The organism is Bradyrhizobium sp., from assembly GCF_049519115.1.
GTDB lineage: Bacteria > Pseudomonadota > Alphaproteobacteria > Rhizobiales > Xanthobacteraceae > Bradyrhizobium.
The window spans coordinates 1-45,335 of sequence record NZ_JBEKRB010000049.1 but is presented as its reverse complement, the minus strand read 5'-3'; the positions used below and the strand labels follow the sequence as shown (position 1 = coordinate 45,335).

43 protein-coding genes and 2 pseudogenes are annotated in these 45,335 nt (G+C 59.0%); 27 read left to right on the top strand and 18 right to left on the bottom strand.

The window, feature by feature from the left end; translation table 11 throughout:
• Window positions 1–2: 2 nt before the first annotated feature.
• Together ABSE61_RS28510 and ABSE61_RS28505 are read left to right on the top strand one after the other, a co-directional pair.
• Window positions 3–824 (top strand): ABC transporter ATP-binding protein, encoded by an 822-nt coding sequence (locus ABSE61_RS28510; RefSeq protein WP_423874497.1) that lies wholly within the window; start codon window positions 3–5, stop codon window positions 822–824.
• Window position 825: 1 nt separating this feature from the next.
• Entirely contained in the window at window positions 826–1,581 is a 756-nt protein-coding gene (locus ABSE61_RS28505; protein WP_423874496.1) for an ABC transporter permease, read from the top strand.
• A gap of 3 nt (window positions 1,582–1,584) precedes the next feature.
• On the opposite strand, the gene ABSE61_RS28500 is transcribed toward ABSE61_RS28505, so the two are convergent.
• A complete protein-coding gene (locus ABSE61_RS28500; RefSeq protein ID WP_423874495.1) occupies window positions 1,585–2,574 on the bottom strand; it encodes a LysR family transcriptional regulator in 990 nt (329 codons plus the stop codon).
• 198 nt (window positions 2,575–2,772) lie between these two features.
• Here ABSE61_RS28500 and ABSE61_RS28495 point away from each other — a divergent pair, with 198 nt between their 5' ends.
• Genes ABSE61_RS28495 through ABSE61_RS28485 form a run of 3 tightly spaced genes read left to right on the top strand, consistent with a single transcriptional unit; the run spans window position 2,773 to window position 5,135 of the window.
• Window positions 2,773–3,624 carry a Rieske 2Fe-2S domain-containing protein gene (locus tag ABSE61_RS28495; protein WP_423874494.1) on the top strand — a complete coding sequence of 284 codons (852 nt, stop codon included), beginning with the start codon at window positions 2,773–2,775 and terminating at the stop codon, window positions 3,622–3,624.
• Entirely contained in the window at window positions 3,621–4,487 is an 867-nt protein-coding gene (locus ABSE61_RS28490) for an aromatic ring-hydroxylating oxygenase subunit alpha (protein WP_423874493.1), read from the top strand. Before ABSE61_RS28495 ends, ABSE61_RS28490 begins: the two co-directional genes overlap by 4 nt.
• A 9-nt stretch (window positions 4,488–4,496) precedes the next feature.
• A complete protein-coding gene (locus ABSE61_RS28485; RefSeq protein WP_423874492.1) occupies window positions 4,497–5,135 on the top strand; it encodes a glutathione S-transferase family protein in 639 nt (212 codons plus the stop codon).
• Between the two features lie 22 nt (window positions 5,136–5,157).
• Here ABSE61_RS28485 and ABSE61_RS28480 read toward each other — a convergent pair whose 3' ends face one another.
• The 5 genes from ABSE61_RS28480 to ABSE61_RS28460 are packed head-to-tail and all read right to left on the bottom strand — an operon-like array spanning window position 5,158 to window position 10,027.
• The gene (locus ABSE61_RS28480; RefSeq protein ID WP_423874491.1) at window positions 5,158–6,702 is read right to left on the bottom strand and encodes an amidohydrolase family protein; all 1,545 of its coding nucleotides are present in this window, start codon (window positions 6,700–6,702) and stop codon (window positions 5,158–5,160) included.
• The gene (locus tag ABSE61_RS28475; protein ID WP_423874490.1) at window positions 6,699–6,917 is read right to left on the bottom strand and encodes a hypothetical protein; all 219 of its coding nucleotides are present in this window, start codon (window positions 6,915–6,917) and stop codon (window positions 6,699–6,701) included. The genes ABSE61_RS28480 and ABSE61_RS28475 overlap by 4 nt, the downstream gene beginning before the upstream one ends.
• 9 nt (window positions 6,918–6,926) lie before the next feature.
• Window positions 6,927–7,406, bottom strand: coding sequence for an aromatic-ring-hydroxylating dioxygenase subunit beta (locus tag ABSE61_RS28470; RefSeq protein ID WP_423874489.1), 480 nt, complete (start codon window positions 7,404–7,406; stop codon window positions 6,927–6,929).
• 3 nt (window positions 7,407–7,409) lie between these two features.
• Window positions 7,410–8,579: an aromatic ring-hydroxylating oxygenase subunit alpha gene (locus ABSE61_RS28465; protein WP_423874488.1), complete on the bottom strand. Its 1,170-nt coding sequence runs from the start codon at window positions 8,577–8,579 to the stop codon at window positions 7,410–7,412.
• On the bottom strand, window positions 8,576–10,027 hold the full coding sequence (locus tag ABSE61_RS28460; protein WP_423874487.1) for an MmgE/PrpD family protein: 1,452 nt from the start codon (window positions 10,025–10,027) through the stop codon (window positions 8,576–8,578). Before ABSE61_RS28460 ends, ABSE61_RS28465 begins: the two co-directional genes overlap by 4 nt.
• Window positions 10,028–10,265: 238 nt before the next feature.
• Here ABSE61_RS28460 and ABSE61_RS28455 point away from each other — a divergent pair, with 238 nt between their 5' ends.
• The 4 genes from ABSE61_RS28455 (at window position 10,266) to ABSE61_RS28440 (ending at window position 14,372) form a co-directional block, all read left to right on the top strand.
• Window positions 10,266–10,697: a VOC family protein gene (locus tag ABSE61_RS28455; protein WP_423874486.1), complete on the top strand. Its 432-nt coding sequence runs from the start codon at window positions 10,266–10,268 to the stop codon at window positions 10,695–10,697.
• 3 nt (window positions 10,698–10,700) lie between these two features.
• Window positions 10,701–11,525: an alpha/beta fold hydrolase gene (locus ABSE61_RS28450; protein ID WP_423874485.1), complete on the top strand. Its 825-nt coding sequence runs from the start codon at window positions 10,701–10,703 to the stop codon at window positions 11,523–11,525.
• A gap of 492 nt (window positions 11,526–12,017) precedes the next feature.
• Window positions 12,018–13,478, top strand: coding sequence for an amidohydrolase family protein (locus ABSE61_RS28445; RefSeq protein WP_423874484.1), 1,461 nt, complete (start codon window positions 12,018–12,020; stop codon window positions 13,476–13,478).
• A gap of 135 nt (window positions 13,479–13,613) precedes the next feature.
• Complete coding sequence (locus ABSE61_RS28440; protein ID WP_423874483.1) at window positions 13,614–14,372, top strand: GntR family transcriptional regulator; 759 nt, start codon at window positions 13,614–13,616, stop codon at window positions 14,370–14,372.
• A 40-nt stretch (window positions 14,373–14,412) separates the two neighbouring features.
• Here ABSE61_RS28440 and ABSE61_RS28435 read toward each other — a convergent pair whose 3' ends face one another.
• From ABSE61_RS28435 to ABSE61_RS28425, 3 genes are read right to left on the bottom strand one after another with little or no spacing between them, the layout of a single operon-like run.
• On the bottom strand, window positions 14,413–14,727 hold the full coding sequence (locus ABSE61_RS28435; protein ID WP_423874482.1) for an NIPSNAP family protein: 315 nt from the start codon (window positions 14,725–14,727) through the stop codon (window positions 14,413–14,415).
• A 52-nt stretch (window positions 14,728–14,779) separates the two neighbouring features.
• Complete coding sequence (locus ABSE61_RS28430; protein ID WP_423874481.1) at window positions 14,780–15,532, bottom strand: 3-oxoacyl-ACP reductase family protein; 753 nt, start codon at window positions 15,530–15,532, stop codon at window positions 14,780–14,782.
• Between the two features lie 7 nt (window positions 15,533–15,539).
• Window positions 15,540–16,421 carry an alpha/beta fold hydrolase gene (locus ABSE61_RS28425; protein WP_423874480.1) on the bottom strand — a complete coding sequence of 294 codons (882 nt, stop codon included), beginning with the start codon at window positions 16,419–16,421 and terminating at the stop codon, window positions 15,540–15,542.
• 231 nt (window positions 16,422–16,652) lie between these two features.
• Between ABSE61_RS28425 and ABSE61_RS28420 the strand changes: the two genes are divergently transcribed.
• The 12 genes from ABSE61_RS28420 (at window position 16,653) to ABSE61_RS28365 (ending at window position 28,131) form a co-directional block, all read left to right on the top strand.
• Window positions 16,653–17,834 carry a M20 family metallopeptidase gene (locus ABSE61_RS28420; RefSeq protein ID WP_423874479.1) on the top strand — a complete coding sequence of 394 codons (1,182 nt, stop codon included), beginning with the start codon at window positions 16,653–16,655 and terminating at the stop codon, window positions 17,832–17,834.
• Window positions 17,835–18,347: 513 nt separating this feature from the next.
• Window positions 18,348–19,148 (top strand): ABC transporter ATP-binding protein, encoded by an 801-nt coding sequence (locus tag ABSE61_RS28415; RefSeq protein ID WP_423874478.1) that lies wholly within the window; start codon window positions 18,348–18,350, stop codon window positions 19,146–19,148.
• Window positions 19,149–19,157: 9 nt separating this feature from the next.
• A complete protein-coding gene (locus ABSE61_RS28410) occupies window positions 19,158–19,985 on the top strand; it encodes an ABC transporter permease (RefSeq protein ID WP_423874477.1) in 828 nt (275 codons plus the stop codon).
• 61 nt (window positions 19,986–20,046) lie between these two features.
• Window positions 20,047–21,078 carry an ABC transporter substrate-binding protein gene (locus tag ABSE61_RS28405; protein ID WP_423874476.1) on the top strand — a complete coding sequence of 344 codons (1,032 nt, stop codon included), beginning with the start codon at window positions 20,047–20,049 and terminating at the stop codon, window positions 21,076–21,078.
• A 49-nt stretch (window positions 21,079–21,127) separates the two neighbouring features.
• Window positions 21,128–22,462: an NtaA/DmoA family FMN-dependent monooxygenase gene (locus tag ABSE61_RS28400; RefSeq protein WP_423874475.1), complete on the top strand. Its 1,335-nt coding sequence runs from the start codon at window positions 21,128–21,130 to the stop codon at window positions 22,460–22,462.
• Between the two features lie 701 nt (window positions 22,463–23,163).
• Entirely contained in the window at window positions 23,164–23,400 is a 237-nt protein-coding gene (locus ABSE61_RS28395) for a hypothetical protein (protein ID WP_423874474.1), read from the top strand.
• Between the two features lie 630 nt (window positions 23,401–24,030).
• Complete coding sequence (locus ABSE61_RS28390) at window positions 24,031–25,398, top strand: site-specific DNA-methyltransferase (protein ID WP_423874473.1); 1,368 nt, start codon at window positions 24,031–24,033, stop codon at window positions 25,396–25,398.
• The gene (locus ABSE61_RS28385) at window positions 25,395–25,778 is read left to right on the top strand and encodes a DUF5681 domain-containing protein (protein ID WP_423874472.1); all 384 of its coding nucleotides are present in this window, start codon (window positions 25,395–25,397) and stop codon (window positions 25,776–25,778) included. Before ABSE61_RS28390 ends, ABSE61_RS28385 begins: the two co-directional genes overlap by 4 nt.
• Window positions 25,771–26,229, top strand: a complete 459-nt coding sequence (locus tag ABSE61_RS28380; protein ID WP_423874471.1) for a DUF5681 domain-containing protein — start codon at window positions 25,771–25,773, stop codon at window positions 26,227–26,229. The genes ABSE61_RS28385 and ABSE61_RS28380 overlap by 8 nt, the downstream gene beginning before the upstream one ends.
• Before the next feature lie 101 nt (window positions 26,230–26,330).
• Window positions 26,331–27,128, top strand: a complete 798-nt coding sequence (locus tag ABSE61_RS28375; RefSeq protein ID WP_423874470.1) for a hypothetical protein — start codon at window positions 26,331–26,333, stop codon at window positions 27,126–27,128.
• Window positions 27,088–27,699, top strand: coding sequence for a hypothetical protein (locus ABSE61_RS28370; RefSeq protein ID WP_423874469.1), 612 nt, complete (start codon window positions 27,088–27,090; stop codon window positions 27,697–27,699). Before ABSE61_RS28375 ends, ABSE61_RS28370 begins: the two co-directional genes overlap by 41 nt.
• Window positions 27,700–27,891: 192 nt before the next feature.
• Window positions 27,892–28,131, top strand: coding sequence for a hypothetical protein (locus tag ABSE61_RS28365; RefSeq protein ID WP_423874468.1), 240 nt, complete (start codon window positions 27,892–27,894; stop codon window positions 28,129–28,131).
• Between the two features lie 500 nt (window positions 28,132–28,631).
• Here ABSE61_RS28365 and ABSE61_RS28360 read toward each other — a convergent pair.
• Window positions 28,632–29,744: pseudogene (locus tag ABSE61_RS28360) on the bottom strand (IS630 family transposase); the annotation flags it as partial.
• A gap of 38 nt (window positions 29,745–29,782) precedes the next feature.
• Here ABSE61_RS28360 and ABSE61_RS28355 point away from each other — a divergent pair.
• Together ABSE61_RS28355 and ABSE61_RS28350 are read left to right on the top strand one after the other, a co-directional pair.
• A complete protein-coding gene (locus ABSE61_RS28355; protein ID WP_423874467.1) occupies window positions 29,783–30,064 on the top strand; it encodes a LexA family protein in 282 nt (93 codons plus the stop codon).
• Window positions 29,976–30,896 carry a transglutaminase-like cysteine peptidase gene (locus ABSE61_RS28350; RefSeq protein ID WP_423874466.1) on the top strand — a complete coding sequence of 307 codons (921 nt, stop codon included), beginning with the start codon at window positions 29,976–29,978 and terminating at the stop codon, window positions 30,894–30,896. Before ABSE61_RS28355 ends, ABSE61_RS28350 begins: the two co-directional genes overlap by 89 nt.
• A gap of 211 nt (window positions 30,897–31,107) precedes the next feature.
• Here ABSE61_RS28350 and ABSE61_RS28345 read toward each other — a convergent pair whose 3' ends face one another.
• The 8 genes and pseudogenes from ABSE61_RS28345 to ABSE61_RS28310 all read right to left on the bottom strand — a co-directional run bounded on the left by ABSE61_RS28345 (window position 31,108) and on the right by ABSE61_RS28310 (window position 42,606).
• The gene (locus ABSE61_RS28345; RefSeq protein ID WP_423874465.1) at window positions 31,108–31,809 is read right to left on the bottom strand and encodes an ABC transporter ATP-binding protein; all 702 of its coding nucleotides are present in this window, start codon (window positions 31,807–31,809) and stop codon (window positions 31,108–31,110) included.
• On the bottom strand, window positions 31,802–32,536 hold the full coding sequence (locus ABSE61_RS28340) for an ABC transporter ATP-binding protein (RefSeq protein ID WP_423874464.1): 735 nt from the start codon (window positions 32,534–32,536) through the stop codon (window positions 31,802–31,804). The genes ABSE61_RS28345 and ABSE61_RS28340 overlap by 8 nt, the downstream gene beginning before the upstream one ends.
• Window positions 32,523–33,524, bottom strand: coding sequence for a branched-chain amino acid ABC transporter permease (locus ABSE61_RS28335; protein ID WP_423874499.1), 1,002 nt, complete (start codon window positions 33,522–33,524; stop codon window positions 32,523–32,525). The genes ABSE61_RS28340 and ABSE61_RS28335 overlap by 14 nt, the downstream gene beginning before the upstream one ends.
• A gap of 77 nt (window positions 33,525–33,601) precedes the next feature.
• Window positions 33,602–34,816 carry a substrate-binding protein gene (locus tag ABSE61_RS28330; protein WP_423874463.1) on the bottom strand — a complete coding sequence of 405 codons (1,215 nt, stop codon included), beginning with the start codon at window positions 34,814–34,816 and terminating at the stop codon, window positions 33,602–33,604.
• Between the two features lie 4 nt (window positions 34,817–34,820).
• Entirely contained in the window at window positions 34,821–35,678 is an 858-nt protein-coding gene (locus ABSE61_RS28325; protein WP_423874462.1) for a branched-chain amino acid ABC transporter permease, read from the bottom strand.
• Window positions 35,679–35,708: 30 nt separating this feature from the next.
• Window positions 35,709–35,989 (bottom strand): annotated as a pseudogene (locus tag ABSE61_RS28320) (amidase family protein); the annotation flags it as partial.
• A 111-nt stretch (window positions 35,990–36,100) separates the two neighbouring features.
• Window positions 36,101–41,641: an AAA family ATPase gene (locus ABSE61_RS28315; RefSeq protein ID WP_423874461.1), complete on the bottom strand. Its 5,541-nt coding sequence runs from the start codon at window positions 41,639–41,641 to the stop codon at window positions 36,101–36,103.
• Window positions 41,642–42,414: 773 nt separating this feature from the next.
• The gene (locus ABSE61_RS28310; protein WP_423874460.1) at window positions 42,415–42,606 is read right to left on the bottom strand and encodes a hypothetical protein; all 192 of its coding nucleotides are present in this window, start codon (window positions 42,604–42,606) and stop codon (window positions 42,415–42,417) included.
• A 174-nt stretch (window positions 42,607–42,780) separates the two neighbouring features.
• Here ABSE61_RS28310 and ABSE61_RS28305 point away from each other — a divergent pair, with 174 nt between their 5' ends.
• The 4 genes from ABSE61_RS28305 to ABSE61_RS28290 all read left to right on the top strand — a co-directional run.
• Complete coding sequence (locus ABSE61_RS28305; RefSeq protein WP_423874459.1) at window positions 42,781–43,128, top strand: ATP-binding protein; 348 nt, start codon at window positions 42,781–42,783, stop codon at window positions 43,126–43,128.
• Window positions 43,125–43,784, top strand: a complete 660-nt coding sequence (locus ABSE61_RS28300) for a response regulator transcription factor (protein WP_423874458.1) — start codon at window positions 43,125–43,127, stop codon at window positions 43,782–43,784. Before ABSE61_RS28305 ends, ABSE61_RS28300 begins: the two co-directional genes overlap by 4 nt.
• Before the next feature lie 106 nt (window positions 43,785–43,890).
• Window positions 43,891–44,280, top strand: coding sequence for a response regulator transcription factor (locus ABSE61_RS28295; RefSeq protein WP_423874457.1), 390 nt, complete (start codon window positions 43,891–43,893; stop codon window positions 44,278–44,280).
• 881 nt (window positions 44,281–45,161) lie between these two features.
• Window positions 45,162–45,335: LysR family transcriptional regulator (locus ABSE61_RS28290; protein ID WP_423874498.1), on the top strand; the 174-nt coding region annotated here is incomplete at its 3' end.

Sequence of the window (45,335 nt, the reverse complement as noted above, 5' to 3'; positions counted from 1 at the left end):
GAATACCACCTGCATCGCCGCAAATGGCAGAAACGACGTCTTGGCTGACAGGACCGGCGGCAGTCGATCTCAAACACGTCACCCATACGTTTCGCTCGCTTGACCGATCAACCGTCACGGCGCTTTCGGAGATTGACCTTGAAGTGCGCCGCACCGAGTTCGTCTCGATCATCGGCCCCTCCGGCTGCGGCAAGTCAACCATCCTGCGGCTGATCTCGGGCCTGCTGAAGCCATCCTCCGGAGCGGTGAGCGTGTTCGGGTTGCCGGTTACCGAACCGCGTGACGACATCGCGCTGGTATTTCAGCGCCCGACGCTTCTGCCCTGGCTCAATGTCATCGACAACGTCACCTTCCCCGAGAAGCACAAAACGGGCCGCGTTTCGAAAGAGACTTCGGCAGGTGCGCTTGAAATACTGGAAATGGTCGGATTGCAGGATTTTCTGCGCAAGCGACCCTCCGAACTGTCCGGTGGAATGCAGCAGCGCGTGGCGATCGCCCGCGCTTTGCTGCAGGATCCGGATATTCTCCTGATGGACGAGCCGTTCTCGGCGCTCGATGCGCTGACGCGTGACGAGCTGTCAGTCGAGCTCCTCGATATCCTGGTTAGACGGCCCAAGACGGTGGTTTTTGTCACGCACTCAATTCAGGAAGCCCTGCTGCTTTCCGACCGCATCGTCGTGATGAGCCCCCGACCCGGCAAGATCACGGAAAACATCGTTGTTCCGTTGCCGCGTCCCCGCGGGCTCAATTCGATGCTCGATCCAGTGTTCAGCGAGATGACCAGCGAGATCCGATCCAAGGTCTTCACCCGCGCAAGGCACTGACATGCTGTTATCCCGATTGGCCCCTGTTTTTGCGCTACTCGGCGCCGTGCTTGCTTGGGAAGCGGTTTGCGTGGTGTTCAAAGTACCCTCGTTCGTCCTGCCTCGTCCCACCCAGATCATCACTGCAGCTCAGGAAGTGCCGCTTGGCACCTGGCTCGAGAATATCGGCGCAACGTTGCAGATCGTGTTGGCGGGATTTTGTATTTCCTTTGTCGTCGCCATTCCGCTGGCGATGGTGCTCGTCAACTCCCGGCATCTCTCCAACACCGTTGTTCCGCTGCTCGTCGTCATCCAGTCGACGCCGATCGTGGCGATCGCGCCGATCCTGGTGGTCACGCTCGGAGCCGGCGTTTCCCCGCGGGTGGTGATCACCTGCCTGATCACGTTCTTTCCGCTGGTCATATCGACTGCGACCGGCCTGCGCTCGGCGCCCGCCGAATTGATCGAACTCTCCGAGTCGCTTCGCGCTCCCCGCTTTCGCCAGTTTACGCAGATCCGGCTGCCTTATGCGGTGCCCCATATTCTCGGTGCCGCCAAGGTTGCCGTGACATTGGCGGTCATCGGCGCCGTGGTTGCGGAATTCGTCGCAGCCGATAAGGGCCTTGGCTACATGATCGTGAACTACACGGCCGTCTTCAAGCTCGGCCGCGCGTTCTGCGCATTACTAATTCTGCTCTGCATCTCGCTGACGCTCTACCAGGTCGTCGTGCTGGTGGAGCGCACCTTCTTTGCCTGGAGCCTGCCGAGCCGGGACTAACTCTTACTGCGCATAGCCGTTGAGATTGGCTTGGCGAACGATGCGGACGGCCTGATCGACAAAATCGTCGCTGACTTTTGAAGGCCGCCTGCGATAGGGGCGAACCGCAACCAGGTTCGACGGCCGGGTGTGGCCGGCCAGGGAGCGGTAGACAATGTTGCGGCGTTCGGGAATGCAGAAATTCAGAAGCGAATAGCCAAAACCGTTGGCAACCAGGCTTCGGACCATTTCAGCTGACGGCGCCTTCAACGCGATGTTGGGCTGGACACCGAGATCGCCGAACACGGACAGGAAATAGTCTCGTGTCTTCGGGATATCGAGCAGGATGAAGGGCTCATCCGCGAGTGCCGCGAGCGATATCTCCTGGCTTGCCGCCAACGGATGCGACTCCTGCAACACGCACTGGGCGGGCGCCCCCTGCAGCAACGTCGTGTGCAAATTCGGCGAAATCTCGAAATCGAGAACGAAGATCACATCGAGCCCACCATCCTCGAGTTTCTGCATCAGGCTCCCGTGCACATCGGTCTGCCAGGTAATTTCAGTTTGCGGAAAACGCGCACGAAAACTCTTGACCAATGGCGGCACGATGTTCGGAGCAATATCGCCAAGACACCCAACCGCGATCCGGTTACGAAACCGTCGCGCCCTGCTGGACCGCACCGACTCAATTTCCTTGACGCGTCCGATAATGTCACGCGCCTCCAGCAGCAGATGGTGTCCTGCCTCCGTCAGCGTCAGGCCGCGGGCGTGGCGGCGCACGAACAACTGCTCTCCCAGGATATGCTCGACGCTCGATATCGCGCCGGAGATCGCCGGAGGCGATACATTGAGCTGTTCGGCGGCGCGCAGCGCGCTCTCGTTTTCGGCTGCGGCGGAGAAATAAACGAGGTGTCGAAGCGTCAACCGCGGGATTCCGGTTTCCCGCTCGGCTTCGGATGCGCCTACAAGATCTGCGCCGAAAGCCTGCCCGAACGACTGAACCATGTTTCCCATCGCAATCTCCTCGCCCAGCCTGCATTTGCTACAATCTCTAGGCAAATTCCGTGCCATACTATTGATTTGTCGTCTGATTTCTCGCTGTATTCAGAAAAACTTACCCAACGAGGCAATAATCCCGATTTGCTTGCACCCGCTTGCCGCATCTAGTCTCCGACATGACGGCCGATTTGCCGCGGGTCCGGAGAATAAGAAGTGACGTCTGACGTCTCGAATCTGCAATTGCGGAACCCCTGGTCCTGGTATCCGGTGGTCGCATCAGCGGATTTAAGCGCTGGAACCGTGTTACCGGTTATCCTGAACGGGGAAAAACTCGCAGTCTGGCGGTCCACCAAAGGCAAGGTCAACGCCTGGCATGATCGATGCCCACATCGCGGCATGCGGCTGTCGTTTGGCGCGGTCAATGGCGAAACGTTGATTTGCCCCTATCACGGTTGGACCTTTGGCGACGATGCCCGTTGTGTACACATCCCCGCTCATCCCAACGTCATCCCTTCTCGCGCGGCAAGGGCGCGACTGCTTCCGGTTGCCGAGGCGGACGGTCACGTATGGATTTGCTCGGGTGAGCCCGCGCGGAGCGAGCCTGACGCCGATTCCACCTACACTCCCGTGCGAACGCTGCATTTGCAACTCAGCATGGAGGACGCCATCGTCGCGTTCCTCACGCTTCCGTGTGCTGCGGGCGTTAAAGTTGAACCGCCCGAACATATCGAATGGTCCACGTCGAACTCCGGTGCAGTTGTTACTCACTCAGAAACTCTAACCGCGACCTTCGCGCTGCCCTCTTCGATTTTCTGCGAAGCCACCACTGAAGCTGGCAAGAGCACATATCTCATGCGAATCCAGCCGACCGATCCCGGCGGTTGCGCGGTGCAAGCCAGCATCATGGTTGGCGGCGACGCCATCGCTTTCAACCGGGCGCTGGTCGCCTTTCGCGCCGAAATCGCGCAAGACAAGATCAAGTCCTGGCTATCATCGGCCTTTTCGAAATTTGAAGCCGCAGTCCCGGTTCTGGTCGATGGACTAACGCAAGGAGAAGCCCCTTGACGCGCACGAGCGATCTAGTCGCCCTCGACGAATGGTATGCCGTCGCCTTCACGGCGGAGATCCCCAAGGGCAGCTCTGAAACAACGACCTTGCTCGGCCAGAATCTGACCATCCACCGCGGCTGGGATGGTGCGTTCCAATGTGTATTGTCCGAAGGCGCGAGCGAGACGCCACCGCTCCTGAAGGAGCGATACGGATTCGTGTGGGTATCGCTGGGCCGTCCGAGCCACGACATCGTTGCGATCCCGGAATTCGAACAAAGCGGACGCAGGTTCATTCATCGCGGGCGCATCGGCGTTCCCTCGTCTGGACAGCGTGTGATCGAAAACTTCTTCGACCTCTCGCACTTCAGCTTCGTCCACACCGGCACGCTTGGCGGCTACGACTCGGCCGAAGTGCCAAAATATTCCGTTGAATATCGCGAGAACGACCGGGAGCTCTGGGCGGTCGGTTGCAGCTTCGTCCAGCCCAAGGCTTCCGCGGCCGCCGGCGGAGCCAGCACGATCTATTACGACTACCGCATTCCCTCGCCTTTCATCTCCATCATCTACAAGGACTCACTGGTCAAGGTCGGCAAGAAGGATCTGATCGGTCTGTTCGTGCAGCCCCACGACGAAGAAAGCTGCACCGTGCATTCCTTTGCATTGGTGCATGACGAGCAGAATAGTCCGACGCACATTCTGCACTTCTATCACGAGATATTCGCCCAGGACCGCTCGATCCTGCTGCATCAGCGGCCGAAGAAGCTGCCCGTGCATCCCCGTCGAGAGATTCCGACGATCTCCGATGCGAGTTCGATCGCCTATCGCCGCTGGCTTGATCGTTCCGGGCTGCAATTCGGCCTCGATCGTACATCGAACTAGCACGCCCTCATGGTCCGTCTATACGACTACATTCTGTCGGCCGACTGCTACAAGGTCCGGCTGTTTTGCGCGCTGCTCGGCGTCACTTACACGCCGGTCAAAGTCAACGTGCATCCCGGACGTGAGCATCTCTCACCGGAATTCACCCGGATCAATCCCCGGCAAAGCATTCCCGTCCTGGAAGACGGCGAACACCGTATCTGCGACACCAACGCCATTTTGCTTCATCTGGCGCGGCAGTACGATCCGTCCGGTCGCTGGCTGCCGAAAGACGACGTCGCCTTTGACCACGTGATGGAGTGGCTGGGTTTTGCTGCCAAGGAACTCGACCTGCTGCAAACGTTACGGATGCGATCGATTACGGCCGGCGGCGAACCGTCGCCACAAGAGCTGGAAATGGCTCATGCCCGTCTGATCATCATCGAGGATCACCTCGCCGAAGGTGAACTGACTGGACGACCATGGCTCGCCGGCCACGCACCGACCATCGCAGATATCGCGGTTTTTCCGCCAACCGCACTGGCTGCCGATGGTGGAGTTGCGCTCGACCGCTATCCCGCCGTGTGGCGTTGGCTCGACCGCGTCAAGCGCCTCGACGGCTTCATTGTCATGCCCGGCGTGTTTCCAAACCTCGCCGGCGCCGTATAAAGAACCGCGGCCAGATCGCTTGTTAGTGCGAGGTCGGGCCCAGCAGCCTCGCGTCAAATTCCAGTGGCTCCGCCGCGACGCGAGCCGCAACGGCGGCATAGGATTTCGTCAGCATCGCGGCGCGACCAATCACGCCGGCGAGATCGGTCTCCATCGCTTCCCGTATTCGATCGATATCGCGGCATAGCGATGCCTCGTCGACCGTGCGGCATTTTCCGTCTGTCACCACGAACCGGCCGGCGGCCATCACATGGGTCACGCCGCGTCCGGTCTCGCCATAGACGAGTTGGCGGACTGCGCTGTTGAGCGGACGCCATGCCGGCCCGGTCGCGTCGATGAACGTCAAATTGGCGCGATAACCCGGCGCGATGCGACCAACCTTTCCTTCCAAGCCGAGTAGTTTCGCACCGCCAACGGTGGCGGCCCGAAATGCAGCGGCGGCAGCCGTCTGGTCGTTTGATGGTGATTGCATAGCCCACAGCAACGCAAACGTCTTCATCGCCTGAAAGATGTTTTGAGCGTCGCTTGCACTGCTGTTGTCGCAGCCAAGTCCCGTCACAACGCCGGCATCATGGTATCGGCGGATCGGCGCGAAACCGTTCATCAGCTTGAGATTAGTCACGGGATTGGTGGCAAGTCCGACGCCGTGTTGCGCCAGTTCGTCGATTTCGCGGCCACCGATCCAGACGCCATGCGCAATCGTGAGCCGGGGCGTGGCGACACCGAGCCGCACCAGCCTGCGCACGGCCGAGCCCATGTCTTCTGGAAGAGAGCGCCGCGCGAGCACGGCTTCAGCCCGCGTCTCGTAGAGATGCATATAGAGGCGCATTCCCGTCTCGGCGGAATATCCTGCGGTCCACTGCAAGAAGTCCTCAGAGCAGATTTGCGGCTGCACCGGGCCAAGCGCCCAGGACACGCCGGGCACTGAGACGCCGGTGAAGATCGATGTGAGCTTTTCGACTATCGGCCTGAAATCGCTCCGGTCACCAAGACACCTGATCTCTTCCGCGGCAAAGCAATCGTCGGCAAAGGGAACACCGGCTCGCCCCGCAAGGTCGCTATATTGAGGTGCGATCACCGCCTCGATGCCGGCTTCGGAATAGGCGCCGGCGACCGCGGCTGCATGATCCTGTTCGAAGTCGACGATCGTCACCATGTCCTGAATCGTGGTGATGCCGTTGACGAGACATTCGACCGCATGGGCTCGCGTTCTGACCGCGATCTCCTCGGTCGGACGTGGCGGCCAGTGGAAAGGGAACGCAACCGCGCCCCAGGTTTCAAGCGTCATCTGCTCGAACAATCCCCGCAACAGCGTATCGTGCGAATGGCAATGCGCGTTGACAAAGCCAGGCGTCACGATCAATCCGCGCGCGTCGAAGGTTTTCGCCGCCTGTCCGCGGCTCCGCGCCTCATCGCCCAGCGCGACGATAACCTTGTCTTCGATTAAGATGTCCTGAGCAAGCGGACGATGAAGTTCGCCTTCCGGATCGAGCACCAACGCTCCCGCGATCAAGATCGGTCCGTGGTACTTGCAGATATCGGGGTCAGCCGCCGGCACCTCGATCACGGTTCCGATCTGGGATTGGGGTCCATGTAGCGTGCCAGCTCTTCCGGCGTTGCGGTCGTCAGGCCCGCAAGGCCAAAGGCATCCAGATAGATCCGCCGCTCAGTGGCGAGATCCTCAATACACAAGCGCGGGTCGTTACCGTTGGTATCGACGGTCAACCGCACCTGGGAAAACTCATTAGCAATGATCCACTCGCCGTCCATGCGTCCGGTCATTTGCGATTCCTAAATCAGGAAGGGCGTGGATTCCAGCACCTCGCCGTTCTTCAAGAGATTGACCTTCTTTCGGCGGATCGACCATGGCGTGCGAATGGTCGAGAGCAAAAACTCACAATAGGCGGTATGGATAGTCTGCTTCTTGCGGGCGAGTTCGACCAGCAACATCATGCAGCCGATTTCGAGGGCCTTGGCCGGTTCGTCTTCGGAAAGAATTCGGACGTTGGAGATCAGGCGATGCACGCGCGAGGCCGGATCCTGGGCGAATGCAAAGCCCGACCGCAGGCGCTTGACCCGAACCGCCATTTGAGCCTTGTCGTCATGAATGATCGAAACGTGACGGCTGGGATCGATATCGTCACGCCCGGCGGGCACCCAATAGAGCGCATCGTCCGTGAACAGATCCATCCATTCCTCGAACTGCCGGTTGTCCAGCAGCCGGGCCTCCATATACAAAAAATCCTCGACGGCGCTTCTTGGCGTAGGCATCGATCACTCCGCAGCACGCAGCGTCGACGACACTGCGGCCATCATGTGGCGCTTCCAGTTCTGGTACATGCCGCGATGCTGCGTCTCGTCGCACATGCCGCCTGTCATGTATCCGCCCTTCATGGTTTCGCGATCCAGCCCCCGTGCAAACACCAGCCACTCCACGGCGCCGCTCTGCAGTCCTTCCTGGGTCCGTTCGAAAATCTCGAGGTCATCAGTGAAGAAGGTGCCGGCCGCACCGAACTCCAGCTCCTGGTCGCGCATCCGCTTGAGGTTGACTTCCTCAGGCACGCCTGAGAGCCGCACCACATTGGTGTAGATTTCAGTCCGGTCGACGGCGATCGGGCGCACCGTTCGGATCTGGCTGCGCAGCACGATGAGGTTCGGGAAGATCACCAGGTTGAAGCCGCCGGAAAGGCTGGCGTCGGCAGGCATTGGTCCCCAGTCGGTGTGGTCGGTCACGCCATGTCCGTCCATGGCGATGACGCAACCCGTCCCCTGGCGATAGATCTTCATCGCCTCCGGCGAAACCGCGCTCAAGTGAAGCGCGCCGACGTGATAGGGATCGACGCCGTTTTCGAGCTGATATTTCCAGTTGCCGTTGTAACCGGCCTTTTGCGTTCCTTCGAACAGCTCGATCTTGCGGGATGCCGACACGGCCGCATAGGCATCCAGGAATTTCGTGACGCCGCCGAGGTGCTCTTCCAACGAAGGGCCCTCCTCGGTCATGCAGCCGAAGATAAAACCCTGATACTCCGCTACGCGCGCTACTTTAGCCAGTCCGAGCTTTTCCCGATCAAAGGTCTCTCCGTAACCTTGCGGCATCGGTACGCCGATCAGCTTGCCCGAATTATCGTAGGTCCATGAATGATAGGGGCAGCGAAAATGCCGGCTGTTTCCGAGTTCGTGCTGGCAAACGATCGGGCCGCGGTGCCGGCAGCGGTTGATCAATAGTGTGATGCTGCCATCGGTGAGGCGCGAAACGATCACCGGGTTGCGGCCGATGAACGTGGTCTTGTAGTCGCCGGGTTCGGGAATTTCAGCCGCATGACCGACATAGACCCAGCATTTGTTGAAGATGTATTCCATCTCCATGTCGAATATCTTGGGATCGGTGTAGACCGAACGATGGATCAGGTCATTCTGGACGAGTTGATCGATATTCGGGATCATCTTCCGGCTCCGTCATTGTTTTTGGCGAACATGGCGCCGATGAACGCCGCGATATCCGTCTCGTTCTCCAGGTTCAAGACACGCTCGGCGATTTGGTCGGTCCGAGCGATCAGGTCAGGACGATTTGAAAATGCGGCGTTTTGCCTGAACTTGGCGATGGCCTGCTCGCGCGACATCGGGCGTTCCGGATGGCCGAGCGGGACGTGGACCGTCTTGCGGTGCGCCGAACCGTTCAACATCACGAATTCGACCGTCGCTTGTTCCAAGCCATCGATCTTTGAGAGGGCTTGCGAGAATTCATAATCGATGCGGGACGCAATATGGCTCGCAGCAGCCTGTGCCCTGCCCGCTTCCCGAAAGTCCGAAAGCTCAACCGCGCCGTTTGCGACTGCCTTGGCGACCACGAAAGGAATGCTGTTCATCGCGGCCGATGCGCTTGGCGGATGCCGCCGGAGTTCGATCGGCTCGCACATGGTGCGGCCCCAACTGCCGACGTGAAGCACGATCCTTTGGATGTCCTCGACCGGCATTCCAAGCTCGCGCTTCAGCAGGATCGCGGCTTCCGCGAAGGAATGCGCAGCGAGCGTTCCCGGCGCCGATTTGAAGCACCGGTTCAAGGAATGGAATTCCGAGCCGAGTTGCTCCGTCAAAGCGCCAGCGTCGAACTTGCCGCCATAAAGGGCGGCGAACAAGCCGGCCTGCCCCGTCAGCGCATCTCCCTCGGCGGTGATGCCCGAGGCGGCCATCATGGCGCATTGGAGGCCACCCTGATTGCTCAGGCCCGCGTAAAGTATCTTGCCCATGCTTCGGGTCGCATGCACGACCATTTCTTCGGTCCCCGCCGCGTGCATCAGCGCAAGGCCGAGCGCGCTCCGGCTTGCGCCCCGATCAAGACGTATCAACCGCGCGCAGGCCAGCGCCGCACTGAAATACCCGAAGATCTGGCTGGATAGCAGCGACGGCAGACCGCTGCCGAAGAATGGCGCGATGGCACGTGTGAGCCGGGCCTGCAACTCGCATCCCACCACCATCGCCGCCAGAAAGTCTTGGCCGGTGATCACGTCCAGGCGATCCTCCGCCAACGCAGCCAGCGCGGGAACGACGTGAACAGAGACGTGAATCTGCGGAAACGGGATGATGTCGTCGTAATCAAGCCCGCGAGCGTGCGTGGCGTTCACCAATGCCGCCAATCCCGCAGCGCATCGTTCACCCGTCACCCACAAGGTCGAGCGGCCGCCGCTGCCTGCACTGAGCGCATAGCTGCGAATTTCCTTTGCGCCTTCCGAAAAATGCGAACCGGCAATCGCATCACCAAAGATGTCGAGGATAGCGAGCTTGTTTTGCTCTCGCACGTCCTTCGGAAGATCGGCAAAGTCGAGCGTCGCCGCGAAGTCACAGAGCCGGTCGCCCGCACCCTTGTCCTGAAGTTTGATCGTGGAATCCAGCACGAGCGCTCACGGTCGTTTCCTGGCGGACGACCTGTCTGCCAGTCCCGCGATTAGAGGGCGGCGAACGGGGGCACCGCAATTATTATTGGCTCGTCCCTGCTTCAGTTTTCCTGACCCTGCGGAACCCCGGCGGCCTCTGGGCGGCCCCGTGCGTCAAAAAACCTGATCTTGCTGCCAAGCCATCCTTGTTTAGTCTCCAAAGCACGCGTGTTTCCTTCTGACAGCAAGGAGTTGGACCATGGCTATCCCGGCGACATTCCTAGGCATCGACCATGTTGTGCTTCGCGTGACCGACATGGAGCGGACGGTCGGCTTCTACCAGGACGTACTTGGGCTGCGGGTCGAGCGCATCTTTGAACGAATCGGGCTCTACCAGATACGCTGCGGCAACAACCTGATCGATCTGGTCGCGATGGCGCCGGGCGAAACCCTGCCGCCCGCGGCCGCCCGAGGCATCGAGCACCTTTGCCTGAGCGTGGAGGCGGATCTCGACGAACTCGTCGCGCATGTCGAGCGCAAGGGAAGCCCGGTCTTCAGAGGGCCGATGGAAGTATACGGAGCCCGCGGATTCGGTACGTCGATCTACATTCACGATCCCGACGGCTACGAGATCGAGCTAAAAGTGCAGTATGCCCGCAACCCCGTGCATTTTTCACCGCCGGCGCGCTAATTCATGACCTCACGCTGTGTCGCGCTTTATGACGGCGCTTTGCAGATGCACTGCGTGACCTGGGGCTCGCCCTCCGCGCCGCCGGTCGTGATGCTGCACGGCTTGCGGGCCTATGGGCAGTGGTTTGAGGAATTCGCCGAAGCCGCCGCCGCCGACTTTTACCTGATCGCGCCGGATCAGCGCGGCCGCGGCTTGACGGATTGGGCAAAGGACGGCCGCTACGACACCGATGCCTACGTGGCGGACTTGATGCAACTTGCCGAGAACTGGCCGCTCCAGCGGTTCGCGATCATCGGTCATTCGATGGGTGGCACCAACGCGATCAACTTTGCCGCGCGCTATCCCGAACGCGTCTCGGCGCTGGTGATTGTCGACAGTTCGCCCGTGCTGGACCAGGCTGGTCTTGCGCGTATCGCCCGTGAAACCTCGGCCATGCCGCAGTCGTTTGGCTCCGAGGCCGAAGCACGTGCCTATCTTTGCGCATTGCATGCCGGCGCGTCCGCGCGAAGCATCAACACGCGCCTCGCTCGGGTTTTGGTGAAAAGAGATGATCGCATCAACTGGCGGCTCGATCCCGCTATTTTTCCGCTCAAACCGGATCCCCCGGAGCGATCATGGGCCGCGTTGGCGGCGATCGAATGTCCAACTCTCGTCGTGCGCGCTGGCAACTCCGACCTTGTCACGATCGAATGCGCCAATCGCATGGTTCAAATCCTGAAACATGGCGAAGGTGACAGTGTTCCGAATGCTGGCCATATGGTCCTGGAAGATAATCCGGCGGGATTCACCAACGTGGCGTGGCCATTCCTGAAGAAACATCTGTCTTAAAAGAACCATCAGCCATTGTGAGCCGCTCAAAGCTATCCCGACAATCGATGTCAAGAAGCCCGACTCGAGCTGGCTTGTGTCCTAATGAAAAAGGGCCGTCTGATCCGAAAGCAATTGCACACCGTCAAGGTAAGGTAGTCGGAATCTACGTTCGATAGCTTTCTTGTAGAGCCGCTGACTGAGCTTTTCGGGAATGGGACATTAACGGTCTGCGGCAAGCAGTTGATTTTGCGGTGCTGGGGGCGCGGCCCTAACATACGACATTGCGCGGACATTTATCACGGAGCCGTGGTGGCCGGCCTATGTTCTCATAACTTCCGACGCGGGTAAGACGAGGATACTCTGGACTATCCTTGACCGCCTTGGCCCGGAGAGCGGATATTAGTTTACGGAACGACCACGTTCGTTAAGCCAGACGTCGGTCGTGCACAATGGACTTTGCTCAGGCCGATAATGAACTAAGACGAGCCCGTCATTCGTGAGCCAAAATGGATGTCGAACGGTAAACATAATAGCGACGCAACATTCCTGGACGTCGAATATCTTGTTTCTGCTCCGGGCGCTGACGGCATCAGCCGGAACACCCGCATCGAATTCTCCGCCGGACATGTCGCTTCGGTCGGTCCCGGGATAACACACGCCGGCAAGGGACTGCTGGCGATGCCCGCGCTGGTGGACGCGCACGATCACGTCCGCGGGCTGCATCATCTTGCCTTCGGTGCTCGCGACCAGACTTTCGAGATCTGGCGCGCGGCGCTTTATGCTCAGCCACCGCTGGACCTCTATTGCAATTGCGCGTTGGCATTCGGCCGCCTGGCCCAGGCCGGGGTCGGGTCCGTGATGCACGTCTACTCCTCGATCAACGTCGACCGAATGGCGGAAGACGCCGAAATCATCTGTTGCGCGGCCGGCGATGTGGGAATCCGGCTCGCTTTGGTGGTGCCACTGCGCGATGAGCAAACGCTCGGCTATGCAGATGATGAAGCGCTGCTCGCGTTGCACGATCCACGCGACCGCGATTTCATTCGCAAGACCTGGCTGTATCCGTTTCCGTCACCGGAGACATATATGCAACTGGTTGCCGACATCGCACGGCGCGTTGAGGGGCCGATGGTATCGGTACAGTATGGTCCTAATAGTCCGCAAGCCTGTTCGAACGCGCTTCTGCAACGGGTCGCTGAAGCTTCAGAGCGCGATGGTCGCCGTGTCACTACGCATCTTTTGGAGACGTCGATCCAGCGGCGCTGGGCGGATGCAAAATATCCGCAAGGCTTTGTCCGCCACCTTGCCGATATGGGACTGATCAGTCCGCGATTTGCCGGCGCCCACGGCGTGTGGCTGACGCGCGGCGAAATCGACTTGATCGCGGACAAAGGTGCGCAGGTCGTGATCAATGCCAGCTCGAATCTGCGGTTGCGCTCAGGCATCGCCCCGGTTGCGGACTACATAAAGGCCGGGATGACGTTTTCATTTGGCATCGATTCGTTCTCCATCGACGACGATGAGGACGCGTTTCGTGAATTGCGTTTGGGTCACTGGCTGTTTTCGCAGGACAACAGTCCGGCGCCGTTGACAAGGGAATTGCTGTTTGCGGGCTGGCATCGCAACGGATACCTTGCGGTCAATAACAGCAATGGTTATGGCAAAATTGCCGTTGGCGCTCCGGCCGACGTTGTCGTCCTGGATTTCGACGCGATGGCGTATGACCTGATCGAGGGAATGGCTGAGCCCGTCGAGGTGGTGCTGACGCGCGCGACAACACGTCACGTAAAGGGTCTGTTTGTAGCCGGCCGCGAGATCGTCCGTGACGGCAAGGTCCTCGGCGTGGACCTCGAAATGATCGAAGCTGAGGTGGTCAAGATGGCGCGGGCGCAAGGTGACCGTATGAGAAGCCTAAAGCCGATTCTGGAACGATCGCAGCAAACGCTAAGGACGTTCTACGATCGATTGTGAAGCGGTCAATACCGGTAAAAGCAAGGGGAATGGCCGTTGCACTGAGTGAAACAGTGCTGCATTGTGGCAGTAGCGCGATTCTTTCAATCCCTATCTGGGTTGCGCTCTGCCGGGAAACCTTGCGCCGGACTTGCCGTGAAATCTCCGAAGACCGCACCGATCGCCAATAACGCAACCGAGGAGCGCCCGCGCGCGATTGGAGCGAAAGGCCGTAAGCAGATCGTGCGCGGCAATCTTCACGACGAAGTTGCTGCCGTGCTGCGCGATATGATCATGCAGGATGAACTTCCTCCGGGGACACGGATTCCGGAGAACGATTTGTGTGCGCAGCTCGGCATTTCGCGCACTCCCCTGCGCGAGGCCATTCGGGTTCTGGCCTCCGAGGGGCTGGTGAAGCCGCTGCCGCGCCGTGGCGCCGTTGTGGCGGTGCCTGATCCGGACGAGATTCAAGGGCTGTTTTACGCGATCGGGGCGATCGAATCTTTTTCGGCCCGTTTGGCCTGCGTCAATCTCACAGTCACCGAGATCGACGCCATCCTCAAACTTCACAATCGCCTCGTCCAGTTGCACAGCCACGACAAAGGCAACAAGGAGTACTTCCGCGTCAATCTGGCGATTCATCAGGCGATCGTGCGTGGCGCTGGAAATAAATTCCTTGCCGAGCTGCATGAATCGCTCAGCGTGCGAATTCTCCGGGCGCGCTTTTTCGTCAACATGCCGCAGTCGGCGTGGGACCGCGCGATCAAGGAGCATGGGCAGATCGCCATGGCGGTCAAGAAGCGGGACGCACCGCGGCTGGCTGAACTGCTGGTGCAGCACATGGCCGGCTCGTGGCGAGACTACGACCTGACGCTCAACCGCTCGGGTTTCGCGCAATCCTTTATGAACAGATAGAGGCGTCCGGTATCCCGCCTTGCGAGCGTCGATTGTTGCCTCAGCGGATCGGAGAAAATGGCGCGGGAACGAGAATGCGCGACTCCATCTCGACAATGATGTCGGGGGACTGCTCCAGATACGCAAGCCAGTCCGCATCGGCGAAAAGTGCCGCGCGGCGTTTTTCGCGCTCGGCCAGACTGTCGTAACCCCACAGGTGCACGATCTTGTTCAATTGGCCAATCTCGGTATGAAAATATCCGATCAGGTTACCCAAAATGCGCTTCTGAATCTCGAGCCCGCGCGGGTTGTAGTCTTTGTAGTACAGATGGACCGTACCTGGTTTGACGGTGTAGGTGCGTTCTTCAACGATCATTTTGTAATCCCCTTGTTATTCCTTCACCGTTCCTGCGCCGGACGGTGTCTGTTTAAACCATGACGTCGCCGCCGGCGGGGCACAGCGTCTGCCCGGTAAAGAAGTCGGAATCCTTGGTAGCCAGAAACATGGCGGTGGCGGCAACGTCCTCGACCTCGCCGACGCGACCGAGCGGATAGGCTCCGACGATTTCGTCGCGGACATTGTCAGGCATGAAGTTGTAGAGATCAGTGCGTATAATCGCCGGGCAAATCGAATTGACGTTGATACCCTGTTTGCCGACTTCTCGCGCCAAAGCCCGGGTAAACCCGATCATTCCAGCTTTTGCCGCTGAAAGATGGGTGAAATCGGCGCCGCCGATAACTCCGAAAGTGCCGGTAACGTTGATGACCTTGCCGCTCTTTTGCTTGATCATGTGGGGAATCACGAACCGCGTGCACAGAAACATTCCACGCAAATGGGTCCGGATCATTTGATCCCAGGTATCGATCGACATCTCGACGAGCGGCACGGCATTCAAAAGGCCGGCATTGTTGACCAGGATGTCGATCTTACCGAACTTGCTCAGCCCGCTATCGACCATCGCCTGCACGGCATGCTCGTCGCCGACATCGGCTTTCACCGCGATGGCGTCGCTACCGAGGGACTTGATATGCGCAACCACGGCATCGGCGGCGGCCGCGTCCTTGACGTAGTTGACCACTAACTTGGCGCCTTCGCTGGCAAAACTTTCGGCTATGCCACGGCCCAGACCACGACTGCCACCGGTAACCAACGCAACTTTTCCAGCAAGACGCTTTGTCATAATCAAGTTACTCCCCTGATGAGATGGCCGATTGCGTACGATTCCAAAGGCCGTTGCCGACCGATGAGAAGAAATGATCGATCATTGTGTTGAAGGCTTGAGGCTCTTCAAGATTGGGCAGATGGCCCGTGCGCGGCATGATGCTCAGCGCGCAATTGGGCAGCGTCCGCTTAAGAAAAAGATTGGGCTCGAGGCACGGCGCGTCTTCGTCGCCGATCATGAGCAGTACGGGTTTATCGATGCTTCTCAGTTGCGGCTCCAGTTGCCACAGCGATGGCCGGCGGGCGAGGACGCCGCGCAAAGTCATTGCCATCCCCTTTGCCGAATGCGCCGTCAATTGGCGTTTGAATTCGGACCAGGCCTGTGGGTCTTTGACGCGCAGCAATTGGGCATAGCCGCTACCGGCGAGCTCGGCGGCGTAGGCGTCCATGCCGATTGCTTCGGCATGCTCCGCTTCGCGATTCATGGCGGTGAAGTAAGCACTCTGCTCCGACGGCTGCGAACCGTAACCGCAGCCGGCCACCACCAGCGCACGCACCATTTCCGGATTTTGAATGGCCACATGCAAGGCCGCGAAGCCGCCCATCGAAAGCCCGACGAAATAGGCGCTCTCGACTTCCAGCGCGGCCATCACATCGACCGCGTCAGCGGCGGCACGCGCCTGGCCATAGTTGACGATCGATTCCGGCACCTGCGATGGCGGATAGCCACGGGCATTGTAGCTAATGCATAGGTAACGCTCGCTCAACGTCGCGACCTGGCGGTCCCAACTGAGAAGGTCGCCGGAAAACTCATGCAGAAAGACGACAGGATCGCCTTTGCCAACGGCAGAAACCGCAAGCGAAACACCGTCGTTCGCCTTCACCTCAATCAGCGCAGGTTTTTTCATGACATCAGGTCGCGCAACTTTTGAGTGGGCTACCTTCACGGTAGACTATTGCATAAAAAATTAAAAGTACGTAGTGTGCAGGCACGATCGGAAAATCAGGTGCGCAGTTCGCCTCTCGAATTCGTACAACCGATGGCGGCGGCAATCGATGGAGCCGTTTTGTCGATATCCGTTTTATCCGGCGCGAAGCTTCCGGTGCGGCGGGAGACGCAGAACGTATCAGGACGTCAGATGCTCTCAAATTCCATAGAGTTGGTTGACCGCCATCTCGCCCAGAACGTTTCGATCGACATTACCCAGCAGATGGTGCGCATCGACAGCACCAACGGCAAGGAAGCTGATCTGGGAAACAGACTGGCCGCACAACTCGAATTGATCGGCGTCGGGCGGGTCTGGGTCGAGGAAGTATTCGACGGTCGCGTCAATACATTTTGGGAAATCGACAGCGGCAAGCCGGGTCCGCATTTGCTGTTTACGGGCCACCTGGACACCAAGCCCGTATGCGAGGGGTGGACCCGCGACCCGTTCGACGCCGCGATCGAGCAAAGCCGCCTATTTGGACACGGCGTGATGGATATGAAGGCCGGTCTCGGTTGCCAGATCGGCGCGATGAAAACCTTGATCGACGCCGGGATGACGTTTAACGGCAAGATCACGTTCTGCGCGGTTTGCGACCATATGGGCGACCAGACTGGCGCTATCGACCTCTTCAAGCGTCACAAGTTCGACTATTGCATCCTCGGTGAACTGACCGACATGCAGATCTACGTGGCCCATCGCGGCCGCTACTATTTTGACATCTCGACGATCGGACGCTCGGCGCACACCTGCCACAAGTACCGTGCAATCAATGCGATCGAGAAAATGCTCCCGGTCGCGGAAGAACTTTCCAAGCTGAAATATTTTCCGAATATATCCGATGAATTGAAAGAACTCGTCGGACCGGAATTGTTCACTGCCGTCGGCCGCATTTACGGCGGCCTGTTTCCGGGTGGCCCGTCAATGATCCCCGATCGCTGCACCATCCGAGTCGACACCCGGCCGCAGCCCGGAGTTCTGTTGGAAGAGGTTCGGGCGCTTCTCGACGGCGCGATCGAAAAGGCAAAGGCCCGCGATCCGGACATCCGGGTTGAGGTCGTGGTCGCCGACGTCAAGAACTCGTTCATGGTGCCGACCGACGCCAAAGTCGTCACTTGCCTGCGCGAAGCGTGGGAGACCGTGATGAATCGCCCGGCGCAATTTCGCGGCGGCTCCTGGCTTGCTGATACCGCAAGCGTCGGTCACTTGTGCGAAACGGTGATCTTCGGGCCCGGCGGCGACCCTGTTTACCAGCCGGATGAATCGCTGGCTCTCAGCGACATGGAGGCGGCAACACGCATCAATACGCTCACGGCGTTAAAGCTGCTGGCTTAAGGGTTTGCCTCACTCTCTCACCGGTCCGCTCGTCGACGCCGCTGTTCCGGTCAAACCGCCGTCCATTCGATAGAATGGCGCGCGCGCCCCGGCGCGAGGTACGGGCGAATTTGCTTGATCGGCATTCCCTCTCGAACGGATTTAGCGACATCGGCGGATCGCTGGTGGTAGCCGCCTCGATGATCGCAAACCCCAAATCTGAGGATTGATTTTTCATCTGCTTAAATCGTCGGCAGCCGAAGGGTAGTCTGTGTGCACGCTAGCGATCTGTATCGCTGCGTTTTCTCAGTTTGAATATTGTATAATTTATCAGTAAAAGGTCTTTAGGGTGAGGGAATCCGGGAACGCCGTCATAATCGAATTCTGCGCGTCGCCCTTCGCGAGCCATTCGCCGGTTCGGCAACCGACGTCGCGCTGTATTGGCCCGGCGATCCTCGCCTGCTACTTGGCCCGGAATCTGCTTTGCTTAGGCTGAAGTGATTGCATCAACTCTTGTGAGTGGGTCCGGCGCCGATGCGTGAAAATGCAAATTCGAACCCGAACCTCCGGCAAGTTCCCTCGACCGCCAAGATCGAATTCCGAAATGTGATGAAGACGTTTGGCTCGGGCGCCAAACGGATGCTTGCGCTCAACGGAATTAATCTGACGATCGAGGACGGCGAATTTGTCTCGATCCTCGGTGAAAGCGGTTGCGGCAAGACAACGCTGTTGCGCATTGCCGCCGGCTTGATTCCCCCGAGCAGCGGCAGCGTATTGATGGACGGCGTCGCGGTGAACAAACCCGGACGGAATATGGGCTTTGTCTTTCAACAATCGGTTCTGCTGGAATGGCGAACCATTCTCGAGAACATCTTGCTGCCGGTCGAAATATTCAGGCTCGACGCGAAAGCCTACCGCCAAAAGGCCCTCGACCTTCTGAATATGCTGGGCTTGGCCGGCTTCGAGAGTCACTATCCCATTCAGCTTTCCGGCGGCATGCAGCAGCGTGTGTCGATAGCCCGCGCCTTGATCATGTCGCCTACGGTCTTGTTGATGGACGAGCCGTTCGGAGCGCTTGATGCGATCACCCGCGAGCAGATGAATAGCGAACTGCTGCGAATTTGGAGCCTTAGCAAAACCACTGCGGTTTTCATCACCCACGACATCGGGGAAGCGGTGTTCTTGTCCGACCGGGTCGTGCTGCTCGGAAGCCGGCCGGGTCGGGTCAAGGAGGTGTTCGATATCCCGCTGCCGCGTCCACGCACCCCCGAGCACCGATACGATGCCCGCTTCATTCGCCTGTGCCGCGATATGAAACACGCGATGACTGCTTAGGAGGACCGGATGACCGCATCGGAAATCGTGCCGGTTGAGATCGACCCTGCCGACCGTCCGGTCTGGTACGCGACAAGGCTCGGTCAAGCATCGCTGACGGTTGCGATCTTTGGGGTCATCGTCGTCATCTGGGATCTTTATGTCCGGTTGCTGGGACTTTCAGCGCTCGTGCTGCCATCGCCATATCAGGTGTGGTTATCGCTGGTTGAAAACACATTAAGTGGCCGGCTGCTCGATCACCTGTGGGTCACTTTGAGCGAAGTCTTGCTGGGTTTCCTGCTGGGGAGCGTGATCGGCGTCGCGCTTGGTACGCTAACGGCGCAGAGCCCACTGATGCGGACAATTATGGGACCTTATATTCTCGCATCGCAGGCCATGCCGAAGCTCGCATTGGCGCCCATCATCGTGATCTGGCTGGGATTCGGAATTGCGCCGAAGGTTGTGATCACCGCACTGATCTGCTTCTTCCCTCTGCTAGAAAATACCATCATCGGCCTGACCTCGACCGACCCGCACCAAGTCGAACTTTTCCAGGCCCTGACCGCGAGCCGGTGGCAGTCATTCATCAAACTAAGGGTACCGAATGCGTTGCCGGTTATTTTTGCCGGCCTTCGGGTCGCGATTACGCTCGCCGTCGTCGGTGCCGTGGTCGGCGAATATGTCGGCGCCAATCGCGGACTCGGGGCGTTGGTCATCGCCGCACAGGGCAGCTTCGATACGCCACTGATGTTCGCCATCTTCGTCTATCTGACGGTCGTTGGCATCATTCTCTACAAACTGATGGAATTACTCGAGCAAACGGCCTTCTCGTGGCGGCACATCAAGCGCGGCGAGTAGCGAAAGATCAACCTGGCCTCCGATCCTCTTCAGGATGGATTCCAACCAAGCGGAGCGACTCATGACGACCAAATCCGGAAAAATCGCAAATAGGTTCGATCGACGGCAACTCTTGCTGGGGACTGCGCTTGCTGCCGCGACGACCGTGGGCGCGCCGTGGGTTCAGAAAGCCGGCGCGGCCGGGCTCGAAAAATTCAAGCTGTGCTCGTGGTCGCCGCGGCTGGCCGAGGAAGGAAACATTTTTGTTTCCGAGGAGAAGGGTTATTTCAAGGACGAGGGTCTCGAAATCGAATGGATTCCGGGCGCGGGCTCGGGTGTTGCACTCACCAATATGATTGCGGGGAGCGGGGACATCGCCTTTGTCGGCCCTGAGGCGCTTTATCTGGCAACGGATAAGGGCAGCAAACTGAAGGCCATCTATGACCTCTACCCGAATAATGCCTTCAATGTATTCGCGCTCAAGAACAAGCAGATCATCACGCCCTACGATCTTAAGGGAAAGAAGATCGGCGTCATCAGCATGGGCAGCGGTACGCGATACAATCTCGCGACCATTCTTGCGCTGCACGGGATGACCGAGCGGGACGTGGAACTGGTTGCGCTTGGATTGAACGCCGCTCCAGCCATTACTGAAGGCAAGGTCGATGCCATGGCCTCGACCGATACGATCCTGTACGGGATGCAGGCGAGCGGCCTCGGCCCGGTGGACGTGATCTGGGCGCGTGACTATCTCAATTCGTCGACCGATCTCTTCGTGATCGAAGAGAAGAACTATGAGCCAAAAAAGGATTTCTACACCCGCTTTTTGCGCGGCTATCGCAAGGGAATGGAATATACCATCAAAAATCCTCAGGAAGCAGCTGAGATCACGGCAAAGGTCGCGATCGACGGCAAGGACCCGGTCAAGGTCATGGGAAGCCTGAAGCTGCGTATCCTTACATCGCAAAATGCGGTGACGCGCGAGCATGGTCTCGGGTGGATCGACACCGGCCCGCTGAAGGCATGCGCTAAAATCTACAAGGAAGCTGGCTTCATCAACAATGATGTCGATGTCACGGCGCTCGTGACCAACGATCTGGTGATGAAGCTTTGAGTTTGCCTGTTTGCCGTCAGGCTCGTCGATTTCGGGGCCATTGTTGTCCATGAAAAAGAAAATTCATCTGGGATACGACTTGTCCTGGACCCACCTGGACGGCCGCTGGCGCAGTCCCGGATCCTGGAGCCACGTGAATTTTCCGGACATCCGGCTCTACGAAGAGATTGCGCAGATCGCGGAACGTGGACTGCTGGACTTCATTTTTTTTGGCGACGGCACCGGAATTCCCAATACCTGGGAAGGGTCGATCGAACCCGCGGTGAAATGGGGTATCGGGTGGCCACGTCAGGACATGAGTCCCTTCATTGCCGCGATGTCGCGGATGACCCAACACATCGGATTCGGATTGACATATTCGTCCACGTTCATGCATCCGTTCTACGTTGCGCGGCTGCTTAACTCGCTCGATCATGTCACCGGCGGCCGAATGGCATTCAACGTCATCACATCGACACGCAGAGCCGACGCCGCAAATTATGGTTTCGATGAACTCATGGAGCACGCCGAACGCTACGATCGCATGGACGAGTTCATCCATGTATGCAAGGCCCTTTGGTCAAGCGTCGCGCCTGACGCGTTCAAATGGGACCGCGAGAGCGGGCTGGTCGCCGATCCAAGCAAAGTCAAGGCGATCCACCATACCGGTAAATTTTTCAGAGTGGAGGGCCCCCTCGCCTGTGTGCCGTCGCCGCAAGGGCGACCGGTGATTGTCCAGGCTGGCGCATCGCCACGCGGTATCAAGACGTCCGCTCACGTCGCCGATTATGTTTTTGCGCTTAGTTCGGGTCTTGAACGCCAAGTCAAGCATCGCAATGAGCTGGATAAAGCCTTGGTCGCCGAAGGTCGCGATCCGAGGACGGTTGGCGTGTTTTGGGATGTGGTGTTGATCGTCGAAGAAACGGAGCGTGAAGCTCGACGCAGGTATGAGAAGCTTCTCCACGCCATTCCCGCTGAAGGCATTGGAGCCTTCTTGTCGCACCAGATCGGATACGATCTTTCAAGACTTCCGGAGCGCTTTACAATCGAGGAGATCAACGGGCAGATTACGGCGTCCAACGCTTCTCCGGTCGGCTTCATGCACATCACGCGAGCGATGGAACCAGGGCGAGAGATGTCCCGCGCCGAATTCTATGAGCAGATGACGCACCATACCGCATCCTATGATCAGGTCGTCTACGGCACCCCCAAGCGGATTGCTGACTATCTAGAGGAGATTTTCGTTGCGACGGGCGAAAATGGCGGCTTCATGATCGCGCATCCGCCCGCCACGCCGCGCGATTTGCTCAATGTCGTGGATTTCCTGGTGCCAGAACTGCAACGGCGCGGACGTTTTCGTACGGGGTATAGCGGTCAGACACTTACGGAGAACTTGAGGGCGTGAGCGTTGTCTGGCCTGGATTCTTCGTGGTGATGCCCGAGTTACAATAAAGATCTTATACGCACTCAATGAATTGGATCCTCTTGGATCGGAGCACTCGTAGCCAGCCGGGGTGAGAACAATTTAGATCTTGTGGTACAGCTGCTGACTCGGCTTGTCGGAACGACACATTAACGTAGAGCCATAAGCGATTGATCTTGCTTTGGTGGCGGAAGCAGTCTCGCGAAACCGGTCTCCACTCAATATTTCCCTGTTCTCAGGGAATTTAACAGGGAAGTTCGCGGTTTTTTAGGTCTTAGAGGCATTTCCGCATCGAAGAAGCCGCTGTGCCGCGGCGGTTTCTCACCAAATTCCCTAAGACGATTAACAGGGTAAAGTTATCGGATAACAGGGATCGAAATCGGGTTAACAGCGAAATCCGATGTGGATATCAGAAGCGTCCCTTTCCCTCTGTTCCCTCCGGCACAGTTGAGGTGAAGCGTACTGGCCGAACCCCGCGCGCTCTCTTCCGGCGCACCGAGCGGGCTCTACGCGGAGGACCCGCGCGAGTGACCGTCAAGACTTCGTGAAATGTGAGATGGGCAACAACGCGTACCTGTGCGTGCAGCCCATGTTGGACAGAATTGATGAGGTTTTTTTGTCGCATCAAGACACAAGACCACGAGGCCCAGTTGCCTCCGAATGTCCAACCAATGGAGACGACCATGGAGAAGACGGCTCTTACCATCTTCGGCGCGTTGCTGATCACAGGATTGGCGGTCCAAACGGCAGCGGCGTCCGAGCACCACCGGAGCAAGCCCTACTTCGGCCGCGACCTTTCGGAATTTCGCCGAGCCTACGATCAGGTGAACAAGCCGATCAATGTCACCCCACGAGCGCTCGATCGCTTTGACCCGTCGGTTCCGCGTGGCGAAGATCCTACGCTGAACCCATCAAGCTAGTGTCCCAAGGAACTTCCAAGATTATCGAGCAAGCAAAACGCTAACGTCCTAAACGCTCATTGTTGTTCTCTTGCAGGTCAACGTTGCCCCACCCTAACAGACGGGTGGGGTACTTAACGGCAACACTCAAGGTAAGTGCCCGCCGAACGCCGCGCGCTTCTCTCCCGCCGTGATAGGGCGCACTGCAACCTCATACCATGAAACAAGAAGCACGAGCGGCAGAGCCTGTGTTGGGCTTCACTGACACGGCTATCTAAACTTGGAAAATTGACAGAGGCGGCGGGACTCGGCCGCAATCGGCGAGACCGTCAACGAGATGCTCGATCGTGTGGGTGCCCACCCGGTTTCGAGTCACCCGCATCTGCCGGTCTTAAATTAGTGACGATCTACGCCGATCAAATCTTTCTCGCGCTGTGTTCAGCATCCGCCGCCGCAGCAAAGCGACATACGCCAAAACATTCGAAAGAGGTAACAAGGAATTTCAAACCACTACCAGAAAGCACTGGTAACAAGTAGTTACTGTGAATAATCGCGCGGAGACTCTTGTTGAACCTCTCTTTCCGACGTAAGTAATATCGACCTTGCAGGGGACGATCTCAACCGACAGCTGCCTCAACTCCGATGTACGGAGTGGCCAACTATTGGTTCGAGAAAATGAAGAACAAAATTGCAATCCCCTTCTCCGCAAATGTATCCCCGCACGGGAAAATCTCGCTTATCACGATCGGGGATCTGATCCCAGACCCTGATAATCCCCGCAAGCATGGCCGCGCGCAGATAAGCGCAATCGCTAAAAGCATCGAAGCGTTCGGCTTCAATGCGCCGATCTTAGTCGACAAGAACAACAAGATTGTTGCCGGCCACGGCCGGTATGAAGCAGCTCTGCTGCTCGGCATCGACAAGGTCCCGGTCGTCCTGCTTGACCACCTGACGCCGACCCAGGCCAGGGCGTACATGTTGGCCGACAATAAGTTGAGCGATCGCTCGACGTGGGACGACAACAAGCTTGCGATCCAGCTTAAGGAATTGTCCGACCTTGTGCTCGACTTTGACATCGAGGCGATCGGATTTGAGCCACCCGAAATTGATTTGCGAATCCAGTCGCTGGATACTGCATTGGAAGACGCCGACGACCGGTTTGAATTGGCCACCGGGCCCGTCGTTTCAAGGACCGGCGATCTCTGGCTATTGGGTTCTCACCGGCTGTACTGCGGCAACGCGCTGGATGTGACCAGCTATGACGCCCTCTCAAACGGCGAAAAGGCCTCCGCGGCAATTACCGACGCGCCTTATAATGTTCGAATCAATGGACATGTGTCCGGCAACGGGAGGATTACACATCGCGAGTTCGCGATGGCTAGTGGCGAAATGACCGAAGCCGAATTTGCCGACTTCTTACATCAAACGTTTCAGCGCATCATCGCCTACTGCCGCGACGGCGCGCTGATCTACAGCTTCATGGATTGGCGCCACATGGCGGAAATCCTGGCGGCCGGCCGCGCCGCCAACCTGGACCTGCTGAATCTCTGCGTATGGGCCAAAACCAACGGTGGCATGGGGTCGCTCTACCGATCCCGCCACGAGCTTGTGTTCGTGTTCAAGAACGGAGAAGACCCGCATATCAACAACATTCAACTCGGCCGTTTCGGCCGGAATCGTTCCAACGTCTGGTATGCTCCGGGTGCCAACAGCTTCGCGCGCAACGGCTCCAAAAAGCAGCTGGAATCGCATCCGACGGTGAAGCCCATCACGCTGGTCGCGGACGCCATGCTCGACTGCACCCGGCGCAACGACATCGTGATCGATCCCTACCTCGGCAGCGGCACTACGATCCTCGCGGCGGAACGCACCGGCAGACGCTGCCACGCCATTGAAATCGACGGACGATACGTCGACACAGCAATCAGGCGATGGGAGCGACTGACCAAGCAGGAGGCAAAGGACATTAATGGAAGGACCTTTGCACAGACGAGATCTGACCGGGGAGTGGATCAATGAGCCGCTCCACCAAGGACTACGAGATTGGGCGCGGGCGCCCACCTAAGGCGACCCAATGGAAAAAAGGGAAAAGCGCTAATCCGGGCGGCCTATCATCTCGCTCGGTCGATGTGGCCGAGACGATCGACAAGCTGTTGCTGACACCTGTGAAGATTACCGTGAACGGCGACTCCAAGCGGGTTGCGGCGCTGAAGGTCATTCTCGAGCAGCTCTGGAACAAAGGGATCGAGGGTGATCGCCGAGCCATGGCCGTCTTTTTTCGATGGCTAGAACTTGCTCCCCAAGTCGCGGACAGAACGGTCGAGATCACCTTCGCAGACAGCGAATACACCAGGACTTTCACCGGTCAATCCATAGCCGGGAGCCCAGGCAATGAGTAAAAAGTCTGGCCGCGGTAATCCCCCCAAGGAATTTCAATTCAAAAAGGGTGTTTCGGGTAATCTCAAAGGTCGCCCTCCCAAAAGTCGCAAAGACCAGCTTGTCATCGACATCATCAGCGAGTTCCGAAATATCCTCACCGCATACCGCGAAGGCGGACGTGCGAAGCGAGCATCACGGCTTGAGTTGATGCTCAAGAAGCTGGTGAATAGCGCACTGGAAGGCGATGCAAGGAGCGCTGAAGTACTGTTTAAGCTCCGCGCCAAGGCCAGCAAGACCAGCGGCGCCAAGTCTCAGAAATTTATCGTAGAGGATTGGATACCCGATTTCGAAGGCCAGACCGGCGAGCAAAAGACCAACGCTCACGCACGAGAAAACGAAATCGGTCCAACTGACCCTGGGGAACAGGCTGGCTCGCCCGCGACTGATCCTCCCGGTCCACCTTCATCCTAACCGAAAGCTCCCCGGGCTGAATGAGCTGCCGTGTCCGGCTGCAGTTCAGGCTGCAATCGAATGTCTCGGCCGCCTGAACTGAATGAGGCTCCAATATCGTCATGAGTAAAACGTTGTCTGTAAAAAATAACTCGGAGACTGTGATCTCGCTGGGAAAAATGCATCCCGGACAAATCAAGGCCTACTTGGCCTTAAAACCTCATCGCTACAAGATCCTGCGATGCGGCCGGCGTTTTGGCAAAACCGAATTTGCCAAGATCTGGATCGGCCAAGGCCTGCTACAGGGCTGGGAGTGCGCCTGGCTTGCACCCCAACATAAGATTTGGTCGGAAGCTTACATGGAGATCAAAGGCACGCTACGCCCGCTTTGGGAGTCAGGTTCAATGGGATCATCCGTTATTCGATTAAAAAATCGCGGGCGTCTCGACTTCTGGACGTTGGGGAACCAGATCGCCGGCCGTAGCCGGCGCTACAGGCGTGTGGTCATCGACGAGGCGGCCTTCGCGAAGGACGGCGACAACAAGGTTGACGGCTCCATGATGGAAATCTGGGAGAAAGCAATCAAGCCGACGCTGTTCGACTATGGCGGCGAGGTGCTAATCTGCTCGAACTCGGCCGGAAAAAACCCGGACAATTTTTTCTACAATATCTGTACGGATCGGAGCTATGGATTCGGTGATTTCCACGCGACAACGATGGACAATCCTTTACTTCCAAAACCGGACTCGGACGAAAGCTTGGCGGCTTGGTCGGAACGCCGGGCACGGTTTCTCGCTGAACTTATCAAAGACAACGACCCACTAGTTTACCAACAGGAATACCTTGCTGAATTCGTCGATTGGGCCGGGGTTGCCTTTTTTGCTCGCGAAAAACTGCTCGATCAAGGTCGGCTACCCTAAACACTGCGACACAGTGTTTGCGGTCATCGATACCGCGTCGAAGACCGGCACCGATCATGATGCAACAGCCGTCACGTTCTTTGCGCTCGACAAGCTCAGCGGGCGGGCACCTCTCCTGATCCTGGACTGGGATATTGCTCAAATCGAAGGGGCCCTCCTAGAGACTTGGCTGCCGATGGTATTTGAGCGGTTGGAAGAATTGTCACGGCTCTGCGGTGCCCGCCACGGTTCGGCTGGCGTATGGATCGAGGACAAGAATTCCGGGACTATCCTGTTGCAGCAGGCTATCCGCAGGCAATGGCCAGCAACAGCCATCGATTCGAAACTAACCGCTGTGGGCAAGGACGAGCGAGCCCTCTCTGTTTCTGGCTACGTTTACCGGGGCAGCGTCAAATACACCGACTATGCCCTCGACAAGACCACAGTCCACAAGCGTAAATCGCGCAATCACTTGGTCGACCAGATCGAAAGCTTTCGGATCGGCGACAAAGACAACAAACGAGAAGACGATCTTTTGGATACGTTTTGCTATGGGATAGCGATCGCGCTCGGGAATAACGAGGGCTTCTAAGGGTACGAGTCGTTGCATCGCAGCTCCATCCCAAGTGGTCGCTTTTCCGGGCGAAAGCGCGATCCCATAACAGACTAACTCAAGAAGGCCGTCTGCGTTTGTTGTCTTTGTCGCCCTTTAAAGCAGAATTTAATGGCAGAACGGAAGCAGTCTTCCGAAATAATTAATGAGCTCTCTGGTTAGGAGACAAATATGCAATTCAATTTGGTCGGCGCCGTCGTTATTGCCGCGACCGCTTTTTCCACTCACGTTTTGCCGCAGGCTGATATCGAAGATCCAGGCTATTGCGCACAGTTTTACGCGAACGCAAACTGTCAAATCGTGGGACCGGCCAAACCGTACGCCGATGGAGTTTACTATCACGACGACCCGGCGCAGGCGACTGAACCCATGGCGGACCTTTATCATGGCGGGCCCAAATCGAAGGATTGACGGTTGAGCTCTTCGATCACTCAAGTCCTGACCCGTACAATGCAACTATAAAACAAGACTTGCACACGCACACCACATCACGATCCGCGTTGCTGTCTACTCGATCTTGCCGGCGTCCGACTGGACGCTTTTCCGCGCAGCGCTATACAAAGGCCGCCGCACCGAATGAATTTAGTGGTGTTGGCGGATTGCGAATCTAGCCGATGCTGGCGCACGCGTCGTGACGCAGCGATCTTGCGCGAAACTGATGTTTGCCGCCCGAAGCCGAAATCTGCTGTTCCTGTGCCAAACCGGAAAAGCACAAGCTATCGACCACAAATCCAAAACGCGACTGTCTCGTTTGATTATGTAGGCTGTCTTGTCAAAACTGAATTGCGGAAAATTCGTGGGCCTTGGCTCATTCATCGTCATCGGCGGCTGCATTCTCGTCGCCTTCGTTGCGACGCTCCCGGCGTTGCCGCAATCGGGCGACCTAGTGGTTCATCACAGTGATTTTGACTTTTGGTTGTGGCTGGATAGGCGCGGCCGAGTTTGGCGCGGGCTTTGTCGGTTGTGAACATCCATTTGATGCGTGCTCGGGTTTTATTTCGCCGCCGTTGCCATGCTGCGATCTCGTTTCGGAGCCTTTTGGGGTCGTCGATGCGGCGGCCGAGACACTGGCGCTGAAGCACGCTGATCTCGCACTCGACCATGTTGAGCCAACTGGCGTGCTTCGGGGTGAAGTGGAATTCGAGGCGGCGCAGGATGCGTCGGGCCTCGGCGGGCGCGAAGGCCTCATACAGCGCCCCAGGCTTGTGGATCGACAAATTGTCCTGCACGACACGGATACAGGTGGCGCCGGGATAATGGACGTCGACGAGTTCACGCATGCAGTGGGCGTAGTCCACGGCGGCGCGGCGGCCGGTGACCTTGACGTTGCGCCAGCCCCGATATGGATCGAAGGTGACGAAGAGATTGACGGTGCCGTTGCGGCGATACTCGTAATCGTAGCGCTCGCGCTGTCCCGGTTGGGCCGGGACCGGCTGGCGCACCTCGCCGATCAGCTGAACGGGGGTCTCGTCGAAGCAGACCAAGGGCCGCTCAGGATCAGGCGCTTCAGTATAGAGATCAAGCACATCTTCCATGCGGGCGACATATTCGCCATCGACATGGGGAATGCACCACATGTCCCTGCGCCATGGCTTGAGGTCGTTCTCGGCCAGCCGGCGACGCACGGTCTCGCCCGACAGGCTGTCGTGATCGGTGAGCTTGACCATCGTGTCGGCCAGCAGCATCAGCGTCCAGCGTTTGCGACCGGCGGGCGGCTTGGCGCATGCGGTCGCCACCAGCAGGGCCTCCTCTTTGCCGGTCAGCTTGCGCTCCGCGCCCGGACGCGGCTCCTCGCTCAAGGCCCGCTCCAGATTGCCTTCCACGAAGCGACGCTTGGTCCGGCTGACGGTGGAGAGGCTGACACTCACGGTCCGGGCAATCTCCTCGTCGCGGCAGCTCCTATCGGCCGCCAGCAAAATCTGCGCCCGCTTGAGCTTGCGGGCGGCGTGCTTGCCGCCGCCGAGCATCGCCGTCAGTTCATCGCGCTCGGCTTGGCTCAATTCGACCCGATAACGTACATTCATGCTTTGCCTCCTTGTCGGAGGCCGGGACGAATCCAACGATGAGTCAAAAATCAGGCGCGCGTTTCACCGAGAAGCAGGGGCACTACCTCGCTTTCATCCATACCTATTCGTACATGTTCGGACAGCCGCCCGCCGAAACCGACATCCGCCGCCACTTCCGCGTCAGCCCGCCTTCCGTTCACCAGATGATCGTCACCCTCGAACGAAACGGCTTCATCCGACGTCAAACCGGTGTCCCCAGAAGCATCGAAATCCTCGTGCCGCCCGAAAGCTTGCCGATCCTCGAATGGCTCGGTATCAAAACGTCAAAATCACTGTGATGAACCACTAGTTGCTTTCGACGCCGCCGAAGCCGCCGCGTTCATCGAGGTTTCCCTGCAGGCAGTACGACAAGACGCGACGCAGAACGATCTACTATTCGGCATGGAAACCGAACCTGTCGCCGGAGCGGTTGCCGAGAAATGGCGCGCCGTCAAAATCGATATCGATCGAGAACAACAAGTGTTGGCGCGCTGCCGCGCGCTAGTCACATGTCCCGTCGTCGCACAAAACCTGTTGGCTATCGTTGCTGAAGGCACCGGACGCTCAGGCGTCGCCCGTGTCGGCTTGATCAACAGGGCGGTTAATCTTGCCATCACGTCCACCAGCGATGAGGCGCAATGGGGTGTGGTTGATCATTGGAGTTCTCCCTTCGAGACGCTGCAAAGCCATCGCGGTGATTGCGAGGACTATGCGATCCTCAAGTATGTCGCGCTCCTGCACGCAGGCCTATCCCATGACGATGTGAAGATCGTCATCTTGCACAATTTACCGATGGAAGACCATGCAGTCGTAGCAGCGCGTGTGAACGGGCAGTGGTTGATCCTTGACAACCGCCGTCTCGCACTGATCCACGATACGGAGATGGTCGGATCAATCCCAAAATTCGTGCTCGATGAGGACGGCACACGGCGCTTCGTCCCACCAAAGCGACTGGGGCTCCGGCCAAGCGACAGCGTATCGAACTCGGCTTCACCAACAAAGCCAGCGCCATATACGCGCACGATGTCCGCCTACGCTGACGCAGCGCCATTGATAGCCATTTTCCGAGGCGCCAAGTTCAAGATTTTGGTAGCCAGCGCTTTGTTGGCGGCGGAAACGCCAACGATCTAAGCTCCGGAGCGCACCGGAGCTTTTCTTCGATACATCCCAGGTTAGTGACCGGCCCGACTCCATCTCGCTATTAGCATAGATTTGTTTGCACAGTGGCGTAGTCGCCGATTTGCGCCAGCAAATTGTCACGTAGCCGTCAACCAGCGAACGGATGACCGGAGCGGTTGAGATCGGACAACCGGCTTGGCCGCCCGACGCCAGCCCGAGCCGGTTATGGTGCGAGATAGCTCAGCAAGCGGGGATCGTCTCGCAGTTGGTGCGATGCACCCGACAGCGCGACCCGACCCCGATCGAGTACATAGGCCCGGTTGGCGACCTGCAGCGCCAGATCGAGATGTTGCTCGACGATAACCACCGCGATTTCCTTGGCGAGATCGATCAACCGCTCGGTGATTTCTTCGACCACCCCGATCCACACGCCTTCGGTCGGCTCGTCGAGCAGCAGCACTCTGGGGTCCGACAACAGGGCACGCGCGATGGCCAGCATCTTGCGTTCACCGCCCGAGAGTGTGCCGGCGGCCTGATTGAGCCGCTCACCGAGCTTGGGAAAAGCGCCAAGTACGCGGTCAAGCGCGCGACGGTCCTGACTCGACAGCATACCGACGGCGAGGTTGTCACGCACCGACAAGCGGGCGAACACGGCATGCTCCTGCGGCACATAGCCGATGCCGAGCCGAATCCGCTGCTCGGTCGGCAGCTTGCTGACGTCACGCGCGTCGAAGCTGACGGAGCCGCGGCGCAACGGCAATTCGCCAACAATTGCCTTCATCAGGGTGGTCTTCCCAGCGCCATTGCGGCCGAGGATGGCGACGCCGCCTCGCGACGGCGCCTGCATCGTGACGCCGAATAGCACTTGGCTCCGGCCGTAGCCGGCGTCCAGGTCGGTAACGTCGAGAAATTTGTCGTCAGGCACGGCGCAGATAGACCTCCTGGACCTTCGGGTTCGACTGAATTTCCTGTACCGTACCGCAGCACAGCACGCTGCCCTGATCCAGCACGGTGAGCCGGTCGCAGATGTCACGGATAAAGTCGAGGTCGTGCTCGACGATCACGAGCGAGCAGTCCGCCTTGATCGGCTGCAGCAACTCGCCGGTGACGCGCCTCTCTTCGATGCTCATGCCGCCGGTGGGTTCGTCCAGCAGCAACAGCCTCGGCTCGGCCGCGAGCGCCATCGCGATCTCGAGCCACTGTTGCTGGCCATGTGAAAGCGCGGAGGCAGGGTCATGCGCGCGTCCGGCAAGACGGAACTGCTCCAGCATTCCCATCACCCTGTCATGATGCGCACCGCGGCTGCGCGAGAACAGCAGGTCGACTAGCGAGGACTTGGCCTGCAGGGCCAGCAAGATGTTGTCGTAAAGCGTCAGCGCCGGCAGCACGCTGGCGATCTGGAATTTCAGGCTCATGCCCGCGCGCGCACGTTCGGCGGGTGAGGCGCCCGTGATGTCTGCGCCCGCGAACTGAACTCGCCCCTGGGTCGGGGTTTCGGCTCCCGCGACGCATTTCAATAATGTGCTCTTGCCCGATCCGTTGGGTCCGATCAGGCCGTGAAATTCGTTGTCGGCGATGCTGAGTGCCGCGCCGTTCAGCGCGGTCAGTTTGCCGAAGCTCTTGACGATGCCGGTGGCCTCAAGCAGCGCCATGGCCGCCTTCCTGCCGCGATCGCCCGAAATTGCCGACGCGCTCGCGCTCGCCGAGAACCAGGCTGATCAAGCCGGCCGGCCGGAACATGATGACCAGCAGCAGCAGAATGCCGAGAATGATCGGCCAGATATCCTGATAGCTGTTGGACAGCCAGAAGCTCACCGCCTCGACCACGACGGTGCCTATCACCGCGCCGATCAGCGTGCCGGCGCCGCCGAACAGCACGTAAAGCACCACCTGCGTCGACATGACGACGCCGAGCATATTGGGCCAGACGAACCCCTCGTGGAAAGCGTAAAGGGTGCCGGCCAGGCCGGCAATCGCACCGCTCAGCGCGAAGATGATCGCCTTGAGATGCTGCACCTTGTAACCGAAGAAGGCGATGCGCTGCTCGTTCTCCCGCAACCCGACGAGCGCAAGCCCAAACTGGGAACGCACCAGGAAGCGGCACAGCAGGTAGACTATCAGCAGGATGCCCAGCGCCAGATAGTAGAATACCGGTCCTTCGTTGAGTTCGTAGCTGCCGATCGTCATCGACTGGATTGACGGAATTCCGTTCTGGCCGCCGAGATAATACCAGCCCCTGGCCAGCCGGTCGGCCGCATAAGCGCCGGTCATGGTACCGAGCGAGACGAAGATGACGCTGGACGGGTGACGCCCAAGCAACAGAAAGCCACCCAGCAGCAGCGCACCGACAAAGCCGATCAGCACGCCGGTCGGAATCACAACGAAGATCGAGGCGATGTCGAGATCGCGCGCGATCAACGCCACGCTATAGCCTGCGGCTCCGAAGAACATCGACTGCCCGAAGCTCATGATACCGGCATAGCCCCAGACCAGATCGAACGACAGTGCGAACAGGCAGAGGATCAACACCCGGGTCGCATAGACCGTGAGGTAATCCTGCAGCGCTAGCGGCGCCAGTGCCAGGATCACCAGCACGACGACCTCGGTCACGGGCAGCATCCGGCGACGACCGCCCGGCATCGCGAACGGCAAGCTTTGCGAGGCCTCGGTCACGCGAAGGTCTTGCCGCATTGTCGCGTGATAAAAAAACCGATCCATCAGCATTCCTTCGGATCGACCAATCCGGCGCTTCGCGCGACGATGTCGTAATTTCCGCCCTTGGAGACCGCCGTGTACATTTTCATCTTGCAGTGGCGTTGGCCGGGCACCATCTCGGCCGGGCCACCGGGCCCTTCGGCGATCTTGGCGTGATCGAGGGCCGCGGCCACCGAGTCGCGGTCGACCTTGCCGGCTTCCTTGACGGCGGCTTCCCACAGCTTCAGACCGCGATAGGTGCCGGTCGCGGCACTGCCGGCCGCGAAGAGGAAGTTGCCTGGAAATTGCTTTTCATAGGCGGCGTGGATTTTCGCGCTGGCGGGATCTTCCGGCGTCAGCGTCTTGAAATAGTCGAGGCAGCTCGCCAGCCCCTCGATTTCATCGGCCTGGTTGAGGTTGAGCGTGTTCTCGTCATAGTAGACGCAGGATAGCCGGCCGCCGTTCTTGAGAAAGCCCGCCTCGTAGAGCTGCTTGAAGAAAGGCCCGACACCGGGCGGAATCACGGTGTTGAACACCACGTCGACCTTGTTGGAGATGATGCGGCTGACGGTCGACGAGAATTCGATCTGGTCGAGCGGATAATATTCCTCGAAGATAACCTCGCCGCCATTGTTCTCGATCACCTTGCGGGCATAGACGTTGAGGGTGTGCGGCCAGATATAATTGGCGCTCGGCAGCGCGAACCTCTTGCCGCCGTTCTTGATCAGCCAGGGAATGAATTCGTCGCACTGCTGCGCCGGCGTCGGTCCGGTGCAGAATAGATATGGCGTGCACTCCTTGCCCTCATAGAGCTGCGGATAGATGTAGAGCGTCTTGCCGCGCGCGACGATCACATCCTTGATGGCGTTGCGCATCGAACTTGTGATTGCGCCGAGCACCATATCGACCTTGTCGCGCTGGATCAGCTTGCGGACATTGCCCACCGCGACCGATTCGTTGGTGGCGGTGTCCTCGATCAGCAGTTCGATTGGGCGCCCGAGCAGGCCGCCGGCGTCGTTGATTTCCTTCACCACCATGCGCGCCACATTGGCATCCGCTTTGCCGGCGTAACCGAGCGAGCCGGTGAGATCGGTGGCGATGCCGAGCTTGATCGGTCCTTCCGCCGCGTTCGCCCAGTCCGGACGGATCACCCAGCTTCCAGTGCCGGTGGCGATCGCCGCGGACGCGAAGGCGAAATTGCCGAGGAAACGGCGGCGGCTGAGCTTATTGTTGAACAACGGTTTAGACCCCTCTTCCCGAAACGAGACCTTGCGGCCGGAACTTGATGAAAATGATGGCCAGTACGAAGACCAGGACGTCGGCGATCACGGGCGCCATCACCCAGGGCAGCGCCGCGCTCAGCGTGCCGATCACGCTGGCGCCGGCGACTGGCCCCGCAAACGACCCCACCCCGCCAACCATGACGGCGACGAAACCCTGGATCAAAAAGCGGATGCCGAGATCGGCGAACAGCGAAAACACCGGAACGATCAGCGCGCCGGCGAGACCGGCGAGCGCCGCACCGAACGCAAAAGTGACGCTGTAGATCATACCGGTGGAAATGCCGGACGCGCGCGCCAGCGCTGGGTTTTCCAGTGACGCGCGGATCCGCAGCCCAAACGAGGTGTGGGCGAGCAGTGCGTAGGTGCCGGCCATCACCAGCGCCGTGATGATTACAATGACGAAGCGCCAGGTCGCGAAATGCAGAGTGCCGATGCTGATGGAGCCGCCGATCGGCTCGAGCACCGAGATGTAGAGCCCGCCGATCAGCCCGCGCACGGACTCCCGGATGATCAGGCCAAGCGCATAAGTGCCGAGCATGGCGACGATGGGCGCGGCGTAGAACCGCCGCACCACGAGACGCTCGAGCACTAGCCCAAGGGCGCCGACCGCAAACGGCGCCGCAACCATGCCGACGGCGACCGGCAGGCCCGCGCTGTGGACGAGATAGGTGATGTAGGCGCCGAGCAGGACGAATTCACCTTGCGCGAAATTGAAGATACCCATCATGCTGGCGATGATGCCAAGCCCCAACACCACGAGGACGACGATCGCGCCGAAGCTCAGAATCTCGAACAGTGCAATGAACAGTGTATCCATTTCCGCCGCCACACCATCTCGTAGTCCTGCTCACGTCTTCTTCCAGTCGCCCGACTGTTCGAACGCGTGCGCCGCGCGATAGATCGTCACTCGTCGAAATGTTTGCCGACCAGCATTGGGCCGACCGGAAGCCCGTCGACCATGCCGCAGGGCAGCGACATCGCGGGGTGATGCGTGATGTTGAACAGCGAGGTATTCGAAATCATCTCGAGGGCGCGAGCGACGTAGTCTTCGCGGCTCGCGGTCGGTTCCGGCAATTTAGTCGCTTTCGTCGGCGTCGTCGGCATCGGCAGCAGGTCGTAGCTCTGCAGCGGCTTGTCATGGGAAGCATGACTGTCACGGGTGTTCTCCTGATCTCTTCATCTCTTCGCGGCGGTGACCGCCAAGGCGCTCGGCATCGATATCTCCGCGGCTGCTCGGCCTCACGACGCAGTGCCTGCGTTCCACGGCACAGTGAACTGAAACGTGGCACCGTGGGGCAGGTTTGCCGTGGCCCACAGCCGGCCACCGTGGACTTCTATGATCGATCGGCAGATCGAGAGTCCCATACCCATGCCGCTTGATTTGGTGCTGAAGAAGGGGTTGAACAGGCGGTCCGCATTCTCGGTGGAAATCCCGACGCCGCAATCCGTGACACTTATGAGCACTTGTTGTGTCTCGTCCCGGTCTGATCGGATCAGCAGTTCGCGCGGCCGATCCGTGACTGATTGCATGGCTTCAATGCCATTCATCACCAAGTTGATAATCACCTGCTGAAATTGGACCCGATCGGCCAGGATTATGGGTAAGCTAGGCGCCAACTCCATTCGCAACGACACCCGGTGGCTGGTTAGTTCACGCTGCACCAGCGCGATGACATCCCTGACTACGTCATTGACGTTGAGTGGCAATTTCTCAACGCCAGTCTTGTTTGCGAGCGACCGGACGCGGCGGATCACCTCACTCGCCCGATTGCCGTCGTCGATAATCCATTCCACCGAACGGCGCGCCGCTTCTAGGTCGGGAGTCGCGCGGTCGAGCCAGCGAAGACAGGCGTCGGCGTTGGCGACGACGGCGGCGAGCGGTTGGTTTACTTCGTGGGCGATCGAAGCCGCCAACTCTCCCAGGGTCGTCACGCGCGTGACGTGAGCGAGTTCCGCTTGCGCTTCGCGGTATCGCCGCTCGCTCTCGCGGGCTTCCCCTTCCGCCCGCTTGCGTTCAGTCAAATCGAGCACGAAGGCGACGCCCTGGTCGGGGGGGCCGGCGAAAGCCGCCGGGCCGACAAGGACAGGCACGCGGCTGCCGTCGTTCCGTAAGTACTCCTTCTCGTAAGCTTTGCAGCTTCCCATCGCCCTGAGCTCTGCCACGGCCCGGTCGTCAGCTTCGCGCCACTCGGCGGGCGTTAGCTCGGCCCAGCTCACCCGACCCGAAACGATATCGTCGTGGCTATGTCCCACTATGTGGAGAAAAGCCTCATTGGCCTCAATAACGCGACCATCAAAGTCAAAAATTATGATCCCGATGATGTTGGAGTCGACCAAACGCCGGACCTTTGCCTCGCGCTCTTGAAGATCGCCATACAGACGCGTGTTTTCTAGCGAGATCGCCGCTTGCGCCGCCAACAATTCCAGGATCGCGATTCGATCCGGGGGGAACGCGTACGAGCTTAGCGTGTTCTCGAAGTAGAGCAGCGCCGTCAACCGCCCTTGTTTGATTAGCGGCATGCAGAGAATCGACTTGGCTGGTCGGTCGCGCAGATAATCGTCCTCGGAAAAGATGTTGGGCTTGGAGGCATCATTGAGAATCACGCTTTCGCGCGTGCGGATGACATAGCGGACAATAGATTCGGGACAAGTGACGCTGGTGATTGGCTTTTGGCACAGCACGACGTCAATCTGATCGCCGGCGGCTTTTGCCTCCGCCTGAATCAAATGGTCATCCTCTGCCGGCAGCATCAGAAGGCCGCGATCCGCGCCTGCATTCTCGAGCGCGATCGTCATCAGCCGCTCGATCAGCTTGGATAAGACGATCTCGCTAGATACGGCCTGAGAGGCTTTGACGACGCTTGCTACATCGAGCTGCTGGACCGGGGAGCCAATGTTCGCTGCGGGGCCATGCCCCTGCGGAGCGACCAAACTCGGATGAAGCCGATCAAGTTGCCTCACCTTTCCATCGGCCCCCCAACGCTGATAGCAGTTGCGGGCTTTCTGCAGATACACATGGGCAAACTCTTCGAAGCCGCGTCCGGCGTAGAAGCGCGCGGCCACTTCGTAGGCGATCGCTTCGTTGTGAACGAAGCCGTTTGCGCGGGCCGAGCGGATGGCCTCTTCGTAGAGGCGTTCGGCGTCGAGGTCCCGGCCTTCGATCCGCGCGATCTCGGCGCCGACGAGCGCGGCGCGGTTCTCGAAATTGTCCGGGCAATTCGCCGCCCAGAGCTGGAGCTGCTCATGATGCGCAGCGATAGCGTCCAGGTGCTGCTGACGCCCGCCGCCGGCCGCACTGGAATCGCAGCAGGTGGCTCGAGACAGCGCGTCATAGAAGCAATATTCCGCCGTTTCGAAGGCTGAGACCGAACTCCATAGCAAACACTGTGCCCTCGACGAGGCTTCGATGGCCGACGCATAGTCGCCCGCAAAGAAGCGCGCCTGCAGCTTGCGGACCCAGTACCAGAATTCGACAAAAGCCAAATCCGGATTTTCTGAAAAACGGCGCTCGATCCGAGCCTCATTGAACTGCTCATCGTCGAAGCAGCCGAAAATCGGCGTCAAGCCGCGCAGCGATCGGATCAACCCGAGCTGGCCGGTGTTGCAGTCAATAACAAGCCCGAAACGCATCTTCTGCGAGAACGCGAGGGCCTGCTGGGCTTCGCCTTCCGCCTCGGCAAGGGGATCGCCCACCGCGAGAAGGTTTGTGTTCAATTGGGTGCCGCAGTAGGCGGCGAAAGTGAGATCGCCGTTCTTGAGAGCCGCCTCGAACGCGCGGCGCAGCGGATCGCGGCCGGCCCGGACATGTCTCGTCCAGGGCACAACGCCATATCCAAACAGCTCATAGGTCCTGGCCTGGAAACGCGTCAGTCCGCGTCTTTCGACCAGGTCATAGCCGAGCTGACCGAAGCGATATACGACGGTCCGATAGTCGCCGAAACGCGGGCCGGCCACCATGGGCAGCCATACATAGGGCATGCACGAGCCGTCACAGTTGCCGCTCTCGAGGCTGAGATTGACCGCTCGGCAGGCGACCAGGGCAACCAGGTTCGTATCCGTATACAAGCTAGGCGTCGCCATCTTGGTCAGAACGTCCATAGTCGCCAGCGATGCAGGGTCGCTCATTAAAGGCAGCTCGATCAGATCCTCGATCATGCGGCTCCCGAGCTGCGACCAGACCTGCTCGTATTCGCGTCGGGCCTCCTCATTCGTCGGATGCGGCGACCAGTTGATGCCCAGATGCCGAAGGTACTCGAGACCGACCGCAATGGCGCGACTGCTCTGATCGAGGGTCGTGTACAAATCCAAGCGCAGGCACGCGACGGTGGCTCGTTCCACCGCATTTGTGGCACGGGTTGATAGCGCCTCCAGGCGCTGCTCCGCTTCCACCAGCGCGCCGGTAAGGAACTCGCATTCGGCCCGGTGCAGCTCCAGCGCGAAGGTAAGCTCGTGCCGGCGTTCCCACCGGTCTTCCGGCAACACGGACGCACCGGCGGCGAGATAGGTGAGCGCCGAGGCGTAGGCGGCGGAGGCCTTGGCGCGGCGACCCCCGAGCAGGTTGAGTTCGGCCAGCTGCTCACGCTCGTCTTGTGAGGTGATCAACGCGGCGCCGCGGTTGAGCTGATTGACGATGTCGAAGATGGCCTCTTCGCGTTTTTCCGCAGGGGTATGCGCCGCGAGCAGCCTTCCGACGCGCAGGTGCGCCTCGGGGCGCAACCGTTCCGGTATGAGAGAATACGCGGCCTCCTGAACCCGGTCGTGGATGAACTTGTATGAACCCTCCAAATGCTCGACCAGCTCCAGACGAACGGCGTCCCGGAGATCCAAACCAACGTCCTCGCTCGATTTCCCCAGAACGATCGAAAGCATCGTGATCTCGGCGGCGTTGCCGAGGCAGGCGAACTGCTGCAACGCCGCCTGGGTCTGGACCGGCAAGCGGGTCAATCTTCCGACCATGAGGTCCACCACGTTGTCGGTGTACCCCTTCGCGTGAATGCGCTCGAGCTTCCAGCGCCAGCGTGCCGCGTCATGATCGAAGCGGAGCAACCCCTCGTCGGCCAGCGCGACAAAGAACTGGATCGCGAAGAACGGATTGCCGCCGGTCTTCTCCTGGACCAGCTCAGCCAATGGCCGTGCGCGCCCCGGTTCGCAGTGGAGCGCATCGGCCATGAGCCGGCTAACGTCGTCGAGCTCGAGAGGCGCCAGCATTATCTCGCACACCCTCACATCGGCATCGCGGATCGCAGCGAGAGTCCGCAGAAGAGGGTGGGTGGGTCCGACCTCGTTGTCCCGGTACGCCCCGACCAGAAGCAGATGTTGAACCTCCGAATGCGTGACCAGGTGCTCGATGAGATCGAGCGTCGCGGCATCCAGCCACTGCAAATCGTCGAGGAACAGCGCGAGCGGATGCTCCTTGCGCGCGAACACGCTCAGGAAGCGCCGGAAAACCATCTGGAAGCGGTTCTTCGCGTCCTGTGGTGGCAGATCTGGAACAGGCGGCTGTTTCCCGATCACAAGCTCGAGTTCAGGAACGAGATTGACGATCAGCTCACCATTTGGACCGAGAGCCTCGAGCAAGCAGTCCCGCCACCGGCCCAGCGCCTCCTCGTTCTGGGTGAGGAGCGAGCGGACCAGGGTCTGGAATGCTTGGCCCAGGGTCGCGTATGGGATGTCGCGCTTGTATTGGTCGAACTTGCCAGACGCGAACAGGCCACGCGGCGGCACTAGCACCTTGTGCAGCTCGTTCACTACCGAGGATTTGCCGATACCGGAATAGCCGGACACGAGGACCAACTCCACGGTGCTCGTCGCCACGACCCGGTCGAAGGACGCGATCAGCGTGTCTATCTCGGGCTCCCGGCCGTAGAGCTTCTCCGGGAGCAACAGCCGGTCCGATACGTCGCAACCGCCGAGTGAGAAGGGTACGATCCGGCCATGCCGCTCCAACTCCGCGAGGCAGCGGCGCAGATCGGCCTCGACACCGGCAGCGGTTTGGTACCGCTGCTCGCCAGTCTTGGCGAGAAGCTTTATCACGATTGCCGAGAGCGGTCCCGGGAGGCCCGCGACCCGCTCGTCGGGCGGCGCCGGTTGCCGGGCGATATGGCAGTGCACCCACTCCATCGGATCGGCGGCGGTGAAGGGCAGTGTCCCCGTCAACAGTTCGTAGAAGGTGACACCCAATGCATAGAGATCGCTGCGGGAGTCCACCGAGCGGTTCATCCGGCCGGTCTGTTCCGGCGCCATGTAGGCGAGCGTGCCGGCGATCACCTCCGGCGGCGCGGGGGCTTGGCGCTCGCGCGGCAGACGTGAAGCGATACCGAAACCGGTGAGCTTGACCTCTCCAGTCGTGCGGTTCACCAGAATATTGGCCGGCTTGATGTCCTTGTGGACGAGGCCGCGCCGGTGGACTTGCGTGAGGGCCGCCGCGACCGCGATGGCGATGCGCAGAAAGCTCCGCACCTCCATGGGCATCCCGAGCAATCGGTCGAGCGGCTCGCTGGAGGTGTCCTCGAGCACCAGCATAATCCGACCACGTTCTCGGACAAGCTCAAGCGGTCGCAGTGCCCACGCCCCGTCCAGTTCGTCCTTCAATCCGTATTCGCGAGCTAAGCTATCGAGAGTGGCAGGTGTCGGATGCTCCGCGGCGGGCAGCACGGCCAGCACGGCGGCCCGATAACCGTCGGCGTGGCTCTCTCTTCTGCAGAAGACGCGTTCACCGTCCTCCCACAAGACCTTGAGGCTACTCTCTCCACCAACGTCGAACCAAGAGGATTGATTCATCTGCGGGATCCGCCATCAGGTCGGAGGCCGCCATTGAGAATGGTACTCTCAGGGGTGGCCAGAAAAGGTCTGAACAGGAACTTCACCACTCACGAGGCAGCGCGACCATGTCTGTTATGTAAAAGGTTGCGGATGCCGACCCGACTTGCTCGCGGATGACTCAAAGCAGTGGGCGTATCGTTTGCCGCTTCGACGGACATATTCCGTCCGTTGATGTTAAGATTAGGCATGGTCTCCCCTCTCGGTGCATGAAGCCGCTTATGGCGACAACTCACTTATTTGTATTGGCTGACACCGACCGGGCCGATGCCAGAGGTGTGCAGAATGATAGCGATCCATTCAGGAGCCAAACGAATTGAAATTGGCCGAGGAAAATAAAATTCCAAAAGCAGTTTTGTGCATTGTCATATTGGATCATTGGATTTTCCGGATCGACGAAGTGATCGAATTCTGATTCAGTGACGAAGCCAAGCTTCAATGCCGCTGCCTTTTTTGGCCGCGACCGCGGACAATTTGCCACCTGCGATCGGCTCTTCCAGATTAGCGGCGAGACTGGAACGATTGAGATTAATGGCTCAATTGTACGTGGGTAAGAATCCGATATCGAAAGGGATCGGAAGAATTATACGCAGGTCGTAGTGTTCGCCTCTTACGTCCCATCACTCTGGACGTTAGCAACGAATGATTGGGCAAACGGGCGGCACTTTGCTGAGCCAATTTTCGATTTTCATATCCACAGAGCTCTCCTATCGGGATTCGGACTGAATCGCGTGTCAAGAGGTAAACGCACCGATCACCACGGCGATCGCGAGCGCCGCCGAAAGTAACGAATTCAGACGGGACTGCGGGATCCGCATAACCTCATCGCGATCAATCGCGCGGCGCGTGCGCTCAAAACCAGCGATGCTTTGTGTGATGATAGCGATTCCAATCACCACAATTGCCAGTCTCGCATAGCGGGCCACGACCGCGAAACCGGGCTCGCTGGCTCGCGCCTAAGCCGTAGCTGGTATCGCGAACAACGGTGCGAGCAGCAGCATTGCCGAAAGTATTTCATCTTCATCGTTCGGCCCCTTGATTCCGGGCCTGTTAGCCCATGGGGGCCACACGAATCCGAATTACGGAGCGGCGCCGATGCCATGGCGCCCACTGTCCCAATTGGCCCGCATCACCGGCGTGTGAGTGCAAATCGCCGGGACCGTGGTGGCCTCCTGAAGGTTTCTCCTAATCGTGGCGCTTATGGGCCTCGAGCAACTTCAGTCCAGGGAACCGCGTCCATATACCCCGTTGAGGCAGCAATCGAATTGCCGATTTTCCTCCAAAATGCTCTAATCTTGTTCGTCCGAGAGAGCCGCCTGGGCATGGAATTATCGATTTGCCGTTCGATCATCGAAGCTCACGGGGGACGGATGTCGGTCGCCAACAATGTGGGACCGGGTGCGAGGTTTGAGTTCACATTGCCATTGCATCAGGAGGATAGGTCTTGATCGGGGGCTCGAAATCGCCAGGCGACCTCGCAAGCGAAGCGGAACCGATCATCTTCGTCATCGACGACGATGTAGCGGTGCGCACGACTCTCAGCAGTCTTTTCCGATCGGTGGGCTTGCGGGTCGAGCTGTTCGGTTCGGCCCGCGACTTTGCGCAGATCACGATGCCGGATGTTGCAAGCTGCCTGGTCCTCGACATCAGGCTGCCGGGGGTCAGCGGTCTCGACTTTCAGGCCGAACTGGCCGAGGCGGATATTCGCATCCCGATCATCTTTATGACGGGCCACGGCGACATCCCGATGTCGGTCAAGGCGATGAAAGCCGGAGCCATCGACTTTCTAACGAAGCCGTTCCGCGACCAGGATATCCTGGATGCCGTGATCAAGGCGATCGAGCGAGATCAAAAAAGACGCGATAGCGAGAAGGGCGTTTCGGAACTGCGAATGCGGTTCGACTCTCTGACCTCACGCGAGCGGGAGGTGATGACACAGGTCGCTGCCGGACTGATGAGCAAACAAATCGCGGCCAAATTGGGCATTACCGAGATCACTGTGAAGGTCCATCGTGGCCATATGATGCGAAAAATGAAGGCTCGGTCGTTGATTGACTTTATAGGAATGGCTGAACTGCTCGGAATCCATCGTCCGAAACGCTAGAGCTTATACCCAGGTATCGTTTTCCAATCCCAATCCGTGATGCAATCTGCAACTGGGGCGACGGTGACGCCATGGGCTCCCGGTCTCGCGTCAAGGAAGGGCCGCCTTGTCAAAGCTTCCGCCGGTCGCAGTCATTGACGATGATGCATCCGTGCGCGCCACGACTGACAGCCTTGTGAGGTCACTCGGGTACATTGTAAATACATTCGCATCCGCCGAAGAGTTCTTGCGGTCGAACCGCCTCGATGACTTCTTCTGTGTGATTGCAGATGTCCAAATGCCCGGAATGAGCGGCGTCGAGTTGCAAGCGCAGCTGCTTAGCCAAGGGAACCACGTGCCGTTCATTTTCGTCACGGCCTTCCCCAACGAGCGGGTTTGTGCGCAAGCGCTTGGGGCCGGGGCGATTTGCTACCTGACTAAGCCCTTCGACGGGGACAGCCTTATCCAAGGTCTCCAGGCCGCCCTGAAGAAGCGTGAAGGCGGGACCAGAAAGTGAGATCCCCCTAGCGCTGTCACAAGAGTGGAATTTTCAGTTGCACAACGCTAACAAGCGCGCCGGTATATTCGGCTTGCGCTCAAACTATTATTGAGCGCGCCTGAAGTCTGATCTGGGATTCCCCTGAGATCCGCGCCAACGCGGGTGGGACACACAGCCGGATTATGCGCTAAGCGCTGATCCGTCGATCTAGCTTGGCTTGCGCGGATTGCCCAAACAGTCCGTGGCACGGTTAAACCAAGGTATTGAGGGCCCCAACCATTTCGGTAGTTAAACTAAGCTCGGTAGCAATGGAGCAATTCGTCTCGGGCGAACTAGGCTTGGGAGATAACGCTTAGCAAATGCGAGCTAACCAACGTGCGGCTTAGAGGGGAACCCATGTTCGCGAACTCTCGGTGTTCAAATGTTCCGTCCCATGGTCCTTTCGTGTGGGAGACCCGAAAAGCGTTCAGTGCACGCAGGGTTTCGCAAGACTACCACCCAAACTTCGATGCGTACCTGCGAAGCCTGGCAAGTCCCCAAAGCAAACAGAAACGCAGCGCCTCCGTAATCGTTTGGCGGAACAGTCTCATGCTACTCCCTGAGTTCGCTCGCTCAACCAGGCTGCGCTGGACCTTCTTGATGCCCGGTTTAGTTACGGTTTTTATCGTGGCGTTGCACGAATTTATCTACTTGAAAACGCAAGGTGACCCAACGAGGCGATCCGACCGTATGATCGCCTCGCAAATGGGCGTATTCACGGACTTTCGCCCGAGCCGCGGCTGGACGCGCTCAGGGTATCTCGGACGCAATTGCAGGGGAGCGGAATGTGGAATCACCAGAGCAGGCTTCTCGCGATGACGGCGAAGTGTGCCGAGGCGATCAACGCCAGGCGTGGGACTATGGAGCTCCGGCATCTCCGCTATTTCGTCGCGGTTGCCGAGGAGCTGCACTTCACCCGCGCAGCCGATCGGCTCGGCATCAAACAGCCTCCCCTCAGCTTGCAAATCCGCCAGCTCGAGCGGGAGTTGGGCACGTCCCTCTTTCACCGCCTGACGCGCGGCGTGGAACTCACC

Bases quoted from the DNA above. Each gene is read 5' to 3' on its own strand.
- ABSE61_RS28430 (WP_423874481.1), bottom strand. From the start codon at position 15,532: ATGACAAAGCGTCTTGCTGGAAAAGTTGCGTTGGTTACCGGTGGCAGT.
- ABSE61_RS28405 (WP_423874476.1), top strand. From the start codon at position 20,047: ATGACGACCAAATCCGGAAAAATCGCAAATAGGTTCGATCGACGGCAA.
- ABSE61_RS28340 (WP_423874464.1), bottom strand. From the start codon at position 32,536: ATGGCGCTGCTTGAGGCCACCGGCATCGTCAAGAGCTTCGGCAAACTG.
- ABSE61_RS28400 (WP_423874475.1), top strand. From the start codon at position 21,128: ATGAAAAAGAAAATTCATCTGGGATACGACTTGTCCTGGACCCACCTG.
- ABSE61_RS28365 (WP_423874468.1), top strand. From the start codon at position 27,892: ATGCAATTCAATTTGGTCGGCGCCGTCGTTATTGCCGCGACCGCTTTT.
- ABSE61_RS28305 (WP_423874459.1), top strand. From the start codon at position 42,781: ATGGCGCCCACTGTCCCAATTGGCCCGCATCACCGGCGTGTGAGTGCA.
- ABSE61_RS28375 (WP_423874470.1), top strand. From the start codon at position 26,331: ATGAGTAAAACGTTGTCTGTAAAAAATAACTCGGAGACTGTGATCTCG.
- ABSE61_RS28470 (WP_423874489.1), bottom strand. From the start codon at position 7,406: ATGCCTACGCCAAGAAGCGCCGTCGAGGATTTTTTGTATATGGAGGCC.
- ABSE61_RS28395 (WP_423874474.1), top strand. From the start codon at position 23,164: ATGGAGAAGACGGCTCTTACCATCTTCGGCGCGTTGCTGATCACAGGA.
- ABSE61_RS28450 (WP_423874485.1), top strand. From the start codon at position 10,701: ATGACCTCACGCTGTGTCGCGCTTTATGACGGCGCTTTGCAGATGCAC.
- ABSE61_RS28500 (WP_423874495.1), bottom strand. From the start codon at position 2,574: ATGGGAAACATGGTTCAGTCGTTCGGGCAGGCTTTCGGCGCAGATCTT.
- ABSE61_RS28315 (WP_423874461.1), bottom strand. From the start codon at position 41,641: ATGAATCAATCCTCTTGGTTCGACGTTGGTGGAGAGAGTAGCCTCAAG.
- ABSE61_RS28465 (WP_423874488.1), bottom strand. From the start codon at position 8,579: ATGATCCCGAATATCGATCAACTCGTCCAGAATGACCTGATCCATCGT.
- ABSE61_RS28325 (WP_423874462.1), bottom strand. From the start codon at position 35,678: ATGGATACACTGTTCATTGCACTGTTCGAGATTCTGAGCTTCGGCGCG.
- ABSE61_RS28355 (WP_423874467.1), top strand. From the start codon at position 29,783: ATGAGTCAAAAATCAGGCGCGCGTTTCACCGAGAAGCAGGGGCACTAC.
- ABSE61_RS28475 (WP_423874490.1), bottom strand. From the start codon at position 6,917: ATGACCGGACGCATGGACGGCGAGTGGATCATTGCTAATGAGTTTTCC.
- ABSE61_RS28415 (WP_423874478.1), top strand. From the start codon at position 18,348: ATGCGTGAAAATGCAAATTCGAACCCGAACCTCCGGCAAGTTCCCTCG.
- ABSE61_RS28420 (WP_423874479.1), top strand. From the start codon at position 16,653: ATGCTCTCAAATTCCATAGAGTTGGTTGACCGCCATCTCGCCCAGAAC.
- ABSE61_RS28425 (WP_423874480.1), bottom strand. From the start codon at position 16,421: ATGAAAAAACCTGCGCTGATTGAGGTGAAGGCGAACGACGGTGTTTCG.
- ABSE61_RS28485 (WP_423874492.1), top strand. From the start codon at position 4,497: ATGGTCCGTCTATACGACTACATTCTGTCGGCCGACTGCTACAAGGTC.
- ABSE61_RS28435 (WP_423874482.1), bottom strand. From the start codon at position 14,727: ATGATCGTTGAAGAACGCACCTACACCGTCAAACCAGGTACGGTCCAT.
- ABSE61_RS28335 (WP_423874499.1), bottom strand. From the start codon at position 33,524: ATGCCGGGCGGTCGTCGCCGGATGCTGCCCGTGACCGAGGTCGTCGTG.
- ABSE61_RS28505 (WP_423874496.1), top strand. From the start codon at position 826: ATGCTGTTATCCCGATTGGCCCCTGTTTTTGCGCTACTCGGCGCCGTG.
- ABSE61_RS28410 (WP_423874477.1), top strand. From the start codon at position 19,158: ATGACCGCATCGGAAATCGTGCCGGTTGAGATCGACCCTGCCGACCGT.
- ABSE61_RS28445 (WP_423874484.1), top strand. From the start codon at position 12,018: ATGTCGAACGGTAAACATAATAGCGACGCAACATTCCTGGACGTCGAA.
- ABSE61_RS28385 (WP_423874472.1), top strand. From the start codon at position 25,395: ATGAGCCGCTCCACCAAGGACTACGAGATTGGGCGCGGGCGCCCACCT.
- ABSE61_RS28380 (WP_423874471.1), top strand. From the start codon at position 25,771: ATGAGTAAAAAGTCTGGCCGCGGTAATCCCCCCAAGGAATTTCAATTC.
- ABSE61_RS28455 (WP_423874486.1), top strand. From the start codon at position 10,266: ATGGCTATCCCGGCGACATTCCTAGGCATCGACCATGTTGTGCTTCGC.